Consider the following 55,221-nt stretch of genomic DNA (forward strand, 5'->3'; position numbering starts at 1 on the left):
CGAGGCGGCGGGATGAGCCGCGCCAGGCTGTCCCTGCTGCTGGCCTCGGTGCTGGCGCTGGCCGTCGCGCTGTGGCTGGCGGCGGCGCTGCGGCTGCTGCCCTTCGCCGACTGGCCGGGCCTGCCGCTGGATCCCGGCGCCATGAGCCTTCGGCAGATCCTGCTGGGCTTCGGGCTGATGCCGCGCGGGGTGATCGCGCTGCTGGCCGGGGCGGTGCTGGGACTGTCGGGGGCGATCCTGCAGGCGGTGCTGCGCAACCCGGTCGCCGATCCGACGACGCTGGGAATATCCTCGGGCGCGCAGCTGGCGCTGGTCATGGCGACGATCATGGCGCCGGGATTGCTGGAGGGCGGGCGCTGGCCCGTGGCCCTGGCCGGGGCGGCGCTGGCGGCGGGGCTGGTGCTGGCGATCGGGGCGCGGCGGGCCTTCGCGCCGGTCACGATGGTGATCGCGGGGATGCTGGTCGGCATGACCGCCAGCGCCGTCGCCACCGCGCTGACCCTGTCGCAGGGCGAATATCTGCTGTCGCTGGTGATCTGGAACGGCGGCGCGCTGGTCCAGCAGGACTGGTCGGGCGTGCGGGCGCTGGCGCTGGTGCTGGCGGCGGGCGCGCTGGCCACCGGCCTGCTGGCCCGGCCGCTGCGGGTGCTGTCGCTGGGGGCCGAGGGCGCGCGCGGGCTGGGCCTGAACGTCGCGCTGGTGCGGCTGGCGGCGGTGGCGGTGGCGGTGGTGCTGGCCGCTTCGGTCTCGGCCGAGCTGGGGCTGATCGGCTTCGTCGGGCTGGCCGCCCCGGCGCTGGCGCGCAGCCTGGGCGCGCGCGACATGCGGCAGGTGCTGTGGCTGGCCCCGCCGATCGGCGCGCTGATCCTGTCGCTCTGCGACGGGCTGGTGCTGTCGCTGGCCGGCCGGACGGGCGAGATGTTCCCGACCGGCGCGCTGACCGGGCTGATCGGCGGGCCGCTGCTGATCTGGCTTCTGCCGCGGCTGCGCGGCTCGACCCCGCCGGGAACCGAGGCCGCCGAGGGCCCCGCCCCCCGCCTTGCCCGCGCCGCGCCCCTGCTGGCCATGCTGGCGCTGGTGCTGGTCGCGGGGGCGCTGCTGCTGGTCTGGATCGGCCGGGTGCCGGGCGGCTGGGCGGTGCTGGACCGCGAAAGCTTCGCGGCCTTCCTGCCGATGCGCCTGCCGCGGCTGGTCGCGGCCGCCGCGGCCGGGGCGGCGCTGGCCGTGGCCGGGACGCTGCTGCAGCGCCTGACCGCGAACCCGCTGGCCTCGCCCGAGGTGCTGGGCGTCTCGGGCGGCGCCGCGCTTGGCTTCGCGCTGACGCTGTTTGCCGCCAGCGCGCCCACGGCGCTGATGCAGATGGGCGGGACGATGGCCGGCGGCGCGGTGGCGCTGGCGCTGGTCGCGACCTATGTCACCCGCCGCGACATGCCGGCGGAACGGGTGCTGCTGGCCGGGATCGCGGTCTCGGCGCTGGCGACGGCGGTGCTGTCGGCGATGATGGCGGTGGGCGATGCGCGGTCCTGGGCGGTGCTGGCCTGGCTCAGCGGGTCCTCGGCCGCGGTCGGCCCGCGCGAGGCGGCGGTCATGGCCGGGCTGGCGCTGGCGATCCTGGGCGCGGCGCTGGTGCTGCATCGCTGGCTGGCGGCGCTGCCGCTGGGGCCGGGCGTCGCGCAGGGTCTGGGCCTGCCGCTGCGCCGGGCGCGGCTGGCGCTGATCGCGCTGGCGGGCGTGGCCACCGGGGCCGCGACGATGCTGGTCGGCCCGCTGAGCTTCGTCGGGTTGATGGCCCCGCACCTGGCGCGCCGCGCCGGTTTCGCGCGGGCGACGGACCAGCTGGCCGGGGCCGCGCTGATCGGCGCGATCCTGATGCTGGCCGCCGATTTCGGGGCCCGGATGGCGGGCTTTCCCTATGAATTGCCGCTGGGGCTGTTCGCGTCGCTGATCGGCGCGCCCTGGCTTCTGTGGCTGATGACGAGGACCGCGCGATGACCGACCCGCTGTTCAGGATCGAGGGCCTCTGCGTCGATGTGCCCGGCCGCCGCCTGCTGCATGACCTGACGCTGGACCTGCCCGGCGGCCGGACCATCGCGCTGATCGGGCATAACGGCTCGGGCAAGTCCACGCTGCTCAAGGTGCTGGCGCGGCAGGTCGCGCCCTCGGGCGGGCGGGTGCGCTTCCAGGGCCGCGCGCTGGCCGACTGGCCCGCCCGCGACCATGCCCGCCAACTGGCCTTCCTGCCCCAGCACCCGCCCCCGGCCGAGGGGATGCTGGTGCGCGAGCTGGTCGCGCTTGGCCGCTATCCCTGGCACGGCGCGCTTGGCCGCTTCGGGCCGCGCGACCACGAGGCCTGCGACTGCGCGCTGGAGGAATGCGGGCTGACCCGGCTGGCCGACCGGCTGGTCGATACGCTGTCGGGTGGGGAACGCCAGCGGGCCTGGCTGGCGATGCTGGTCGCGCAAGAGGCCGGGACGCTGCTGCTGGACGAGCCGATCTCGGCCCTCGACATCGCCCATCAGGTCGAGGTGCTGGCGCTTGTCCGCCGGATGTGCCATGCGCAGGGCCGGGGCGCGATCATCGTGCTGCACGACGTCAACATGGCGGCCCGCTTCTGCGACCATGTCGTCGCCCTGAAGGGCGGCCGGCTGGCGATGCAGGGCAGCCCGCAGGACCTGATGCAACCCCGGACGCTTGAAACCATCTACGGCCTGCCGATGCAGGTCCTGCTCCGCCAGGACGGCCAGCCCGTCGCGATCCCGGCCTGAGGACAGGAAAGACGAAGGAAACGCCATGCTGCGCCAGTTCTTTTCCTATTACCGCCCCTGGATGGGGCTGTTCTGGCTGGATTTCGGCTGCGCGGTGATCTCGGGCCTTCTGGAGCTGGCCTTCCCGCTGGCGGTCACGGCCTTCATCGACCACCTGCTGCCGCAGGGCGACTGGACGCTGACCGTCGCGGCGGCGGCGGGGCTGCTGGTGCTCTATGCGATCAATGCCGGGCTGCTGACGGTGGTGATCTACTGGGGCCACAAGCTGGGCATCAATATCGAGACCGAGATGCGCGCCCGCGCCTTCGACCACCTGACGCGCCTGTCCTGGCGCTGGTATGATCGCGCCCGCACCGGCAAGCTGGTCGCCCGCGTGACCCGCGACCTGGAAGAGATCGGCGAGGTCGCCCATCACGGCCCCGAGGACGCCTTCATCGCCATCATGACCTTCATCGGCGCCTTCCTGCTGATGTTCTGGGTCCATCCGCAACTGGCGCTGATCGTGGCGCTGATCGTGCCGGCGATGCTGGCGCTGGTGATCGTCTATGGCGGGCGGATGACGCGGACCTGGCGGGCGATCTATTCTCGCGTCGGCGATTTCAACGTCCGGCTGGAAGAGGCGCTGGGGGGCGTCCGCGTCGTGCAGGCCTTCGGCAACGAATCCCACGAAAGCGACCTCTTCGCCCATGACAACGCCCGCTACCGGCAGGCCAAGCTGGACGCCTATCGCGTCATGGCGGCCAGCTCGGCGCTGCAATACATGGGGCTGCGGCTGGTGCAGGTGATCGTCATGGTGCTGGGCGCGGGCTTCGTGCTGGCGGGCGACCTGTCGACCGGCGGCTTCGTGGGTTTCCTGCTGCTGGTCGGCGTCTTCTACCGCCCGCTGGAAAAGATCGCCGCGGTGATCGAGACCTATCCGCGCGGCATCGCCGGCTTCCGCCGCTATCTGGAGCTGCTGGAAACCGAGCCCGAGATCGCCGACGCCGCCGATGCCGTCGAGGCCCCGGCCCTGCGCGGCGACATCCGCTTCGACGGGGTCGGCTTCGCCTATGACGCGGGGCGGCCGATCCTGACCGGCATCGACCTGACGATCCGCGCCGGGGAAACCGTGGCCTTCGTCGGCCCCTCGGGCGCGGGCAAGACCACGCTGCTGGCGCTGCTGCCGCGCTTCTACGAGCCGACCACGGGCAGCATCAGCATCGACGGGCTGGCCCTGCCCCGGATGCGGCTGCACAGCCTGCGCCGCCAGATCGGGCTGGTCAGCCAGGACGTGTTCCTGTTCGGCGGCACGCTGCGCGAGAACATCGCTTATGGCCGGCTGGGCGCCTCGGAGGAGGAAATCCTGGCGGCCGTGCGCCAGGCCCAGCTTCTGTCGCTGGTCGAGACCCTGCCCGAGGGGCTGGACACCGTGGTCGGCGAACGCGGCGTGATGCTGTCGGGCGGCCAGAAGCAGCGCGTCGCCATCGCCCGCTGCTTCCTGAAGAACCCGCCGATCCTGATCCTGGACGAGGCGACCTCGGCCCTGGACAGCCAGACCGAGCGCGAGATCCAGTCGGCCCTGGACGCGCTGTCGGCGGGCCGCACCACGCTGGTCATCGCCCACCGCCTGGGCACGATCCGCAACGCCGACCGCATCGCGGTCATGCGCGAGGGCCGCATCGCCGAGATCGGCAGCCATGCCGAACTGATCGCACGCGGCGGCATCTATGCCCGGCTGGCGGCCTGAGCGGGGCGCGGCCTTGCCGCCCCATCCAGCATCCGGCTAGGCCGCGACGGTCCGAGCCTGCGATTACCCGGCTGCCGCGACCGTGGGCTGCACGCCGGTCAGGTTCGGCATCGGCAGGCGCGGCCGGTGCCAGATGACGCCGGGGCCGTGGAACAGGATTCTGGGTTTTCCGGGCAATGTGGTTGCGGTGGGCACGGGGGGAATCCCTGCTTGGTTGACGGCACCACAATGCACAGGTCGCGGCGAGGCGAAAGGGCTGATCGCCGCGGCCGGAATGCGAAGGCCCGGCCCTTCGATGCCGGGCCTTCGCGGATCGCCTCGGGGTCAGTCCTTCTCGCCCACGGCCTTCCAGACCGCGGCCCCGATCACCGCGCCCAGGATCGGCGCCACCCAGAACAGCCACAGCTGCCCAAGCGCCCAGCCATCGGCGAACAGCGCCTGGCTGGTCGAACGCGCCGGGTTCACCGAGGTGTTGGTGACCGGGATCGAGATCAGGTGGATCAGGGTCAGCGCCAGCCCGATGGCGATCGGGGCGAAGCCTGCCGGCGCGCGGCCATGGGTCGCGCCCAGGATGACCAGCAGGAAGAAGGCGGTCAGGATGACCTCGATCAGCAGCGCCGCGACCAGCGAATAGCCGCCCGGCGAATGTTCGCCATAGCCGTTGGCCGCGAAGCCGCCCGCCGTGAAGCCCGGCTGGCCCGAGGCGATCAGATAGAGCGCCGTCGCCGCAAGGATGGCACCGGCCAGCTGGGCCAGGATATAGGGCAGCAGGCGCGAGGCCGGGAAACGGCCCGCCACCGCCAGTCCGACCGATACCGCCGGGTTGAAATGGCCGCCCGAAATGCCGCCGACCGCATAGGCCATGGTCAGCACCGTCAGGCCGAAAGCCAGCGCGACGCCATGAAACCCGATGCCCAGCTCCGGGAACCCGGCGGCCAGAACGGCGCTGCCGCAGCCGCCGAAAACCAGCCAGAAGGTCCCCAGCCCCTCGGCCGCAAGTTGCTTCTGCATGATGAAACTCCAATAAATTGTAAAGGTAATGGCATCGCCAAAAGGGCGAGAGCTGAGAAATCATTCCGCCTGAAGTCCCTAGAAAGCAAGAAAAAAAGAGCGCCGCTCGGGGCGGCCTCGCCCGCCGGGTCGGTAACGTCGCGTAAACCCGAAGCGCCCATACCGCGCCGGTCAGCGGCGGCTCGGGGTCGTCGCGGCGTTCAGCCGGGGCGCGCGGTCGCGCGCTGATCGTCTTGGCGCAGGGCCGTCACCGCGCGCCCCGATGGATCAGACCGTGTCCAGATACAGCTCCACCGTCTCCTCGTCGGACAGCTCGGCCATGTAATGCAGCTCCTGCCGCTTGGTCATCAGGTAGTTCTCGACCAGATGCTCGGGGAAGATGCGGCGGATCTCGGGGCATTTGTCGAAGGCCTCGATCGCCGCGCCCCAGTCGCCGGGAAGCTGGTCCAGGTTCTGGTCATAGGCATTGCCCTTGAAGGGCGCGGGCGGCTCCAGCCGGTCCTCGATGCCATTGAGCGCCGCGCCCAGGATCGCCGCGACCGTCAGATAGGGGTTCACGTCGCCGCCGGCCACGCGATGCTCGATCCGCCGCGCCTTGGGACCCGAGGACGGGATGCGGATCGCCGCCGTCCGGTTCTCGTAGGCCCAGCCGATGCCGGTCGGGGCATGGGCGTTGGGGACCAGCCGGTCATAGGAATTCTCGTGCGGCGCGAACAGCAGGGTCGAGCCGGGCATGGCACGCAGGCAGCCCGCCACGGCATGGCGCAGCGCCTCGGTCCCCTCCTCGCCGCCATTGTCGAAGATGTTGCGCCCGTCCTTGGTCAGGATCGAGAAATGCATGTGCATCCCGTTGCCGGAAAAGGCCTCGTAGGGCTTGGCCATGAAGCTGCCGGCGAAGCCGTATTGGCGGGCGATGCCCTTGACCAGCATCTTGAACAGCCAGGTGTCGTCGGCCGCCTTCAGGGGATCGGCCTGGTGCATCAGGTTGATCTCGAACTGGCCCGGCCCGGCCTCGGAGATCGCGGTATCGGCCGGGATGTCCATGGTTTCGCAGGCTTCGTAAAGCGTGGTGAAGAACTGGTCGAAGGCGTCCAGCGCGCGCAGCGACAGCACCTCGCCCCCGGTCCGCCGCTTGCCCGACCGGGGGCTGGGCGGCACCCGCAGCTGGCGGCCCGAATCGTCGATCAGGAAGAATTCCAGCTCGGTCGCAACCACCGGCACCAGGCCGGCGGCGTCATAGCGTTCCACGACGCGGGCCAGCGCCTGGCGCGGATCGCCCTCGTAGGGGCGGCCGTCGGGATGGAACATCCACAGCGGCAGCAGCCCGGTCGGCGCGTCCAGCCAGGGCATCGGCAGGAAGCCGCGTTCGGTCGGCAAGAGCAGCCCGTCGGGATCGCCGATCTCGAAGACCAGCGGGCTGTCCTCGACATCCTCGCCCCAGATGTCCAGGTTCAGCACCGAATAGGGAAACTTGGTCCCCTCCTCCAACACCTTGCCGGCATAGCGCGCCGGAAGCCGCTTGCCGCGCGCGACGCCGTTCAGGTCGGCGGCGGCGACGCGGATGGTCTTGACCTCGGGGTGGTCTCTCAGCCAGTCCATGAATTCATCTCAGCAATAGGGGGCGGTATCTGATGCGTCTCGCGGCGCCCGGAAGATGGCGGTTCAGGCGCCGGTTCACCATGCCGAAAACGCTGATCAGCACCAGCGTGCCGAGGATGAAATAGCCCGCGGCAATCGGATAGGCGACGAAGGGATTGAAGGTCCGGTCGACGAAATAGCTGGCGTAATAAAGGCTGTCGCCGCGCTGCTGGAAGGCCGGGAAGGCCGAGAAGAAGACCAGCGTCGTGGCGTGGAACAGAAAGATCGCCTCGTTGGTATAGGCCGGCCAGGCCAGCCGCATCATCGTCGGCCACATGACCCGGCGGAACTTCTTCCAGCCCGACAGGCCATAGGCATCGGCGGCCTCCAGGTCGCCCTTGGGCACCGCCATCAGCGCGCCGTGGAAGATCTGTGCCGAATAGGCCGCGGTGTTCAGCGTCAGCACGATCAGCGCCCCGGCCCAGGCCCGCGTCAGCCAGCTGGTCTGCACGGTCAGGCCGAAGATCTCGACCCCCGCGCGCGGCAGCATGACCAGCGCCTCGTAGGCCAGGAAGAACTGGATGAACAGCGGGCTGCCCCGGAACAGGAAGATGAACGCCTCGGCGGGCTTGCGCAGCCAGGGGTTGGGGCTGGCCTTGGCCAGGGCCAGCGCGTTGGCCAGGAAGAAGCCGAAGAGCAGCGCGAAGAAGGCGAAATAGACGTTCCAGATCAGGCCCGAGCCGATCAGCACGAATTGCTGGCACAGGTCGAAATCCGAGCGCGGCAGCAGCCTTTCGCCGTAACCCAGCGACCGCAGCGCGTAATCGGTGATGGTCTGGGCGCAGCTCATGCGGCCGCCCCCTTGCGCAGGGCCTCGCCCGCCATCGTCGCCTGGCCGGCCGACAGGCGGCGGGTGACGCGGGTCAGCACCCGCTCGGATATCCAGGTCATCAGCAGGTAGAAGACCAGGATCGCCAGGAAGTAATAGAGCCGCCAGTCGGGATGCGGATAGGCGAAGGCGCTGGTCTTGGCGCCGCCCAGCTCGCGCGCCCAGTAAACGATGTCCTCGACCCCCAGCAGGAACAGCAGCGGCGTGGCCTTCAGCAGGATCATCCACAGGTTGGACAGGCCCGGCAACGCATAGGTCCACATCTGCGGGATCAGGATCCGCCGCGCCACCTGGCGCTGGGTCATGCCGTAGGCCTCGGCGGTTTCCAGCTGCGCGCGGGGCACCGCCCGCATGGCGCCATAGAGGACATTGGCCGCGAAGGCGCCGAAGACGACCGAGAAGGCGATCACCGCCAGGAAGATGCCGTAAAGGTCATGCACCCAGGCCGGGCTGGTCGACAAGGGCAGCTTGGCCGCCGCGCAGACGATGAAGTCGTTGCCCTGCCGGACCGGCGCGTCGCTGTCGCACAGGAACTGGTGCCGGGTCCATTCGAAGGCCTGGTCCAGCGCGATCGGCACGAACAGGAAGAAGATGATGTCGGGCACGCCGCGCACCATCGAGGTATAGATCTTGCCGAACCAGCGCAGCGGCAGGAAGCGCGACCGCGAGGCCAGCGCCCCCGCGAAGCCCAGGGCCAGCGCGCAGGGCGCCGTGATGGCCAGAAGCAGCAGCACGGTGCCGAAGCTGGCATAGAACAGCATGTGGGTGCCGGTCGTCAGGTAGCATGACAACCATTGAAGCCCCTCGAGCGAGGCGGGATCGGCGCAATAGGCGAACATCTGGCGGCGCTATCTGGCCGCCCGCCCGCAGCCCGGTGGCGCGGGCGGGCGGCCTGGGATCATTCGAAATGGCGGGCGTTTTCGCCGAACCACTTGCTGATCAGCTCGTTCAGGCTGCCGTCCTCCTTCATCGCGGCGATGGCGGCGTCGAACTTCTCCTTCAGCGGGCCGTCGGACTGGCGCAGCCCGACCGCGATGCCGTCGTCGAGATAGATATCCTCGCCGATCCAGACCAGCTCGCCGTTCGAATCCGTCACATGGGGGACCAGGAAGTCCTTGTCGGCCAGCACCGCGTCGGCCTCGCCGTTGCGGACGGCGGCGATGGTTTCGTCGGGGCTGGCGAATTCGATCAGCGTCGCGGCGGTCTCGGCCACATGGCTGGCCTGGATCGTGCCGGTCTGGGCGGCGACGACGCCGTTCTCGACATCGACATCCTCGGACAGCGCCACATAGGCCGACGAGGCCGGCGGGATATAGGCGTCGCTGAAGGTGATGACCCGCTGGCGTTCCTCGTTGATGGCCATGCCGGCCATCACCGCGTCATAGTTGCCCGAGACCAGGTTCGGGATGATCGAATCCCAGTCGTTCTTGACCCAGGTGCAGGTCAGTTCGGCCCGCGTGCACAGCTCGTCGCCCAGCTCCCGCTCGAAGCCGTCGACCTCGCCGGAATCGTTGATGAAGTTGTACGGAGGATAGGCGCCCTCGGTTCCGATCCGCACCGTCTGGGACAGGCCCATCCCCGCGGTCAGGGCAAGCGCCGCTGCGGCAAACATCAGTTTCTTCATTCTTTCTTACTCCCGTTGGACGTGATCAGGCCGCCATTGTGGCACTGAGAAACTGGCGCAGCCGCTCGGTCTGCGGGGCGCCAAAAAGCTGGGCGGGCGGGCCTTCCTCGGCGATCACGCCCTGATGCAGGAACACGACATGATCGCTGACATCGGCGGCCAGGCGCATGTCATGGGTGACGATGATCATGGTGCGGTGTTCGCCGGCCAGGTCCTTGATGACGCGCACGACCTCCTGCTGCAATTCGGGGTCCAGCGCGCTGGTGGGTTCGTCGAACAGCAGCGCCTTGGGCTGCATGCACAGCGCCCGCGCGATGGCCGCGCGCTGCTGCTGGCCGCCCGACAGCTGCGCGGGCCAGGCATCGCATTTGTCGCCGATGCCGACCTTGGCCAGAAGCGCGCGGGCGCGGGTCTCGACCTCGGCGCGGGGCTGGCCCAGGACGGTCAGCGGCGCCTCCATGACATTCTGCAGGATGCTGAGATGGGACCACAGGTTGAATTGCTGGAACACCATCGACAGGTTGGTGCGGAAGCGCGTGACCTGCGCGCGGTCGGCGGGCACGCGGGACTGGTCATGGCCCTTCCAGCGCACCGGCTCTCCCTCGAACAGGATGTCGCCCTGCTGACTGTTTTCCAGCAGGTTGCAGCAGCGCAGCAGCGTCGACTTGCCCGAGCCCGAGGAGCCGATCAGGCTGATGACATGGCCGCGCGGCGCGGCCAGCGAGACGCCCTTGATGACCTCCAGCGGGCCATAGGCCTTGTGCAGGTCCCGGATCTCGATGACCGGGGCTGGGACCGGATCGGGGACCCGAGCGTCGGCCGGGGCGGCGGCGGTGGTTTCGGGGGCGGGCGACTGGCTGCTCATTGCCATATTGGGCGACAAACCGGCGGGGATTGCAACGCCTTCCTTGCGAAAACGCAGCCCGTTTCACGGGCTGCCGCAGCGTCAGGCGATCTCGATCGAGTATTTCTCGATCACGGTATTGGCCAGCAGGCCCTCGCACATCTTCGCCACCTCGGCGCGGGCGGCCTCGGCATCCGAGGCGTCCAGGTCAAGCTCGATCAGCTTGCCCTGGCGGACGCCGGAAACGCCCTTGTGGCCCAGCCCCCCCAGCGCGTGGCGGATCGCCTCGCCCTGGGGATCGAGGACGCCGTCCTTCAGCATGATGGTCACGCGCGCTTTCATCGGCAGCCTTCCTCAGTTGATCGCGGTCGGTTTGTGGATCGAGGTCGCATTGGCGGGCATCAGGCCCAGCCGCCGCGCGACCTCGGTATAGGCATCCGCCAGGTTGCCCAGGTCGCGGCGGAACACGTCCTTGTCCAGCTTCTGGCCGGTCTTGACGTCCCACAGCCGGCAGCTGTCGGGGCTGATCTCGTCCGCGACGATCAGGCGCATGTAGTCGTTGTCCCAGATCCGGCCGATCTCGATCTTGAAGTCGATCAGCTTGATGCCGACGCCGTAGAAGACCCCCGACAGGAAGTCGTTGACCCGCAGCGCCAGCGACACGATGTCGTCCAGGTCCTGCTGCGTGGCCCAGCCGAAGGCGATGATGTATTCCTCGGAAACCATCGGGTCGCCCAGCTCGTCGTTCTTGAAGCTGTATTCGACGATCGGGCGCGGCAGCAGCGTGCCTTCCTCCAGCCCCAGGCGCTTGGACAGCGAGCCGGCGGCGAAGTTCCTGACGATCACCTCCAGCGGCACGATCTCGACCTGGCGGATCAGCTGCTCGCGCATGTTGATGCGGCGGATGAAATGGTTGGGCACGCCGATATTGGTCAGCCCGTTCATGAAGAATTCGGACAGGCGGTTGTTCAGCACGCCCTTGCCCTCGACCACGGCCTTCTTCTGGGCGTTGAACGCGGTGGCATCGTCCTTGAAATACTGCACCAGCGTGCCGGGCTCGGTGCCTTCGTAAAGGATCTTCGCCTTGCCTTCGTAGATTTTCTTGCGGCGCGGAGCCATGTCCGAGGTCCTTTCGCATGTCCCTGCAACGCGCCTTAGCGCAGATCGGGTCGGGTGGGCAATACAAGGCTTGCGGCAAGGGCGCGCAATGGGCATATCGAAGCGAAGCATGAAACAGGAGGCCCCCATGTCCACCTTCGACGACCGCGAGCGCGCCTACGAGGCCAAATTCGCTCATGACGCCGATCTGCGCTTCAAGGCCGATGCGCGCCGGAACCGCCTGCTGGGCGAATGGGCGGCCGGCCTGCTGGGCAAGGAAGGCGAGGAGGCGCGCAGCTACGCGATGTCGGTCGTGACCGCCGATTTCCAGCAGCCGGGCGACGAGGACGTGTTCCAGAAGGTGGCCGCCGATCTGGAGGGCAAGGCCGACCAGGCGACGATCCGCGCCAAGATGGCCGAGCTGCTGGTCGAGGCGCGCCGCCAGGTCGTCGACGAGGCGAACTGACCGGCGCCGGACGCCCGGCGAAATTGAAAGGGGGCCGCGGCACGACCGCGGCCCCTTGTCGTTGCGGCGGCGTTGCGGCGGCCGGGTGGCGCGCTTATCCGTTCTGCGGCATGACGAAATGGCCGGTGGCCTGCGCGAACAGCCGGGCGCGGTTGTCCTGCCAGGCCTCGACCTGCACCGAGGCATAGCGCCGCCCCGACCGCACCACCCGCGCCCGCGCATAGGCATCGCGCGGCAGGCCCGAGCGCAGGTAGTCCACGGTGAAGTCGATGGTCTTGGGCAGGCGCGGCAGGCTGCCCGGCACCGCCACGTCGGGCGCGATGCGGCCCGATTCCAGGTCTTCCCACATCGCCGCCCAGGACAGCTCGATGATCGCCGCGACCTCCAGGAAGGCGGCCGTCACCCCGCCATGGATCGCCGGCAGCATCGGGTTGCCGATCAGCTTCTGGTCGAAGGGCAGCACGGCGGTCAGCTCGTCCCCGCGCCGGTCGAAGCGGATCCCCAGCCAGTTCATGTAGGGCACGCCCGAGACCAGCGCGGCCAGCGCCGAATCGCGGCGCGACTTGATCCGGTCCAGCGGTTCGTTGCGGTCAGCCATGCCTTACCTCTCCAGCGTGAAGGCGCCGGTCGCGGCGGCCACGGGGTTGTCGCTGTCCTCGTCCAGCGCGACGGCGCGCAGGAATGCCACGTTGCGGGTGACGTGATAGCAGGTCGCGCGCGCCGTGATCCGCTGCCCCGGCGTGGCCGCGCGCATGTAGTCGATGCGCAGGTCGATGGTCGCGGTCGAGCGCGGCTCGGTCGGGTGGACCATCACCGCCGCCCCGCAGCAGGTATCCATCAGCGCCGAGACGACGCCGCCATGGACGACGCCGGTGCGCGGATCGCCGACCAGATGCTCGGCCCAGGGCATCGAGATCGTCGCCCGCCCGTCCTCCAGCTCCTCGACCCGCATCTCCAGCGCCCGCGCATGGGGAATCGCCTCGATGAACTGCCGGGCGATGCGGGCGCGGTCGGATTCCCCGTCCGTGGCGCTTGCGCCGCCCTGCCCCGTCTTGCCGCTCCCGTCCTGGGGGTCGCTGGACATCGGCCGTCTCCCTCATTGTGTTCTTCCCAAGGCTTAGCCGCGCGGCGGGCGGTTTCTCAACCCCTGGCGATGCGCGTCACGGTTGAGAACGCGACAAAGGCAGGTTAGCCTCCGACGCAAGTATGAGGAGACGCTCATGTCCGACGATCAGTCGATCAGCTTCAAGGAGATGTGTGCACGTTTTGACGTCACCCCCAGAACCCTGAGATATTACGAATATATCGAGCTGCTCAGCCCCCGGAAGGACGGCCGCGCGCGGTTCTACGGCCCGCGAGAGATCGCCCGCATGACGCTGATCCTGCGCGGCCGCCGCTTCGGCTTCTCGCTGGAGGAAATCCGCCAGTGGCTGGAGATCTACGAGGCGAAGGGCAGCCGCGAGCAGATCCAGGTCTGGCTGACCCTGGCCGACCGCCAACTGGCGGTGCTGGACGGCCAGATCGCCGAGCTGCAGGCCGCGCGCCAGGACCTGAAGGAGCTGCGCGATGCCAGCCAGGCGGAACTTGACGGCACCCATTGATGAAACCGACCGCCCGCGACAGGCAATTCCGGCGGGGTCGTGACGCTGCGTTCAGCTTACGTTTACGGAAACGTAAGCTTATATGGCTATCACCAGACGCGACAGCCGGTCACAGGAGGAGGACAGGCGTTCCATGCCGGACGAGCTGATGACGATTCGCCAGATGTGCGATGCGTTCGACGTCACACCCCGCACCCTGCGCTTCTACGAGGCGCGCGAGCTGATCTTTCCGGAACGGCGCGGCCAGCACCGTCTCTATGATCGGCGCGACCGGGCGCGGCTGACGCTGATCCTTCGCGGCAAGCGCTTCGGCTTCAGCCTCGAACAGATCCGCCAGCTGCTGGAGCTTTACGAGCCCGGCGGCGCCAACCAGGCGCAGCTCGCCGCGACGGTTGCCGCCGCGCGCGAGAGGCTGGCGGACATGGAACGTCAATATGACGAACTGAAGGGCGCGATCACCGATCTGCGCGGCCAGATCGTCGATGCCGAGGCCCGGCTGGCCGCCAGTAAGGAACAATCCGGAGGATAGATCCATGCCCAGCTACACCCCACCGATCCGCGACCTGCAATTCATCCTTCACGACGTGCTGCAGCTGTCGCAGAGCGGGCTGCCCGGCCATGCGGAACTGGACCGCGACTTCACCGAGGCCGTGCTGGACGCGGCGGGCAAGCTGGCCGCCGAGGTCCTGGCGCCCCTGAACGCGGTGGGCGACCGGCAGGGCTGCCGGCTGGAAAACGGCGTCGTGCGCACGCCCGACGGCTTCCGCGAGGCCTTCGAGGCCGTCAAGGAAGGCGGCTGGACGGCGATGGACTGCGACCCCGAATATGGCGGTCAGGGCATGCCCCACACGCTGCACGCCGCCGCGGGCGAGATGTTCGTCGCCGCCAACATGGCCTTCAACATGTATCAGGGCCTGACCCATGGCGCCTTTTCGGCGATCCATGAACATGGCACCGATGACCAGAAGGCGCTGTATCTGCCGAAGATGGTCAGCTGCGACTGGACCGGCACCATGAACCTGACCGAGCCGCATTGCGGCACCGACCTGGGCCTGCTGCGCACCCGCGCCGAGCCGCAGGACGACGGCAGCTACCGGATCACCGGCACCAAGATCTTCATCTCGGCCGGCGACCACGACATGGCGGAAAACGTCATCCACCTGGTCCTGGCCAAGGCGCCCGGCGGGGGCGAGGGCACGAAGGGCATCAGCCTGTTCATCGTGCCGAAATTCCTGGTCAACGCGGACGGCTCGCTGGGGGATCGCAACGGCGTCGGCGTCGGCAACCTGGAAGAGAAGATGGGCATTCACGGCAATGCCACCTGCGTGATGAATTTCGACGGCGCGAAGGGCTGGCTGCTGGGCGATCTGCACAAGGGGATGCGCGCCATGTTCACGATGATGAACGAGGCGCGGCTGGGCGTGGGCCTGCAGGGCTATGCCTGCGCCATCCCGGCCTATCAGGCCGCCGTGGAATACGCGAAGGACCGGCTTCAGGGCCGCGCCGTCACCGGCGCGAAGAACCCCGCCGGCCCCGCCGATCCGCTGATCGTGCATCCCGACATCCGCCGCAGCCTGATGGACCAGAAATCCTTCCTGGAAGGCGCGCGGATGCTGACGCTGTGGGGCGCGCAGCTGATCGACCGTTCCCGCGCGGGCGACGCGGATGCCGAATCGCTGATCTCGCTGCTGACGCCGGTCATCAAGGGCTTCCTGACCGACAAGGGCTTCGAGACCGCGGTGCTGGCGCAGCAGGTCTTCGGCGGGCATGGCTATATCGAGGAACAGGGCATGAGCCAGTTCGTCCGCGATGCCCGGATCACCATGATCTATGAAGGCGCCAACGGCGTCCAGGCGCTGGACCTGGTCGGCCGCAAGCTGGCGGCCGAGGGCGGCAAGCCGCTCATGGCGCTGTTCGAGATGGTGAAGTCCTTCAGCAGGGAACACGGCGAAAACGAGGCCCTCGCGGCGGATTTCATCGCGCCGCTGAAGGCCGCCTCGAAGGACCTGCAGACCGCCGCCATGTTCTTCATGGAACGCGGCATGAAGAATCCCGACGACGCGCTGGCGGGCTCCTACGACTTCATGCACCTGTTCGGCCATGCCATCCTGGGCTTCATGTGGGCGCGCATGGCGGTGGTGGCGCAGGCCGCGCTGGATGCGGGCGAAGGCGACGCGGCGTTCCTGAAGACGAAGCTGGCCACGGCGCGCTACTATATGAAGCGGCAATTGCCGATGACGGCCACGCATCTGGCGCGCATCAGCTCGGGCGCGGAGCCGGTCATGGCGCTGGAGGCCGAGGCGTTCTGACCGCAGCCTCCGGGTCGCGCAGGCGGGCGGCGGGGCTCATCCCATCGCCCCCCTTGCGCCGCCGCGGCCGAACGGGCGACATGTCGCGGCACCGCTCCGGGCGCGCACCCGTGCCCGGAACGCTGCCCGGACCCGAGGAGGAAAGACCGATGAGATACCGTCACGCCCTGTTCGCCCTGCTGCTGCTGCCAGCCGCCGCCTTCGCGCAATCCGACGCCGACCGCGCCGCCATCGCCGAACTGGCCGGCCGTTTCGAGACCGTGACCCGGAATGCCGACATGGCGGGCTCGCTTCAGATGCTGCCGCCGACGCTGATCGACAGCATCGCGGCCCAGCTGAACATCACGCGCGAGGAATATCTGGGCCACATGATCCAGGCCGCCGAACAGACCGCCGCGCTGATCCAGGTGCGCGAGGTCGAGATCGACATGGAGGCGATGGACTGGCACGAGGCGCCGGACGGCACGCCCTATGCGCTGATCCCGACCCGCAGCGTGGTCGAGGTCAGGGAAGCCCCCGGCGCCGCCGATGTCACCGTCCTGGAAGAGGACAGCCGGACGCTGGCGCTGAAGGATGGCGGCGAATGGCATCTGGTGCGGCTGGGCAGCGACAAGCAGCAGGACAGCGTCCGCATGGCCTTCCCGAACCTCCATGCCGAGGATTTCCCGCTGCCGCAGATGAAGGAACTGGCACAATGACCGCGCAACTGTGGTGTTTCGGCGAATCGGGCAATGCCTACAAGGCGGCGCTGACCATGGAACTGGCCGGCTATGACTGGGCGCCGGTCTTCGTCGACTTCTTCAACGGCGAGGCCCGCAGCCCCGCCTTCCGGCAGCTGAATGCGATGGGCGAGGTTCCGGTCTTCCAGGAATCCGGGATGACCCTGACCCAGTCGGCGGTGATCCAGCTGCATATCGCCGAAAAGACCGGGAAATTCCTGGACGCGCACCGGGCCGAGATCATGCGCTGGCTGTTCTGGGACAATCACAAGATGTCGGGCCAGGCCGGCCCCCTGCGCTTCCTGATGAATTTCCTGCCCGAAGAGAAGCGCCCGGCCGAGGTAATCGCCTTCCAGAAAAAGCGCCTCCAGGCCGCGCTGCAGGTGCTGGACCAACAGCTGGCCGGCCAGCCCTGGGTCACCGGCCTCAATCCGACCATCGCCGATTTCGCCTGCTGCAGCTATCTCTATTACCCCGAGCCCTTCGGCTTCGCGCGCGCCGAATGGCCCCATATCGACCGCTGGCTGGACGCGATCGCCGCCCTGCCCGGCTGGAAACATCCCTACGACCTGATGCCCGGCAACCCGTCCGACAGGGCGTGATCCGAGGCAACAACCGAAAGCGAGGAGAACCATGACTGACGCCTTCATCTACGACGCCGCCCGCACCCCGCGCGGCAAGGGCCGCCCCGATGGCAGCCTGCACGAGGTCACCTCGCTTGCCCTGTCGGCCCGGCTGCTGAACGCGGTCAAGACCCGCAACGGGCTGGAGGGCCACGCGGTCGAGGACGTCATCTGGGGCAATGTCACCCAGGTCAAGGAACAGGGCGGCTGCCTGGCGCGATCCGCCGTGCTGGCCTCGGACCTGGACGAACGCATTCCGGGCCTGGCGATCAACCGCTTCTGCGCCAGCGGCATGGAGGCGGTGAACCTGGCCGCCAACCAGATCAGGGGCGGGGCCGGCGACGGCTATATCGCCGGGGGGGTCGAGATGATGGGCCGCGTCGCGATGGGCAGCGACGGCGCCGCCATCGCCGTCGATCCGTCGCTGGCGATGAAGACCTATTTCGTTCCGCAGGGCATCAGCGCCGACATCATCGCCACCGAATACGGCTTCAGCCGGGACCAGGCCGACGCGCTGGCCGTCGAATCGCAGCGCCGCGCCGCCCTCGCCTGGCAAGAGGACCGTTTCGCGAAATCCATCGTCCCGGTCCTGGACCAGAACGGGCTGACCATCCTCGATCGCGACGAATACATGCGCCCCGGCACCTCGGTCGAGGACCTGGGCAAGCTGAAGGCAAGCTTCAAGGACATGGGCGAGGTGATGCCCGGCTTCGACAAGGTGGCGATGCTGAAATACCCGCATCTGGCCGCGATCGACCACATCCACCATGCCGGCAACAGCTCGGGCATCGTGGACGGGGCGGCGGCCGTGCTGCTTGGCAACCGCGAATTCGGCGAACGCTGGGGCCTGAAGCCCCGCGCCCGGATCCGCGCCACCGCCAAGATCGGCACCGACCCCACCATCATGCTGACCGGCCCGGTCCCGGTGACGGAAAAGATCCTGCGCGACAGCGGGTTGTCGATCGGCGACATCGACCTGTTCGAGGTGAACGAGGCCTTCGCCTCGGTCGTGCTGCGCTTCATGCAGGCCTTCCAGGTCGATCCGGCGCTGGTGAACGTCAATGGCGGCTCGATCGCCATGGGCCATCCGCTGGGGGCGACCGGCGCGATCATCATCGGCACGCTTCTGGACGAGCTGGAGCGGCAGGACAAGCAGCTGGGCCTTGCGACGCTGTGCATCGCCTCGGGCATGGGCGCGGCCACCATCATCGAGCGCGTCTGATGGCGATCCTGCGCAAGGACAGCGTGCCCGAGACCGAAGCCGTCTCGGGCTATCCCGAGCCCTGGAATCTGGGGCGCGGCTTTCTCAGCTATCGCCACATCACCGAGGCGGGCGGGCTGACCCAGTTCGGCGCCGCGGTCGAGACGCTTCTGCCCGGCAAGCAGAGCAGCCAGATGCACTGGGAGGAGCACGAGGACGAGTTCCTCTACATGCTGTCGGGCGAGCTGACGGTGGTCGAGAACGGCGAGGAAACCGTGATCGGGCCGGGCGACGCCTGCTGCTGGAAGGCGGGCGTGCCGGTGGCGCATTGCCTGAGAAACCACGGCGACCGGCCCGCGACCTATCTGATCGTCGGCAGCCGCGTGCCGCACAACATCTGCCATTATCCGGGGCTGGACCTTCTGGCCACGTCCGAGGGCTTCACCCATCTGGACGGCACCCCCTACCCGACGAAGGGAGAGACAGAATGACCGATTTCACGATGCAGAAAGACGCCGACGGCGTCGCGATCATCACCTGGGACATGCCCGGCAAGTCCATGAACGTGCTGACCATGGAGGGCGCGGAAGAGCTGCGCGGCCTGCTGCGGGACGCCTTCACCGATGATGCGGTGAAGGGGATCGTCATCACCTCGGGCAAGAAGGACTTCGCCGCCGGGATGGACCTGAACGTCATCGCCGCGATGAAGGACGACGGCGCGCAGGGCGTCTTCGACGGGCTGATGCGCATCCACACCAACCTGCGGGCGCTGGAGCTGGCGGGGATGGACCCGAAGACCAAGACCGGCGGGAAGCCCGTCGCCGCCGCCCTGCCCGGCACCACGCTCGGCGTCGGGCTGGAGATCGCGCTGGCCACCCACCGCATCTTCGCCGCCGACAACCCGAAGGCCAGGATCGGCCTGCCCGAGATCATGGTCGGCATCTTCCCCGGCGCCGGCGGCACCACCCGGCTGGTGCGCAAGCTGGGCGCGATGGGCGCCGCGCCGCTGCTGCTGGAGGGCAAGCTGAGCGATCCGAAGAAGGCCAAGGCCAACGGGCTGGTCGACGAGGTGGTGGCCGACCCGGTCGCGGCGGCGCGCGAATGGGTGCTGAACGCCAAGGATGCCGACCTGGTCAAGCTCTGGGACCAGAAGGGCTACAAGATGCCCGGCGGCGAGCCCTTCCATCCGGCGGGCTTCATGACCTTCGTCGGCGCCTCGGCGATGGTCCATGGCAAGACCATGGGCGTCTATCCGGCCGCCAAGGCGCTGCTGTCGGCGGTCTATGAGGGCGCGATGGTGCCCTTCGACCAGGCGCTGAAGATCGAGGCGCGCTGGTTCACCCATGTGCTGATGAACCCGTCCTCTGGCGCGATGATCCGCAGCCTGTTCATCAACAAGGAGGCGCTGGAGAAGGGCGCCAACCGCCCCGAGGCCCCGGACCAGACGGTCAGGAAGGTCGGCATCCTGGGCGCCGGGATGATGGGCGCGGGCATCGCCCATGTCAGCGCCATGGCCGGGATCGAGGTGGTGCTGATCGACGCGAAACAGGAAAGCGCCGAGAAGGGCAAGGCCTATTCCGAGGGGCTGCTGGACAAGGCCATCAGCCGCAAGAAGGCGACCGAGGAGAAGAAGGCCGAGGTGCTGGGCCGCATCCTGCCGACGACCGATTACGCCGCGCTGGAAGGCTGCGACCTGATCGTCGAGGCGGTCTTCGAGGACCCGGCCGTCAAGGCCGAGGTGACGAAGAAGGCCGAGGCGGTGATCCCCGAGGACGCGATCTTCGCCACCAATACCTCGACCCTGCCGATCAGCGACCTGGCCGGCGCCAGCGCCCGGCCCGAGCAGTTCATCGGCATCCATTTCTTCAGCCCCGTCGACAAGATGATGCTGGTCGAGATCATCAAGGGGCGCCAGACCGGCCCCCGCGCCGTCGCCAAGGCGCTGGATTTCGTCCGCCAGATCCGCAAGACGCCGATCGTGGTCAACGACGCGCGCTTCTTCTATGCCAACCGCTGCATCATCCCCTATATCAACGAGGGCGTGCGCATGGTGGCCGAGGGCGTGAACCCGGTGTTGGTGGAAAACGCCGCCAAGATGATGGGGATGCCGCTGGGGCCGCTGCAACTGGTGGACGAAACCTCGATCGACCTGGGCGTCAAGATCGCCACGGCCACCCGCGCGGCGATGGGCGATGCCTATCCCGACGGCGCGGTGGACGAGGTGATCTTCTGGATGGCCGATCAGGGCCGGCTGGGGCGCAAGTCGAATGCCGGCTTCTATGCCTATGACGACCAGGGCAAGCGGCAGGGCCTGTGGGAGGGTCTGGCGGCACGCTATCCCGAGGCCGGGGACCAGCCCGAGCTGACCGAGGTGCAGCACCGGCTGATGTTCGTCCAGTCGCTGGAGGCGGTCCGCGCGCTGGAGGACGGCGTGCTGGAGGATATCCGCGAGGGCGACGTGGGCGCGATCCTGGGCTGGGGCTTCGCCCCCTGGTCGGGCGGCCCGTTCAGCTGGCTGGACATCATGGGCGCCGCCCGCGCCGTGCAGATCTGCGACGGGCTGGCCGAACGGCATGGCGAACGCTTCGCTGCCCCGGCCCTGCTGCGCGAGATGGCCGAAAAGGGCGAAAGCTTCCATGGCCGCTTCGGGGCCGAGGCCCGCGCCGCCTGACGGCGCCGGCCGGCAGCCGGGCAAAGCGCGGCACGCATGACACGCTTGGCGAGCGGGGCGAGCTTTCGCCCCGCTCTGTCGTTGAATCGACTGCGAATCGGCCTATGCTGCGCTGCGACATGGGTCGCATCCGGCGATCCCGACCGACAAGGACGAATCGATGACCGAAGACACCCGTCGCCGTGCAGAAGCCGCCCAGAAGGCCATCGACGAGGTGACCTCTGTCGTGCTGCCCGAGCCGCCGCGCGACGAGGTGACGCTGGATGCCGCCGATACCGCCACGGCCGAGCAGATCCGCCGCCGCATGGCCGAGATCGACCTGGGCGATTCGGGCTCGATCATCCGGTTCGGCACGCGCGCCCAGGCGGGGCTGCAGGAAATCAGCCAGCAGATGCTGGCCGATGTGCGCAACAAGGATGTCGGCCCCGCGGGCGAGAGCCTGCGCGAGATCGTCACCACCATCCGCGGCTTCTCCACCACCGAGCTGGACCTGCGCCGCGACCGCAGCTGGTGGGAGAAGCTGCTGGGACGATCCGCCCCCTTCGCGAAATTCGTGGCGAATTACGAACAGGTCCAGATCCAGATCGACCGGGTGACATCGAACCTGGAAGGGCATGAACAGCGGCTGCTGAAGGACATCAAGTCGCTGGACCTGCTCTATGACCGCACGCTCGGCTTCTATGACGAACTGGCGCTCTATATCGCGGCGGGCGAGGAGAAGCTGCGCGAACTGGACGAGCAGGTGATCCCGGCGCGGACGGCCGAACTGGACGCCGCGGCCGAGCCCGACCAGGTGATGGAGGCGCAGGGCCTGCGCGACCTGCGGGCGCTGCGCGACGACCTGGAGCGGCGCGTCCACGACCTGCGGCTGACCCGGCAGGTGACGATGCAGTCGCTGCCCTCGATCCGGCTGGTGCAGGAAAACGACAAGGCGCTGGTGACGCGGATCAACTCGACCCTGGTCAACACGGTGCCGCTGTGGGAGACGCAGCTGGCCCAGGCCGTCACCATCCAGCGCAGCGCCGAGGCCGCCCGCGCGGTCAAGGAGGCCAGCGACCTGACCAACGACCTGCTGACCCGCAATGCCGAGAACCTGCGCCAGGCCAATACCGCGATCCGCACCGAGACCGAGCGCGGCGTCTTCGACATCGAGGCGGTGCGCACCGCCAATGCCGAACTGATCGCCACGATCGAGGACAGCCTGCGCATCGCCGACGAGGGCAAGGCCCGCCGCGCGGCGGCCGAGGGCGAACTGACGAAGATGGAAGACGAGCTGCGCGACGCGCTGGCCTCGGCCACGGCGCGGCGGCAGGGTCTGGACGGAACGACGGAGAGACAATGATCGCGGCGGCGCGGCATATCCACATGGGCGAAACCCACAGGGTTCTTCCGATCCTGCTGTTGCTGGGGCTGCTGGCCCTGTCGGCCTGCGCCGCCGACCGGCCGCCCGAAACCCCGCCGCCGGCCCCGTTGGAAAAGCCCGAGGAACCCGAGACCCCCAGCCAGGCCGAGATCCGCAAGGCCCGCGCCGAACGCAACCGCGCCGCCAACCAGGCCGCCGCCAGTGCCGCCGCCCAGGCCAGCGAACGCAGCCTGGCGCAGCGCGCCCATTACGCGCAGATGGAACGCGACCTGCTGACCCTGGGCAAGCTGCGCCGCGACCGCGTGCCGCTGGACGCGCCCATCGACGCCGAAACGCTGACCCGCAACTTCATGACCGTCGCCTTGCGCGACGAATACGGCCCCGACGGCAACCATGCGGGCCCCGAGGGCGTGCCCGCCCCGCTGCGCCGCTGGCGCGATCCGGTGCGGCTGCAGCTGGAATTCGGCGCCTCGGCCAACCAGCCGCTGCGCAACAGCGTGACCGGCGAGATCACCGCCTATGCCGCGCGGCTGGCCGAGATCACCGGCCATCCGGTCGGCGTCGCGCCCAAGGGCAATTTCGCGGTGCTGATCGTGACCGACGACGAACGCCGCCAGATCGCCGCGCGGCTGCACGAGCTTGTCCCCGGCATCCCCGCCGCCGATGCCGCCGCGATCCGCGACCTGGCGCAGGGCAATACCTGCATCGTCTTCGCCTATTCCTATGGCGACAGCGCCACCTATGCCCATGCCGTGGCGCTGATCCGGGCCGAGCTGCCCTCGCTGCTGCGCAGCTCCTGCATCCACGAGGAGATCGCGCAGGGGCTGGGCCTTGCCAATGACAGCCTCTCGGTGCGGCCCTCGCTGTTCAACGACGACGAGGAATTCGCGCTGCTGACCCGGCATGACGAATTGCTGCTGCAGATCCTCTATGACCCGCGCCTGCGCCCCGGCATGACCGAGGCCGAGGCCCGCCCCATCGTGCGCCGCATCGCCGCCGAGTTGCTGGGCGAAAGCGTCTGACCGGCGCCTGCCGCTTGACGGGGCGGGCGCAACGGGCGCTATGCTGCGCCAACGGGCCCGGCGGAAAGGTCGAGACATGTCCATCGTCGATATCCTTCCATCGCGCCCACGATCGCTGCCCATGGGCTGCGCATCCAGGAATTTCCTATTGGAAACATCGGCTTGCCGCAGGAAGTCGAGAAGATGCTGGACAGGCGGACCTCGATGAGGATCCTAGGCGACCTGGACCGTTTCGGCCAATCCCGGCGCGGCGGCGGGGGCCGGATTGGGGGCGGGAATGGGCGCCGCACTGGGCATGGGCGCGCCGCGCCATCGGCGACGACGCGCAGCGGATCGAACGGATCAGCACCGACCATGCGGATGAGACCTTCAAGCATGTGCTGCTGCCGATCTGGACCGCCGCCTATCGCCATAACGGCCGAAGCTGCCGCTTCGTGGTCAACGGCCAGTCGGGCCGCGTGCAGGGCGAGCCTCCCTGGCCGATGTGGAAAATCGCCGCCGCCGTGATCACCGCGCTGGTAGCGATAACGGCTTTCCTGTATCTGGCCGGGGCAAGCGGTTATATTGATCTGGGCCAAGGCTTTTGAGGGAGGAGAACCATGATCCTGTGCGCGGGGGAATCGCTGATCGACATGGTGCCCGAGGCGGGCGCCTTCCGTCCGCTGGCGGGCGGTTCGGTCTATAACACCGCCATCGCGCTTGGCCGCCTGGGCGAGCCGGTGGCCTATCTGTGGCCGATCTCGCGCGACGGTTTCGGGGACATCCTGCTGCGCCCGCTGGCCGAGGCCGGGGTCGATACCGGGCTCTGCCCGCGCTCGGACCGGCTGACGACGCTGGCGGTGGTAAGCTTGCGCGATGGCGAGGCGCGCTATTCCTTCTATGACGAAGGCTCGGCCGGCCGGATGCTGGCGCCCGAGGACATTCCCGCCCTGCCCGACCATATCCAGGCGATCTTCGCCGGCGGCATCAGCCTGGTCCCCGACCCCTGCGGCGCCGCGATCGAATCGCTGATCGGGCGCAACCATGCCGGCCTGCCGGTGATGCTGGACCCCAATATCCGGCCCTTCTTCATCACCGATCCGGCCGCCTATCGCGCCCGGCTGGACCGGCTGCTGGCGATGTCGGACATCGTGAAGCTGTCATCCGACGACCTGGAATGGCTGTTCCCCGACCTCGCGCCCGAGGAAGCCGCGCAGCAGGTCCTGGCAGCGGGTCCGCGCATCGTGCTGCAGACCGGCGGCGCCTCGGGCGCGCGGGCCATCTGGGCGGGCGGCGCGGTCACGGCCCCCGCGATCCGCACCACCGTCGCCGACACGATCGGCGCGGGCGACACCTTCAATGCCGGCGTGCTTGCCAGCCTGCGCCGCCAGGGCCTGCTGTCGAAAGCCGCGCTGGCCCGGATCAGCGCGGATCAGCTGCAGGCCGCGCTGGCCCTTGGCGCGCAGGCGGCGGCGATCACCGTCTCGCGCCCCGGTGCCAACCCGCCCTGGGCCCATGAAATGCCTGCCTGACGGGACAGGCCGGCTTGTGATGCGTCGGCAACACCGCCGGACCATCCGGTTCGCCGCGATGGAACCCGGCTGCCGGCTTGCCGGTTCTGTCGCAAAGACCGAAGGAGCCGTCATGACCAAGCACCTGATCCTGTCCGCCGCCGCGCTCGGCCTGTTGGCCGCCTGCGGCACCAACCCGCCGCGCCCCTCGCAGGAAAGCTGCAACCTGGCGACGCACAGCCAACTGGTCGGCCAGAACTATGGCGCGATCGACCTGACCCCCGGCCTGACGCATCGCATCATCTCGCCCGGCCAGGCGGTGACGATGGATTTCAATCCGAACCGGCTGAACCTGCATGTCGACGACAAGGGCTGGATCCAGCAGGTGACCTGCGGCTAGCGCCGGCGCTTGGACCGCTTGTTGCCGCCGCGCTGCCCCGCCCTGCCCGCGGTCGAGCGGCCCGAGGCGCCGACGGCGGCCTCGGCTGCCTGCTCGATGGCGGATTGACGGGCCAGCGGATCGTCGGCCACGGCCAGTTCCACCGCCTCCAGCCGCTTCACCTCGTCGCGCAGCCGCGCGGCTTCCTCGAATTCCAGGTTCTCGGCCGCCTTGCGCATCTGCGCGCGCAGGGCATCCAGATGCGCGGCCAGGTTGGCGCCGACCAGGGGCTTCTCGACCCGGGTGGTGATCCGCGACTGGTCGGTATCGCCCTGCCACAGCCCGGCCAGCACGTCCTCGACATTCTTGCGCACGGTCTGGGGCGTGATGCCATGCGCCTCGTTATAGGCGATCTGCTTGGCGCGCCGCCGCTCGGTCTCGGCCATGGCGCGTTCCATGCTGCCGGTGATGCGGTCGGCATACATGATGACCCGCCCGTCGGCGTTCCGCGCCGCCCGGCCGATGGTCTGGATCAGCGAGGTCTCGGAGCGCAGGAAACCCTCCTTGTCGGCGTCCAGGATGGCGACCAACCCGCATTCGGGGATGTCCAGCCCCTCGCGCAAGAGGTTGATGCCGACCAGCACGTCGAACGCCCCCAGCCGCAGGTCGCGCAGGATCTCGATCCGCTCAATCGTGTCGATGTCGCTGTGCATGTAGCGGACCTTGATGCCCTGCTCGTGCAGATATTCGGTCAGGTCCTCGGCCATGCGCTTGGTCAGCGTGGTGACCAGCGTGCGATAGCCCGCCGCCGTGACCCGGCGCACCTCGTCCAAGAGATCGTCCACCTGCATCTCGACCGGGCGGATTTCCACCTGCGGGTCCAGAAGGCCGGTCGGGCGGATCACCTGTTCGGTGAAGACGCCGCCGGTCTGGTCCATTTCCCACTGCGCGGGGGTGGCGCTGACGAAGACCGATTGCGGGCGCATCGCGTCCCATTCCTCGAATTTCAGCGGCCGGTTGTCCATGCAGGAGGGCAGCCGGAAACCATGCTCGGCCAGGGTCGACTTGCGCCGGAAGTCGCCGCGATACATGCCGCCGATCTGCGGGACCGAGACATGGCTTTCGTCGGCGAAGACGATGGCATTGTCGGGGATGAACTCGAACAGGGTCGGAGGCGGCTCTCCGGGCGCGCGGCCGGTCAGATAGCGGGAATAGTTCTCGATGCCGTTGCAGACGCCGGTGGCCTCCAGCATCTCCAGGTCGAAATTCGTCCGCTGCTCCAGCCGCTGCGCCTCCAGCAGCCGGCCCTCGTCCTGGAACTGTTTCAGCCGGACCTGAAGTTCCTGGCGTATCCCCTTGATCGCCTGCTGCAAAGTCGGGCGCGGCGTGACATAGTGGCTGTTCGCATAGATGCGGATCTGCTTGAAGCTGTCGGTCTTCGCGCCGGTCAGCGGGTCGAATTCGGTGATGCTGTCCAGCTCGTTCCCGAAGAAGTCGAAGCGCCAGGCGCGATCCTCCAGGTGGGCGGGCCAGACCTCGACCACGTCGCCGCGCACCCGGAAGCCGCCGCGCTGGAAGCCCGCATCCAGCCGGCGATATTGCTGGGCGACCAACTGGCCCAGGAATTCGCGCTGGTCATAGCTGTCGCCCACGACCATGTCCTGGGTCATCGCCGAATAGGTCTCGACCGAGCCGATGCCGTAAATGCAGCTGACCGAGGCGACGATGATCACGTCATCGCGTTCCAGCAGCGCGCGCGTGGCCGAGTGGCGCATCCGGTCGATGGCCTCGTTGATCTGGCTTTCCTTCTCGATATAGGTGTCGGACCGCGCGACATAGGCCTCGGGCTGGTAATAGTCGTAATAGCTGACGAAATATTCCACGGCATTTTCGGGGAAGAAGCCCTTGAATTCGCCGTATAATTGCGCGGCCAGCGTCTTGTTCGGCGCAAGGATGATCGCCGGGCGCTGGGTTTCCTCGATCACCTTGGCCATGGTGAAGGTCTTGCCGGTGCCGGTCGCGCCCAGCAGCACCTGGTCGCGCTCGCCCGCCGTGACGCCCTGGGCCAGTTCCGCGATGGCGGTCGGCTGGTCGCCCGCCGGGCGGAATTCGCTGTGCATGACGAAGCGCTTGCCGCCCTCCAGCTTGGGGCGGGTGACTTCGGGAAAACGCGCGACGGGGGCGCTGGTATTGTTGTGGCCCATGAGGTTCCTGATCCGAGCGGATTTGCCCTCAAGGTGTGGGCTGGCGCGCGAAAGTCAACCGGGGCTGCTGACAGGACATGTCAGCAGCAGGCCCTAGCGGCGCAGGCGCGCGGGGGCCAGTTCCGCCCAGCCCTCGCCGCCCTCCAGTTCCTCGGCCAGGATCTCGGCCGTGACCGGACCCAGCGTGAAGCCCTGGTGGCCATGGCCGAAATGCGCCCAGAGATTCGGCTGGTCGGGCACCCGGCCCACCACCGGCAGCATGTCGGGCATGCAGGGGCGGCGGCCGGTCCAGGGCTCGGCCTCGACCGGGGCGCCGATCTCGAACAGCTCGCGCGCGGCCTTCTCGCCATGGCGCAGCTGCGGCGGGGTCAGGCGCGGGTTGCGGGTCAGCTCGGCCGCGGTGGCGATGCGCAGCCCCCGGCGCATCGGCGACAGCACGACCGAATTGCCGAAATCGGCGATCGGGAAATGCGGCGGGCGGTCCATGTGGTAATGGCGGTGATAGCCGCGCTTGTAGACCATCGGCACATTCAGCCCGAACCGCGCGGTCATCATCGGCGACCAGGGCCCCAGCGCGATCACCGCATGTTCGCCGGTGGCCTCGTCGGCGCGCCAGCCGGCGCCGTGGCGATGCAGATCGCCCGCGTCGCCGTTCAGCACCCGGCCGCCGCGCCGCTCGAACAGCGCCGCATAGGCCGCGACCAGCCCGCCCGGATCGGAACAGTTCCAGCTGTCCGACCAATGCGTGGCCCCGGCGACGGGGATGCGGATCGTCGGCTCCAGCGCGGCCAGCTGCATGCTGTCCAGAAGCGTCGCCTCGACGCCGAACTCGTCCAGGAAACGCTGCGCGACCACCTGCGCCTTGTCGAATTTCGCCGGGGTGCGGTGCAGCTCGATATAGCCGTCGCGGCGGATGATGTTGTCGGCGCCCGCCGCCTCGATCAGCGGGCCGTGGCGCTGGGTCGATTGCCGGATCAGCCTGCCCCAGACCACCGAGGCGCGCCGATGCGCGGCGGGCAGCGAATGCAGCGCATAGGACCAGACCGCGTTCACCTGCGACAGCAGCCCCGGCACGTTCCATTTCACGTCATAGCCGCGCCCCAGCGCGATCTGCATCAGCGCGCCGGGCGCCAGCGGCATGGCATAGGGCTCGACCGCCTCGGTCTGGATCAGCCCGGCATTGCCATAGCTGGTCTCGCGCCCCGGCGCGTTGCGGTCGATGACCGTGACCTGATGCCCGCGCGCCTGCAATGCCAGCGCGGTGCTGACCCCGACCATCCCCGCGCCCAGAACAAGAATTTCGGCCATGCCATTCTCCTGACACCATTTGGGTCAGGGATGCAGACGCGTCCCGCATCAGGCAAGGATTATCGGCGTTTCTTCGGCAATCTTCCAAAAAAACGCAAGATTCATCCGAAAAGCTCGCGGCAGAAGCTCAAAGCTTCGACCAGCGCGTCCACTTCGGCGACCGTGTTGTACATCCCGAACGAGGCGCGCGCGCTGGCGGTGATTCCATAGAACTCCATCAGCGGCATGGCGCAATGGCTGCCGGCGCGCACGGCGATGCCGCGCTTGTCGAGGATGGTGGACAGGTCATGGGCATGCGCGCCTTCCATGGTCATGGAAAAGATCGCGCCCTTGTCGGCCGCGTCGCCCTGCACCGTCAGCCAGTTCAGGCTGCGCAGCCGGTCGCGGGCATAGTCGCGCAAGGTCCGTTCATGGGCGGCGACATTCTCCATGCCGATATCCATCAGATAGTCCAGCGCCGCGCCGAGGCCGATCTGGTTGACGATGCCGGGCGTGCCGGCCTCGAAGCGCAGGGGCGGCTCGGCATAGTCGATGGCGTCGCGGGTGACGGTGCGGATCATGTCGCCGCCGCCCATGAAGGGACGCATCTCGGCCTGGCGCTCGGCCCGGATCCAGATCGCGCCGGAACCCGAGGGGCCATAGAGCTTGTGCCCGGTGATGCAGTAGAAATCGACGCCAAGCGCCCTGAGGTCGACCGGCATGTGCACGGCGGCCTGGCTGCCATCGACCAGCACCGGCACATCCGTCCCGCGCGCGATGGCGCCGACATCGACCACGGTGCCGGTCACGTTCGACATATGCGTGACCGCGATCAGCTTCGTGCGCGGCCCCAGGGCGGCCAGCACCTTCTCGGGCGGCAGGCTGCCATCGGGTTCCGGCTCGACCCATTTCAGCACCACGCCCTGGCGCTCGCGCAGGAAATGCCAGGGCACGATATTGGCGTGATGCTCCAGCACCGACAGCACGATCTCGTCGCCGGCCTGCAGGCGCGGCGCGGCCCAGCCATAGCTGACCAGGTTGATCCCCTCGGTCGCGCCCGAGGTGAAGATCAGCTCGTCCTCGCTGGGGACGTTCAGGAAGCGGGCGATGATCGCCCGGACGCGCTCGTAATTGTCGGTGGCGAGGTTCGACAGGAAATGCAGGCCGCGGTGGACATTGGCATATTCGTCCTCATAGGCGCGGGTGATCGCCTCGATCACCTGGCGCGGCTTCTGGGCGCTGGCGCCGTTGTCCAGATAGACCAGCGGCTTGCCGTTGACCTGCCGCGACAGGATCGGGAAATCGGCGCGGATCTTTTCGATATCGAAGCTCATTGCGGCATCTCCGGCAGCAGGCCGAATGAGGCGGCCAGGATGGACAGGACGAAGCCAAGCGCGAAGGCGGTGGCGATCAGGCCGACGAAGACCTTGAAGCTGCTGGTGAAGCCGTGCAGCTCCTTGGTGAACTGCACGGTCAGCCAGAAGAACAGCACGATCGCCGCGATCCCCAGCATCGAGGTCAGCGCCGGCAGGACCAGCATCATCAGGATCTGCAGCGCCTGCACGACCAGCAGCACCACCTCGATCCAGACGGTCAGCAGCAGCGCGTCCTCGAACCGGCCCTGGCCGCCGAAGACGCGGCCCACCGCCGCCATCAGCGCGGCGGCGACGGTGATCGCGGCGAACTGCATCCCCGCCATCGCGAAGGGCTGCGAGATGGCGTCGGTGAAGGGCGTGCGCAGCTCCTCGGGGACCGGGGCGATCTGCCCGGCCAGCCAGGCCAGAAGGCCCGAGACGCTGACCGCCAGCAGCAGTGCCATCCAGCGCGCCGACATCGGCAGGCCCAGCCCGATCAGCAACCGCGCCACCTGCGCCGGGTCGCGCAGGGTCAGAACCAACAGGCTTTTCAGATCACCGTTCGTCATCGCCGCTCCACCAGTGCCCAGATACCGGCACCCCATATCACCAGAAATCCGATCCCCGCCAGAGCCTGGCTCAGCATCAATGCCGGGCCGGGGCCGATCATGCCGCCGACCAGCCCCGCCAGCAGCATCGCCGGGCTGACCGCAAGCAGCGCCCAGAACAGCGCCAGCCGCGAATCCTCCTGGCTCAGCCGCCAGGGCGTCAGCCGCGACAGCGCGCCGACCGCCGTGGCCAGCCCATAGACCAGCACCGGCATCAGGAACATGACCGCCAGCAGCGATCCGCCCATCCGCGCGCCAAGCGGGATCGCGGGATCCAGGAAGGCCGCCCGCGCATGGACCGGGGCCTGCGCGACCAGGAAGATCAGCATCGCCGCCATCAGCACCACCAGCTTGACCCGCTCGGGCATGGCGCGAAGACCCCGCACCACCCGGCGCGGGGCCCACCAGCTTTGCATCACACGCGGCAGCACGCCGCCGGACGCCCGGCTCATCGCCATGCCCTCAGCCTTGGGCGCGGTCGGTCAGCCACGCTTCCAGACGTTCATGGATCCGCTCGCGCAGCCCCTCGTCCTCGACCTCCTCCAGCGCGTCGGCCAGGAAGGACAGCACCAGGAAGACGATCGCCCGCGCCTTCGGCACCCCGCGAGAGCGCAGGTAGAACAGCGCCGTTTCATCCAGTGCGCCGGTGGTCGAGCCGTGAGAGCATTTCACGTCGTCGGCATAGATCTCCAGCTCGGGCTTGGCCAGGAACTGGCTGCGCTCGTCCAGAAGCAGCGCCTGGCTGATCTGGTAGCCGTCGGTCTTCTGCGCGCCCTGCTTGACCAGGATCTTGCCCTGGAAGACGCCCTCGGCGCCGTTCTTCAGCACCTTCTTGAAGACCTGGCGGCTTTCGCAGCGCTCGGCCCCGTGGGTGATGAAGACGGTGTCGTCCTGGTGGAACGGACCCTCGTCGCCGTCGCCCAGGACCGCGGCCGCGATATGGGCCACCGCGTCGTCGCCGGCGATGTCGATCACGCCTTCCTGGCGCATCAGCCGGCCATTGACCGACAGCGCGAAGCTTTTCAGCTGCGCCTCGGCCGCGACGCGGGCAAAGAGATGCGACAGGCCCAGCTTCTGATCGGCGGCGCGCTTGGCGGTGATGTGATGCAGCCGCGCGCCCTTCGCCAGGTCCACCTCGATCACCCCGTTCGAGCGCGCGCCGCTCATCCCGGTTTCCAGCAGCGTCAGCTCGGCGCCTTCCTCGACGCGGACGACATGGTGCCAGAGCGCATCGGCGTCGGCGCTGGCGCGGCGATGGATGACATGGACCGGCTTCGAGGGCCTGCCGGTCACGCGGATCAGCACGCCGTCGCGCGCCGCCGCCGTGTTCAGCGCGGCAAAGGGCCGGCGCACCGGGACCTGGCCCGCGGTTTCCAGCACCCCGTAAAGCGAGGCCGCCCAGTGATCGCCGGTGGCCTCATCCACTGCGGCCAGCGTCTCGATCTGGACGCCCTCCAGCTCTGCGTCGTCCGAGGCCGCCGCGTCGAAGACCCCGTCGACGAAGACCAGCTTCAGCCGGTCCAGGTCGTCGAACAGCGCCGGGCCGGCATCCGTCACCAGCGGCACCGGCTGCGGCAAGGGGGCGTTGAAGGGGCGCGGATCGGTATAGCGCCAGTATTCGTCGCGCGGACCCGGCAGGCCCATGTCGCGCAGCCGCGACAGCGCGTCGCGGCGCGCGGCGGCGGTGAAGCCGCCCCTGGGCAGCGACAATGCCTCCAGCCGCGCCTCCAGCGCGTCGGGGGCGCGGGCCGCGCCGCTGACCTGCGGCGTCACGTCCTTGGTCTTGACCGCAATATCCGACATCAGCCGGCCTCCGCCAGAAGATCGCCGTAGCCTTCCTTCTCGACCTGCAGCGCCAGCTCCGGCCCGCCGGTCTTCACGATGCGCCCCTCGGCCATGATATGGACGACATCGGGCTGGATATGGTTCAGAAGCCGCTGGTAATGGGTGATGACCAGGAAGCTGCGGTCGGGGGCGCGCAGCGCGTTCACGCCATCGGCCACCAGCCGCATCGCATCCACGTCCAGGCCCGAATCGGTCTCGTCCATGATGCACATGCGCGGGGCCAGCATCGCCATCTGCAGGATCTCGTTGCGCTTCTTCTCGCCGCCCGAGAAGCCGACATTGACCGGGCGCTTCAGCATGTCGGGGCTGATATGCAGCTCGGCGGCCTTGGCGCGGACCAGCTTCAGGAACTCGCCCGAGGACAGCTCTTCCTCGCCGCGCGCCTTGCGCTGCGCGTTCATCGCGGTGCGCAGGAAGGTCATGTTGCCCACGCCGGGGATCTCGACCGGATACTGGAAGGCCAGGAACAGGCCGGCGCTCGCGCGTTCCTCGGGCTCCATCTCCAGCAGGTCCTGGCCGTCCAGCGAGGCCGCGCCTTCCGTCACCTCATAGCCGTCGCGGCCCGACAGCACATAGGACAGCGTCGATTTGCCCGAGCCGTTCGGCCCCATGATGGCATGGACCTGGCCGGCCGGAACCTCCAGCGACAGCCCCTTCAGGATCTGCTTGTCTTCTTCCTCAAGCTTGACGTGCAGATTGTCGATCTTCAGCATCCGCGATTCCCTTCGCACTTTTTCTGTCCCCGCATCCGCAACCATGGCCGCCGGATGAGGGCAATCCGTCATTCTTCAGGCCCCGAGGGGCCGCAACCGGCGCCGGTTCAGGCCAGGACGATGGCGTCCACGACCTTGCGCACGAAAGGCGCCATGCCCGCCGGGCCAGAGTCGCGATCCTTCAGGTGGATCGACAGGTCCGGCCGCCTTGCGGCGATGACGCCGATCAGCTCGCCCCGGACATCGTCGTCCAGCCCCGCGCCCATGACCACGCAGGCGATCCGCGGTTCGCTGTCCAGCTGGCGGATCACCTCGCCGCGGTCATGCGCGCCAAGCCATTCCACCTGCATGTCGCTCAGCTGGGTGGCGATGTCACCGATCACGCCGGGTAGCCGACCCACCAGCAGCACGACCGCCTTCCCTGATCTTGCTTCGTTCGTCATCCGACCGATCCCTCCAGACTGATCGCCACCAGCGATTGCGCCTCCATGGCGAATTCCATCGGCAGGGCCTGCAGCACCTCGCGGCAGAAGCCGTTCACCACCAGCGCGACGGCCTCTTCCTCGTCCATGCCGCGCGACCGGCAATAGAACAGCTGGTCGTCATCGACCTTGCTGGTCGTCGCCTCATGCTCGACCCGGCTGCTGGTATTCCTGACCTCGATATAGGGCACGGTATGGGCGCCGCATTTGTCGCCGATCAGCAGGCTGTCGCATTGGGTATAGTTGCGGCTGTTCGTCGCACGCGGGTGCATCGACACCAGGCCGCGATAGGTATTCTGCGCCTGACCGGCAGAAATCCCTTTCGATACAATGCGAGAGCGGGTGTTCTTGCCAAGATGGATCATCTTGGTGCCGGTATCCGCCTGCTGGAAGTTGTTGGCGATGGCGATCGAATAGAACTCACCCTGCGATTCGTCGCCGCGCAGGATGCAGGACGGGTATTTCCAGGTGATCGCGCTGCCGGTTTCCACCTGCGTCCACATCACCTTGGCGCGGGCCTCGCGGCAGTCGGCGCGCTTGGTGACGAAGTTGTAGATGCCGCCGCGGCCTTCCTCGTCGCCGGGGAACCAGTTCTGGACGGTGGAATACTTGACCTCGGCATCCTCCAGCACGACGATCTCGACGACCGCCGCGTGCAACTGGTGGGTGTCGCGCTTGGGCGCGGTGCAGCCCTCCAGGTAGCTGACATAGGCGCCCCTGTCGCAGATGATCAGCGTGCGCTCGAACTGGCCGGTATTCTCGGCATTGATGCGGAAATAGGTGGACAGCTCCATCGGGCAGCGGGTGCCGGGCGGGACATAGACGAAGCTGCCGTCCGAAAAGACCGCACTGTTCAGCGTGGCGAAGAAATTGTCCGATTGCGGCACGACCGAGCCCAGGTATTTCTTCACCAGCTCGGGATGTTCGCGGATCGCCTCGCTGATCGAGCAGAAGATCACCCCGGCCTTGGCCAGTTCATCCTTGAAGGTGGTGCCGACGCTGACCGAATCGAAGACCGCGTCCACGGCGACCCTGCGGCCCTCGGCCGGCACGCTTTCCGCGCCCTCGACGCCGGCCAGGATCATCTGCTCCTTCAGCGGGATGCCCAGCTTGGCATAGGTGGCCAGCAGCTTGGGGTCCACATCGTCCAGCGACTTGGGCTTTTCGGCCATGCTTTTCGGGCGGGCATAGTAATACTGGTCCTGATAGTCGATATCGGGATAGTTCAGCATCGCCCAACGCGGCTCGGTCATGGTGGTCCAGCGGCGATAGGCCTCCAGCCGCCATTCCAGCATCCATTCCGGCTCTTCGTTCTTCTGCGAGATCAGACGGACGATGTCCTCGTTGATGCCCTTGGGGGCATAGTCCATCTCGATCTCGGTATCCCAGCCATACTTGTAGCTGCCCATGTTCTGCACGGTCTCGACCGTTTCGCGGTCGACACCTTCGCGAACGTCAAGATCGGTGGTTGCGGTCATTCCATGTCCTTCCTCGGTAGGCGAGCGTCTCACTCAACCATTCCTGTCGCGCCAGCGTGAATAAGCCTTTTGCCACGCTTGCGCAAATTGGTTCAACTGATCACTGCCCAAAGCTGGGCTTATCGAGATGCGGATCGCCGATTGCGCCTGCTGATCGCCGAAGCCCATGGACTGCAGCACCCCGCTGGCGCGCACCTTTCCAGACGAACAGGCGGACCCGGCCGAGATTGCCAGCCCCGCCAGATCCATCTGCATGACCTGCGTCTCGCCTTTCCAGCCTGATGTAAGAATGCAGGTCGTGTTCGGCAAGCGCCGGGCGTTCTTTCCGGCGATGACGGCGCCGGGGGCGGCCTCCAGCAATTGCGCCTCCAGGGCGTCGCGGCGGGCGGCGACCTCGTCCCACAGCCCCGCCTCCAGGTCGCGCTGCGCGGCGGTGGCGGCGGCGGCGAAGCCCAGGATGCCGATCAGGTTCTCGGTCCCGCCGCGGCGGCCCTGTTCCTGCCCGCCGCCGCGGATCAGGGCGGCCACGTCGGTGCCCTTCTTCAGCACCAGCGCGCCGACGCCCTTCGGCCCGCCCAGCTTGTGCGCGCTGACGAAACCCGCGGTGACGCCCAGCCAGTTGAAGGCGAAGGGGATCTTGCCGAAGGCCTGGGTCAGGTCGCTGGAGCCCAGCCCCTCGGGCAGGGTCTGGATCACGCCGGTCTCGTTGTTGGCCAGCTGCAGGCTGGCGCGCGCGGGGTCGGGGACAGTGACGATGCCGTCCGCGTCCACGGCCAGGTCCTGCTCGCACCAGGCCTTGATCGCGCTGTGTTCGACCGGTGCGCAGGAAATCCCCTGCCCGGCCAGCACCATCGCCGCCGCCTCGGTCGCGCCCGAGGTGAAGATCACGTCCGCGCCCTCGGCCCCCAGCGCGGCGGCGACCTGTTCGCGGGCGCGTTCCATGGCCATCTTCGCCGCCCGCCCCTCGCTATGGACCGAGGAGGGGTTGCCCGAGATGTCCATCGCCTGGATCATCGCCGCCCGCGCTTCCGGGCGCAGCGGCGTGGTCGCGTTCCAGTCCAGGTAGATGCGGCTCATTCCAGGGCCTCCGCGATGCGGCTGGCAAGGATCCGGGCGACGGCGGGCTTGCTCATGCGCGGCCAGTCCTCGGCGCCCTCGGCGGTGATCAGCGTAACGGCATTGTCGGCGCCGCCCATGATGCCGGTCGCCGGGCTGACATCATTGGCCAGGATCCAGTCGCAGCCCTTGCGCAGCCGTTTCGAGGTCGCATGGGCAATCACGTCGTCGGTCTCGGCCGCGAAGCCCACCACCAGCTTCGGGCGATGCTGGGCCAGCCCGCTGAGCCATGCCAGGATGTCCGGGTTCTCGGCCATTTCCAGCGCCGGGGGCTGGTCCGATCCGTCCTTCTTCATCTTGCGGTCCGTGGCGTTGGTCACATGCCAGTCGGCCACCGCCGCCGCCATCACCGCGGCATCGGCGGGCAGCGCGGCCTCGACCGCGTCGCGCATCTGGCGCGCGGTCTCGACCCGAATCACCGTCACGCCCTCGGGCGGTGGGACCTGCGCCGGGCCGGTGACGAAGCTGACCCGCGCGCCCAGGTCGCGCAAGGCCGCCGCGATGGCTGCCCCCTGCGCGCCCGAGGACCGGTTGGCGATATAGCGCACCGGGTCGATCGGCTCATGCGTGGGGCCCGAGGTCACGATCACATGCCGCCCGGCCAGGCGCTGCGGCGGCACCTGCGCCTCGGGCAGCAGCTTCAGCGGCCCCTCGCCTTCCAGCGCCTCGCGGATCGCCGCGACGATGGCCTCGGGCTCGGCCATCCGGCCGGGGCCGTATTCGCCGCAGGCCATGTCGCCCTCGTCCGGGCCGACGGTCAGGACACCATCGGCCCCAAGCTGCGCCAGGTTGCGCCGGGTCGCGGGATGGTCCCACATCCGCACATTCATCGCCGGCGCGATCAGCACCCGCTTGTCGGTCGCCAGCAGCAAGGTCGAGGCCAGGTCGTCCGCCAGCCCCTGCGCCATCTTCGCCATCAGATCGGCGGTCGCCGGCGCCACCACCACCAGGTCGGCGGCGCGCGACAGCTGGATATGGCCGATCTCGGCCTCGGTGGAAATGTCGAACAGCCCTTCATGCGCGGCCTCGCCCGCCAGCACGGAAACCGTCATCGCGGTGGTGAACTGCGCGCCGGCGCGCGTCAGCACCGGCGTCACCGCAACGCCCTGGCCGCGCAGCAGCCGGATCAGCTGCGGCACCTTGTAGGCCGCGATGCCGCCGCCGATGATCAGAAGGACACGCTTGCCGTTCATTCCAGCCCCCGTCAATGCTGCCCGACAGATAGACATGCCGGCCCCGGCCCGCAAGAAAACTCCCCCGTTAACCCATTCTTAACGCCGCCCGCGTTAACCCTTCGCCACTGGGGTTCGGGGACAATCATGGTCGCAATCGCCTATTCGGTCGCCTTCGAGGGCATCGAGGCCAGGCTGGTCGAGGTGCAATGCGCGCTGGCCGCCGGCCTGCCCGGCTTCTCGATCGTGGGCCTGCCCGACAAGGCGGTCAGCGAGGCCCGCGAAAGGGTCAAGGCGGCCTTCGGGGCGATGGCGGTGGCGCTGCCCAACAAGCGGCTGACGGTGAACCTCTCGCCCGCCGACATGCCCAAGGAGGGCTCGCATTTCGACCTGCCCATCGCGCTGGCGGTGCTGGCCGCGCTGGAGATCGTCCCGGCCGAGGAACTGTCGCGCTGCGTGGCCCTGGGCGAGCTGGCGCTGGACGGGCGGCTGGTGCCGGTGGCCGGCGCCCTGCCCGCCGCCATGGCCGCGGCCGAGGACGACCGGGCGCTGATCTGCCCGCGCGCCTGCGGGTCCGAGGCCGCCTGGATCGACCGGGTGCCGGTGCTGGCCCCCGCGACGCTGCGCGAGGTGGTCGACCACCTGACCGACCGCGCCCCCCTGCCCCGCGCCGCGCCCGGCAAGCTGGCCGATCCGCCGCCTGCCGGCTGCCTGTCCGAGGTGCGCGGCCAGGAACGCGCCAAGCGCGCGCTGGAGATCGCCGCGGCCGGGCGCCACCACCTGCTGATGATCGGGCCGCCCGGCGCGGGCAAGTCGATGCTGGCCGCGCGCCTGCCCGGCCTGATGCCGCCCCTGGCCCCGGCCGAGGCGCTGGAAAGCTCGATGATCCATTCGCTGAACGGCTCCCTGCCCGAGGGCGGGCTGATGCGCCATGCGCCCTATTGCGACCCGCATCACAACGCCTCGATGCCGGCCATGGTCGGCGGCGGGCGCGGCGCGCGGCCCGGCCAGGTCAGCCTTGCCCATAACGGCGTGCTGTTCCTGGACGAGCTGCCCGAATTTCCCCGGCAGGTCCTGGAAACCCTGCGCCAGCCCATCGAGACGGGCGAGGTCACGATCGCCCGCGCCAGCGCCCATATCCGCTATCCCTGCCGCTTCCTGCTGGTCGCCGCCGCCAATCCCTGCCGCTGCGGCTATCTGGCCGATCCGGCGCGGGCCTGCACGCGGGCGCCCGGCTGCGGCGGCGATTATCTGGGCCGGATCTCGGGGCCGCTCCTCGATCGCTTCGACCTGCGGCTGGAGCTTCCCGCCGTCGGCATCGCCGACCTGGAACTGCCCCCCGGCGGCGAGACCTCGGCCCAGGTCGCCGCCCGCGTCGCCGCCGCGCGCCGGATCCAGTCGCGCCGCTTCGCCGGCCATCCCCGGATCCGCGTGAATGCCGAGGCCTCGGGCGCATTGCTGGACCAGATCGCCAGCCCCGACAGCGAGGGTCGCGACCTGCTGGGCCGCGCCGCCGAAAAGCTGGGCCTGACCGCGCGCGGCTATCACCGCATCCTGCGCAGCGCCCGCACCATCGCGGATCTCGACGGCTCGGAGACCGTCCGCACCCCGCATCTGGCCGAGGCGATCAGCTATCGCCTGCCCTTCGTCGCGGGCGGCTGAGCGAGGCCCGCGCCCGAGTTTGGCCAGAAACGAAAACGCCCCGGCCAGGCCGGGGCGTTGGAATCGGATCGTTGCGGTGGCGTCACCGCGCCGGCAGCGTGCCGGGCGAAACCGCCGATCGGCGTCAGGCGGTCCCGTAGGACGGCGGCAGCGAGGGCCGAAATCCGGCCGACTTGGCCGCCGCCACGAAGGCCTGCCGCGCGGCGGGCACCGGGACCATGCATTCCATGGCACCGTCGACGGCCTCGCTGGCCGCCCGCCGATATTCGTCACTCACCGGCCAGCGCTTGCGCAGCCAGTATTTCGCCTGCTCGATCGTCGAGATCTGAAGCGTGTCACCCTCGTCGGTGATCACGAGCGTAAGGGGTTTTCCCCAGTTTATTTCTATCATTTTCTATACTTGCTAGTTCAAAGTTAAAATACAACGCAGCGGCCGGCCATATCCTCGATACGGCACGCCGATCACATTACGGCAGCTTCCTTTACAGAAGGTTACCATCACCATCCCGCCACCCCGGATGGGGGATCCGCCTCCGACGCTCGTTGTCCTGCCGAAGGGATTCGTCGGACTGCGGCAGCCGTTTCACCGGCTGAACGGGCTGGCGGTCAGAATCGTGACCAGAATCATCTGCAACCGGCCCATCGACCAGCCTTGGCCAATTGCGATCCATCGGCATCCCTCGCGGCTACACCGCGCAGGACAGCCGTGCGGATGAAGGCAATATGGGAATGTCAGCGCACAATTGCATCCAGCCGTGACGGATAATCGCTCAAGCGACTGTAATCACGTCAAAGATGGCGGACGGCCAGCACGACGCGGCTATTCCGGTTTCGTGCCCGCGGGTCTGGCGCGGCCCTTGCCGGGCGCCTCGGCCACGGACGATTTTTTCTCGGCTTCGCGGGCCAGACGGGCATCCCGCAGGGAAGCGGTCAACTGGTCGCGCTTCTTGGCGCTGTCCGCGATGATCTGCTTTGCCGCCGCAGTGGTTCGGTCCAATGCGGTTTCGGGCGTGCGCCGCCCTTCGCCGAAAATATTCGTGAACTGGTCTTTCGGGATCATGTCTGCCCCTGCAGCGGGCCCGACCCCAGCGGATCGGACCCTTGCAATTCTCAGGCCAGCGCCAGATTCGTCGCCGATTCACGGCCGTCGCGGCCGCTTTCCAGCTCGTAGGTGACCGCCTGGCCGTCATTCAGCTGGCGGATGCCCGCCCGCTCGACCGCCGAGATGTGCACGAAAATGTCGCGGCCGCCATCTGCCGGGGCGATGAAGCCGAAGCCTTTGGTTTGGTTGAACCATTTCACGGTGCCATTGGCCATCGTGATGTCTCCTTCTTGGTATGCTGCCCGCAACATGCGACAGCCCGGCTCAGTCAGTTCGGGTAGCAAACTGAAGCCGATTAAGGAGACAGGGTGCGGTAGGAATCAACGTAGCTGTGCCAAGCTACCCCAGCGCGCCGAAAATAGCAAGGAAAGCCGAAGGCCCCCTTCCGCCCACGACGTCTGGCCCGCTAATTCCCGCGCTGGCGCAGCCATTCCTGCATCATCTCGATCTCGCCTTCCTGGGCCTCGATCACCTCCTGGGCCAGCTTGCGGACCTCGGGGTCCGACCCATGGTCCAGCGCGATCCGCGCCATGTCGATCGCGCCCTGGTGATGCGGGATCATCCCGCGCATGAAATCGACATCCGCGTCGCCGCTGTAGTCGATCATCATCTCTCGATGCATGCGCTCCATCGCCGCGCGATAGGCGGTGGTCGAGGCCGCCTCGGCCCGCGCCCCGGCCTGGTGGCCGGCATGGCCGTCATGGGACATCGCGGTCGCGGTCACGGCGGCAGCGCCGAAGGCACCGGCACAGAGCAGGATGGCAATGCGTTTCATGAAATCCTCTTCCTGGTTTGTTGCTCGTGGTGCCATCCCGCTTAAGGGTTCCAGCAGCTGGAGGGTCAAGCCCGCCGGAAATCACCACCGGGAAACACCTTCGTGAACAGGCCGCGCCGGCCGCCAGGGGCCCGGAACGCGGAAAGCCCCGGCGGGGGCCGGGGCTTTCGCGGGAATGATGGTGGGTGATAACGGATTTGAACCGCTGACATCTTCGATGTGAACGAAGCGCTCTACCGCTGAGCTAATCACCCGGTGGGCGGGCTTTTAGACCGGGCCGCGGCGCGGCGCAAGAGGGCGCGCGCAGAATCCTGCCCCGCGGGCCCGCATTTCAAACCTCGTCCTGGGCCTTGCGCCGCAGCCTCAGGGTTATCACCTCGCCGCCGCGCAGATCGCGCGAGCGATTGACGCGGGCGCGGCCGAAAGGCGGCACGGCCAGCGTCTCGCCCGAGGCCAGCGCCACGCCCAGCTGGGCCAGCGTCGCCTCGATGATCGGCCGCGCCTCGGATTTCTTGGCGCCGGTCGCCGCCACCACGCGATCGACGAAATCGCGCTTCTGCACCACCTGCGCCGGCTGGGGATCACCCGGCAACTCTCGGCTGAGCGACCGCCGTCCCGAACCGGAATCGGTCTGGCCTGTCATGCTGAACCTCCAAATCAGAACCATTGGTTCAGGTTGGCGCAAATAATGACGTTAGGTCAACATTATTCGGCATTTGCCATGAAGAAGCCGGGCCAGGAAGGGTCCTGGCCCGGCGGGTTTCCTCATGCACGCGGACGGCGATGTCGCCGCCCGGCAGCCGTGGGCGGGCGGGTCAGTGCGCGACCGCCCCGCCGGTGCCGATATCGTCGCGGCGCGCGGCCAGCCTTGCCGCCTCGGCGGCCTCATGGGCGGCTTCGTCCCATTCGACCGGCTCGGGCATGCGGACCAGCGCGTGTTTCAGCACCTCGCGGACATTGCCGACCGGGATGATCTTCAGCCCGGTCTTCACGTTGTCCGGAATCTCGGCCAGGTCCTTTTCGTTGTCGGCCGGGATCAGCACCGTCCTGATGCCGCCGCGCAGCGCCGCCAGCAGCTTCTCCTTCAAGCCGCCGATGGCCAGCACATTGCCGCGCAGCGTGACCTCGCCGGTCATGGCGACGTCCTTGCGCACCGGGATCCCGGTCATGACCGACACGACCGAGGTGACCATCGCGATCCCCGCCGAGGGGCCGTCCTTGGGCGTGGCGCCCTCGGGGACGTGGACGTGGATGTCGCGGCGGTCGAATTCGGGCGGCTTGACCCCGATCTCGGGCGAGATCGAGCGCACGAAGCTGGAGGCGGCGTCGATCGATTCCTTCATCACCTCGCCCAGCTTCCCGGTGGTCTTCATCCGGCCCTTGCCCGGCAGGCGCAGCGCCTCGATCTGCAGAAGATCGCCGCCGACCGAGGTCCAGGCCAGGCCCGTCACCACGCCGACCTGGTCCTCCTTCTCGGCCAGGCCATAGCGGTGGCGGCGCACGCCCAGGTAATCCTCGGCCTTCTGCGCATCGACCGTCACCGATTTCACCTGGCCCTTGAGGATCTCGGTCACGGCCTTGCGGGCCAGCTTGGCGATCTCGCGTTCCAGCGACCGCACGCCCGCCTCGCGGGTGTAATAGCGGATCACATGGGTCAGCGCCTCGTCGGTCACCTCGAACTCGCCCTTGCGCAAGCCGTTCGCCTTGACCTGCTTGGGCAGCAGGTGCTGGCGCGCGATTTCGCGCTTCTCGTCCTCGGTATAGCCCGACAGCGGGATGATCTCCATCCGGTCCAGCAGCGGGCCCGGCATGTTGTAGCTGTTGGCCGTGGTCACGAACATCACGTTCGACAGGTCGTATTCCACCTCCAGATAGTGGTCCACGAAGGTCGAGTTCTGCTCGGGATCCAGCACCTCCAGCATCGCCGAGGCCGGGTCGCCGCGGAAGTCCTGGCCCATCTTGTCGATTTCATCCAGCAGGATCAGCGGGTTGGTGGTCTTGGCCTTCTTCAGCGCCTGGATGATCTTGCCGGGCATCGAGCCGATATAGGTGCGCCGGTGGCCGCGGATCTCGGATTCGTCGCGCACGCCGCCAAGGCTGATGCGGATGAATTCGCGCCCCGTCGCCTTGGCGACCGACCGCCCCAGCGAGGTCTTGCCGACGCCCGGAGGGCCGACCAGGCACAGGATCGGGCCCTTCAGCTTCTGGCTGCGCGCCTGCACGGCCAGATATTCGACGATCCGTTCCTTGACCTTTTCCAGCCCGTAGTGATCGGCGTCCAGCACCTTCTCGGCCGCGACCAGATCCTTGCGGGTGCGCGACTTCACGCCCCAGGGCAGCGCCAGCAGCCAGTCCAGATAGTTGCGGCTGACCGTCGCCTCGGCCGACATCGGCGACATCGACTTCAGCTTCTTCAGCTCGGATTCCGCCTTCTCGCGGGCCTCCTTGCTGAACTTGGTCGCGGCGATCTTCTCTTCCAGCTCGGCGATCTCGTTCTGGCCGTCCTCGCCGTCGCCCAACTCCTTCTGAATGGCCTTCATCTGCTCATTCAGATAGTATTCGCGCTGCGTCTTCTCCATCTGGGTCTTGACGCGCGACTTGATCTTCTTCTCGACCTGCAGGACCGACATCTCGGCCTGCATCTGGGCATAGACCTTCTCCAGCCGCTCGGAGACGTCCAGCGTGTCCAGAAGGTCCTGCTTCTTGTCCAGGTCGATCCCCATGTGGCCGGCGACCAGGTCGGCCAGCTTGCCGGGCTCGCGCGCCTCGGCGACGGCGGTCACGACCTCTTCGGGGATGTTCTTGCGGACCTTGACGTAGCGTTCGAATTCCTCGGCGACGGTGCGGACCAGGGCGGTGACGGTGGCCGCGTCGCCGACGGTCTCGGGCAGCACGACGGCGGCGGCCTCGAAATGATCCTCGTTCGGCACGAAGCCGGTGATCTGCACGCGCTCATGCCCCTCGACCAGCACCTTGACGGTGCCGTCGGGCAGCTTCAGCAGCTGCAGCACATTGGCCAGCACGCCGGTGCGGTAGATCCCGTCCTCGGCGGGTTCGTCCACCGAGGCATCCTTCTGCGCGGCGAGAAGGATCGGCCGATCCGCATCCATCACCGCTTCCAGGGCGCGAACGGATTTCTCACGGCCGACGAACAGCGGCACGATCATGTGCGGAAAGACCACGATGTCCCGCAAGGGCAACACCGGATAGGTCTGAGAAGCGAAATCGTTCATGTCTGCGTTCCTTTCCTGCCCGAAGCCGCGGCCCCGTCATTGGCGACACGCGGCCCCTGCATCGGGCCAATCTAGGCGCGTCGGGTGTCGCATTCAATATGACCCGAAGAATACCACATATTTTGTCCCGGCGCCCGGCAGCCGCAAACCCTGCACCCAAATGCCTCAGCGGGGGATGACGATTTCCGCCCTCAGCCCGCCCAGGCGCGGCCCGCGCCCCAGCCGCAGCTGGCCGCCATGGGCGCGCGCGACATCGGCGGCGATGGCCAGCCCCAGCCCGGTGCCCTGCCCGCTGCTGCGCCCGCGCGCCGGGTCAAGCCGGGTGAAGGGGCGCATCGCGGCATCCAGGCTGTCCTCGGGGATGCCCGGCCCGTCATCCTCGATGCCGATGCGCAGGCTGCGCGGGCCAAGCGTCGCGTCGATCTCGGCCCGGCTGCCATAGCGGACGGCATTGCCGACCAGGTTGTCCAGCGCCCGGCGCAGCATGTCGGGGCGGAAGGTCGCCTGGCCCTCGGCCTCGCCCTCGAAGCGCACCAGGTCGACCTTCTGGCCGGCGCGCTGCGCATCGGTGACGATGCCGTGCAGGAAGGTCTGGACGCGGGTCGCCTCGGGCGGGCTGTCGCGGGCCTCCTCGCGGGCATAGTCCAGGAAGCCGTCCACCATCCGGTTCATCTCGGCGATGTCGGCCTCCATCGCGGCGATCTCCTCGGCATCGGGGGGATAGTCGGGCGACATCATCGACAGGCCCAGCTTCAGCCGCGTCAGGGGGGTGCGCAGGTCGTGGCTGATCCCCGACATCATCACCTTGCGCTGCTCGTTCTGGCGCTCCAGCCGGTTGCGCATGTCCAGGAACGCCGTGCCGGCGCTGCGCACCTCGATGGCGCCGCCGGGGCGATAGGGAACGATGCGGCCCTTGCCGTATTCCTCGGCGGCATGGGACAGGCGGCGGATCGGGCGCAGCTGGTTGCGCAGGAAGATCGTCGCGATGCCGGTCATCAGCAGCGAGGTGAAGACCATCAGCACCAGCAGCTGGTGCGGGTTCGAGGCGCTGACCCGGCGCCGGTCGAAATCCAGCGAATAGAGGCCGAACCGGCCCTGCATCGTGACCGAGACCCGCTTGTCGTCGCTGGCCAGGTCCACCGAGGCGACGCCCGGCACCTCCTCGCGCAGGACCTCGATCACGACGCGGCCGGAAAAGTCGTAGAACAGCCGCCGGTCGGCCTCGCCGGGCTCGGCCGGGATGCGCAGGATCAGCCCCAGCGGCGCGGCCACCGTCTCGCCCGCAAGCAGCGCCGTCGCGACATTCTCGGCCCGGTCGATGCGCCGCGCGACGAAGGCCAGCTCGCGCGCCATGGACGAGGTCATCTGCCGCGTCACGCCCTCGAAATGGCGCTGCAGGAACATCACGCTGACCACCAGCGTCACCACCACGATCGGCAAAAACAGGATCAGCGCCGCCCGTCCGTAAAGCCCGCGCGGAAAGACGCGCTTGGCCCAGCCCTGTTCGTTGTGGTTCGTCATGGTCATCCCGTCTGCCGCCCGCTAGGCTAACCGCGCGATGCGTCCCGCGAAAGGGCCGCCGTCACCGATCCGCGATGAAAGAGGCGCCATGCAGGAACCCCTGTCGATCCTTGCCCCGAATCCCTCGCCGCTGACCGGGCAAGGGACCAACACCTTCCTTCTGGGCCGGCGCCATGTCGCGGTGATCGATCCCGGCCCCGACCATGCCGGCCACCGCGCGGCGATCCTGGAAGCCTCGGGCGGGCGCATCACGCATATCTTCGTCACCCATGCCCATCTGGACCACAGCGAGGGCGCGCGCGCCCTGTCGCAACAGACCGGCGCGCCCATCCTGGCCTTCGGCGACGCGCTGGCCGGGCGCTCGGCGGTGATGCAGCGGCTGGCGGCCGAGGGGGTGCTGGAGGGCGGCGAGGGGCTGGACCGCGGCTTCCGCCCCGACATGACGCTGAGCGACGGCGCCGTGGTCGAGACGCCCGACTGGACCCTGTGCGCGATCCACACGCCCGGCCATGCCGCCAATCACCTCAGCTTCGCCTTCGAGGACCTGCTGTTCTGCGGCGACATCGTGCTGGGCTGGTCGACGACGCTGATCTCGCCGCCCGACGGCGACCTGGGCGATTACTTCCGCAGCCTGGACCGGATCGGGGCGCTTGGCGCGTCCCGGCTGCTGCCCGCCCATGGCGCCGCGATCGATAGCCCCGCGCCGCGCCTGGCCGAGCTTGCCGCCCATCGCCGCGAACGCACCGCCCAGATCCTGGCGGCGCTGCGCGACGGCCCGGCCGATGCCGCGACCCTGGCCGCCCGGATCTACGACATCCCCGCCGCGCTGATGCCCGCCGCGACCCGCAACGTGCTGGCCCATCTGGTCGCGCTCGACGCGCTTGGCGCCGTCCGCGCCGAGGGCGATTTCTCGTCCCGCGCGCGCTTTTCGGCGATGTGAAAATTTTGTCGCAATGCCTCTGGACGGCCCCGGAACTGCTTGCTATATCGCCCCCGTGTTCCGGCGTAGCTCAGCGGTAGAGCAGTTGACTGTTAATCAATTGGTCGTAGGTTCGATCCCTACCGCCGGAGCCAAGACTTCCGCAAGCCGCTGAAGTCGCTACAGTTTCTCCACCAGACCCCAGGCTGACACGGACCGCATCCGGGGCTTTCGCGCGCTTCGGGCAAGGCCGCTCGCCCGGCGACATCGCGGCCAGGACAGCCCGCATCCGGTCCACCATCCCTGCGGGCGGGCCGGACACCGGCAGCGCGCAACCGCCACTGTCATATGGTCGTCACGGGCATGACGGATTCTGCGGGCTGCAATCGACAAGATGCAAAGGAGATGCACATGGCAGACATCCCGACGATCTTTCACGCCGTCACCGAACCCGCCGCCCGGGGATTCGCCGCCCAGCCGGCCCGGAACACCCCCGACGGCCACGCGGCCTTCCAGCAGGCGGTACAGGACTTCGCCGGATCGCAGCTGGAATGGGAATTGCTGGTCACGCATCCCGGCCGCTACGGCCAGTGGGACGCCGCCATCTTCGTCCCCGCCACCGGCGCCTGACCGCCCGCGGCCCGGCTGCAGGACCTTGATGGCGCAGGACCTTGATGGCATTGCGCCCTGTGCCTAGGAAGGGGGAACAGCAATCACAGGATCACCAGGAACGACCTGCGCAAAGCCCGAGGTTCCGGCCATGAGCGCCCGCGACGAGACGAATTTCCACCTTCCCGCCGAGGCGATGGAGGCGCTGACCACGGTCCCGGCGGGCAAGCTGGCGCCGCGTCTCGACCCGCCGGCCAGGCCCCTGCCCTTCGTGCTGCTCGACTGCTTCGACCAGAGCCTTCGCCGCTCGGGGCGGCTGCTGATCGAGGCCGGGGACCAGCTGGAACTGCTGACGGCGGATGGCCGAATCCTGACCCAAGCGGCCCGGCGCAAGGGCGGTTTCGTCGCCGATCTTGCGGACGGGCCGGTCAAGGCGGCGCTGGCCGACCTGTCGCCGCTGCGCGCGCTGCTGCCGCTCGGCACCGGAGAGATGCGGCCCGCCACCCTGTCGCTGGTCGATGACGAGGGCAAGACCAGGGCCCGCGCCCTGCTGCGCCTGCTGACCGGCACCGGCGGGAAGGAGACGGTCGTGGCGACGCTGTCGGGCCTGCGCGGCTATGACAAGGCGCTGGACCGGCTGCGCGCCCATCTCGTCGCCTGCGGCGGCCTGGGCCTGGCCGAAGGCGGGCTCTATCGGCGGCTGTTCGTGGGGCATCGGCCCTATCAGCCGAAGCCGGCGATCGCGATCGGCCGAAAGGATCGCGCCATCGACGTGGCCAGCGACATCATCGCCGCCCATATCCCGGTGGCCCGCGCGAACGAGCCCGGCATCATCGCCGACCTGGACAGCGAATTCCTGCACGACTATCGCATCGCGCTGCGCAAGATCCGCTCGGTCCTCAGCCTGTTCAAGGGCGTCTACGACCCGGCGCAGACCGATGCGCTGAAAGCGCGCTTCACGGCGCTGATGGCGCCGACCGGGCGGCTGCGCGACCTGGACGTCTATCTGCTGGAGCGGCACCGCTATGACGCGCTGCTGCCCGAGGCGATGCATGGCGGGCTGGACCGGATGTTCGCGCTGTTCCGCCAGGAACGCCACGCCGCGCAGGCGCAGCTGGCCGATCACCTGCGCGGCACGGCCTATCGCGCGGAAATCGCGGACCTGGCGCGGCTGTTCGAGACGCGCAAGGCGCTGCGCCCCGGCCCGAACGCCGCCCGAGGCGCCCATGACCTGGCCTGCGAGCTGATCTGGAAACGCTATCGCAAGATCTGCCGGATCGCGGCGGAGCTTGGCCCGGAAACCCCCGACGGCGACATCCACGCGCTGCGGATCCATTGCAAGAAGCTGCGCTATCTGATGGAATTCTTCGCACCGGCCTTTTCCGAAGGCAGGTTCGCGGAGCTGATCAAGCCGCTGAAGCGGTTGCAGGACAGGCTTGGCCTGTTCAACGACTTCTCGGTGCAGCAGGTCAGCCTGCGGGCCTTCCTGGCCGGGCTGGACAAGGTCCCCGAGGCCGAGCGGCTGGAGATCGCGCAAAGCGCCGGGGCGCTGATCATGGTGCTTCATCAGCGGCAGCTGGAGGAACGCGACAAGGTCGCCGGCAGCTTCGCGCGCTTCAACAGCGCGAAGACGCAGCGGCTCTTCCGCGACCTCTTTCGCGACGGAGGGGAGGGAACATGAAGATCATCGCCTGCTATTCCAACAAGGGCGGCGTCGGCAAGACGGCGGCATCGGTCAACCTGGCCCATGTCTTCGCGACCTCGGGCCGGCGGGTGCTGCTGTGCGACCTGGACCCGCAAGGCGCCTCGGGCTTCTATTTCCGCATGAAGCCGTCGAAGAAGCTGACCGAGGCCGGCTTCTTCCAGGATGTCGAGAAATTCACCGGGGCGATCCGGGGCAGCGATTTCGACGACCTGGACGTGCTGCCCGCGAATGCGCGCTTTCGCGATTTCGACATCTTCCTGTCGCGGATGCGCGACGACCGCTCGCGGCTGAAGAAGGCGCTGAAGGCGGTCAAGGGCGATTACGACGTGATCCTGCTGGACTGCCCGCCCAATATCACGACCCTGTCGGAAAACGTCTTCCGCGCCGCGGATGTCGTGCTGGTGCCGGTGATCCCGACGACGCTGTCGCAGCGCACCTTCGATCAGCTGACCGATTTCTTCCGCGACCACGACCTGCCGACGAAGAAGCTCCATGCCTTCTTCTCGATGGTCCAGGGCATCAAGATCCTGCATGGCGAGACGATGGCGGCGATGCGCGAGGCCAGCCCGAAGCGTTTCCTGGAGGCGCGGATCCCCTTCGCATCCGAAGTAGAGCGGATGGGCGTGCATCGCGCGCCGGTCACGGCGACGGCCCCGGCCAGCAATGCCGCCAGGGCCTATCGCGCCCTGCATGACGAGCTTTGCGACAGGATCGGACCCTAGCGAAACGCAAGGCGCGCCATCGCGCGGTGGCACCCGACGGAACCGCAGCCCGACCTGCGGCTTTCGTCTCAGGGTTGACTCATCGCCGCATCCCTGCCCAAAAGCCGCGCATTGGTCAGCAAGGCTGTCCGGTTTCGCCACGCGCATAACGCCACATGAGGTCATTCTCGATGTCTGGAAACCTGTATACCTCTATCGCATTGGGGCTGTATTTCGGCGCGATGCTGCTGATCGGCTATCTGGCCTATCTGCGGACCAGCGACCACGAGGGCTACATGCTGGCCGGGCGCGGATTGCCGCCCTGGGTCGCGGCGCTGAGCGCCGGGGCCTCGGACATGTCGGGCTGGCTGATCATGGGCCTGCCCGGCGCGATTTACACCACCGGCCTGATCGAGGGCTGGATCGCGGTCGGGCTGCTGATCGGCGCCTATCTGAACTGGCGGCTAGTCGCGCCCCGGCTGCGCGCCTATACCGAGATCTCGCGCAACTCGATCACCCTGCCCAGCTTCTTCGAGAACCGCCTGCGCGACCGCTCGCGCCTGCTGCGCAGCCTCTCCAGCATCGTCATCCTGGTGTTCTTCACGCTCTATGCCTCGTCGGGCATGGTCGCGGGCGGCAAGTTCTTCGAAAGCGCCTTCGGGGGCGACTACCTGACCGGGATGCTGCTGGTGGTGCTGGTGACGCTGGCCTATACGCTGTTCGGCGGGTTCCTGGGCGCCTCGCTGACCGACGTGGTGCAGGGGCTGATGATGGTCGTGGCGCTGATCGTGGTGCCGGTCGTGGCCATCCAGACGATCGGCGGCACCGGCGAGACGGCGGCGATCATCACCGAGGTCGGCGCGGGCAACCTGTCGCTGATCGGCGCGGGCCAGATGACCGCGGGTGCGGCGGTGCTGGTGATCCTGTCGGGCCTGGCCTGGGGCCTGGGCTATTTCGGCCAGCCGCATATCATCGTGCGCTTCATGGCGCTGCGCAGCCCGCAAGAGGCGGCAAGCGCGCGCCGCATCGGCACCACCTGGCAGTTCCTGTCGCTGTCGGGCGCAGTCGCCAGCGGGCTGATCGGCATCGCCTATTTCAACCGGTTCGGGGCCGCGCCCGCCGATGCCGAAACCGTGGTGCTGCTGATGTCGCAGGTGCTGCTGCACCCGCTGGTCGCGGGCTTCGTGCTGGCCTCGGTACTGGCGGCGATCATGAGCACGCTGTCCAGCCAGCTGATCGTCTGCTCCTCGGCGCTGGTCGAGGACATCTACCGCGCCATCAGGAAACCCGTTCCCAGCCAGCGCACCCTGATCGTGCTGGGCCGGACCGGGGTTCTGGCGGTGGCGATCATCGCGGCGCTGCTGGCGGTCAGCCCCAATGACACCATCCTGGGCCTCGTCGCCTTCGCCTGGGCCGGTTTCGGCGCCGCCTTCGGCCCGATCGTGCTGCTGAGCCTCTATTGGCGCAAGCTGACCAACGCCGGCGCCATCGCCGGCATGGTGGTCGGCTCGGCCACGGTCTTCGGGTGGAAGGCGCTGGATACCGGGCTCTACGAGCTGCTGCCGGCCTTCGTGCTGGCCATGGCCAGCTGCGTGGCGGTCAGCCTGGCGACCTACCGGCAGAACGACGAGATCGAGCGCGAATTCTCGCAGGCCAGCCTGGCGGTCGGCGCCAGGGCCTAGCCGCGCGCGCCGAAGCCGGGCAAGGCGGTCTCAGCCCGCCAGCCTGGCGACGGCCGAGGCCACCTCGCGGCCCAGCTGGGCCGCGTCCAGCGTGGTCAGGACCTGGTCGCGCACCACCTGCCGGCCCTCGACGATCAGGTGCCGGACCCGGTGCGGGCCGCACAGGACCAGCGCGGCCACCGGGTCCCAGCCGCCGGCCATCGGCAGCGCGCGCGCGTCCCACAGCGCCAGATCGGCGCGCTTGCCGGGCTCGATCGAGCCCAGGTGATCCGCCCGGCCCAGCACCTGCGCGCCCCCCAGCGTCGCGATCTCCAGCGCCTCGCGCGCGCTCATCGCGTCGGCGCCATTGGCCACGCGCTGCAGCAGCATCGCCTGCCGCGCCTCGCCCATCAGGTCCGCCGCGTCGTTCGAGGCCGAGCCGTCCACCCCCAGCCCGACCCTGACGCCCCCGTCGCGCATCGCCCGGACCGGCGCGATCCCCGAGCCCAGCCGGCAGTTCGAGCAGGGACAATGCGCCACCCCGGTCAGGCTGCGGGCGAACAGCGCGATCTCGTCCCGGTCCAGCTTGACGCAATGGGCGTGCCAGACATCCGCGCCGACCCAGCCCAGCTCCTCGGCATATTGGCCGGGGCGGCAGCCGAAATTGGCAAGGCTGTAGGCCACGTCCTCGTCATTCTCGGCCAGGTGGGTGTGCAGCATCACGCCCTTGTCCCGCGCCAGCAGGGCGGCGTCGCGCATCAGCTCGCGGCTGACCGAGAAGGGCGAGCAGGGCGCCACCGCCACGCGGGTCATGGCCTGCGGCGAGGGATCGTGGAAGGCATCGATCACCCGGATGCAATCCTCAAGGATCGCGGCCTCGCTCTCGACCAGCGCATCGGGCGGCAGGCCGCCCTTGCTTTCGCCGATGCTCATCGCGCCGCGGGTGGCGTGGAAGCGCAGGCCGGCCGCGCGCGCGGCCTGGATGGTGTCGTCCAGCTTCGCGCCATTGGGGAACAGGTATTGGTGATCCGAGGTCGTCGTGCAGCCCGACAGCGCCAGTTCCGCCAGCCCGACCTGCGCGGCCAGCACGAAATCCGCGGGACGATAGCGCGCCCAGATCGGATAGAGAGTGCGCAGCCAGCCGAACAGCAGCGCATCCTGGCCGCCGGGCACGGCGCGGGTCAGGCTCTGGTAAAGGTGGTGATGGGTGTTGACCAGCCCCGGCGTGACGATCAGCCCCGCCGCCTCGATCACCTCGGCCCCCGCCGGGGCGGCCAGGTCCCGGCCGATGGCGGCGATCGCGCCATCCTCGACCAGGATCGAGACGTCCTGCGGCTCGCTGCGGGCGGGGTCCATGGTCACGACGAGCTGTGCATTGCGGATCAGGGTCGGGGTCATGCTGTGGCCTCTTCTCTGCCGGGGCGGGCGCGCCGTCCGGGTGGGGTGTTCCGCCCGCAGGCGTCGGGAGGCGACGATATGCGGGATCGCCGGCTTTCGGAACCACCATCTGCAGGGCCATCTGGACCCGGCATGGAACCCCGCCTGCCGCCGGCGGTTGACTCGGCAAGGAGGTGCCATGGCTGGATTTCGCAGAGACCGGATCAGCCGTCCGATCCGCAGATGGGCGAAGCGCGCCCTGCCGCAACTGTCCGCGACCGAGGCCGAGGCGCTTGGCGCCGGCGAGGTCTGGTGGGAGGCCGAGCTGTTCGCGGGCCATCCCGACTGGGACAAGCTGCATTCGACCGCCGCCCCCCGGCTGAGCGACGAGGAACAGGCCTTTATCGACGGCCCCTGCCGCGAAGTTTGCGCGATGATCGACGACTGGCGGCTGAACCAGCTGGATGCCGACCTGCCGCCCGAGATCTGGCAGCACCTGCGCCGGCACCGCTTCTTCGGGATGATCATCGGCAAGGAACATGGCGGCCTGGGCTTTTCCGCCTTCGCCCATTCCGAGGTGGTGCGCTATATCTCGACGCGTTCCGTCGCGGCGGCGGTGACGGTGATGGTCCCGAATTCGCTGGGTCCGGGCGAGCTGCTGCACCAGTTCGGCACCGAGGCGCAGAAGGACTACTGGCTGCCCCGGCTGGCCGATGGCCGCGAACTGCCCGCCTTCGGCCTGACCAGCGCCGAGGCCGGCTCGGACGCCTCGGCCATGCGCGACGAGGGCATCGTCGAAAAGGGCATCTGGCAGGGGCAGGAGGTCCTGGGCATCCGCCTGAACTGGGCCAAGCGCTACATCACCCTGGCGCCGGTCTGCACGGTGCTGGGCCTGGCCTTCAAGCTGCGCGACCCGGACGGGCTGATGGGGAACCGCAAGGATATCGGCATCACCTGCGCGCTGGTCCCGACCGACCTGCCGGGGGTGGAGACCGGCCGGCGGCATATCCCCTCGTCCACGATGTTCATGAACGGCCCGACGACCGGCAACGACGTCTTCATCCCGCTGGACCATGTCATCGGCGGGCCCGACCATGCCGGGCGCGGCTGGATGATGCTGATGAGCGCGCTTGCCGCCGGGCGCGGCATCTCGCTGCCCTCGATGGGCTGCGCGGCGATTTCGGTCGCGGCCCATGTGACCGGCGCCTATGCGCGCGTCCGCCGGCAATTCGGCCTGCCGATCGGCAGGTTCGGCGGCATCCAGCAGCCCATGGCCCGGCTTGCCTCTGACGCCTATGTGATGGAATCCGCCCGCCGGCTGACCTGCGCCGGGCTGGACCAGGGCCGGGCGCTGTCGGTGATCTCGGCGATCATGAAGGCCCATGCCACCGCCCGGATGCGCGAGGCGGTCGATGACGCGATGGACGTGCATTCCGGCAAGGCGGTGATCGACGGGCCGTCGAACTACCTTCTGCCGCTCTATCGCGCCGTGCCCATCGGCATCACGGTCGAGGGTGCCAATATCGTCACCCGCGCGCTGATCATCTTCGGCCAGGGCTCGATCCGCGCGCATCCGCACCTGCTGGACGAGATGCAGGCCCTGCAGATCGAGGACGAGGAGCAAAGCCTGGACGCCTTCGACCGCGCCTTCTGGGCGCATCTGGGCCATGCGCTGCGGACCACGGGGCGGGCCTGGTGGCGTGCCTGGACCGGCGGGCGGCTTGTGCCTGCGCCCGACGGCGCCGGCGGTGCGGCCCCGATCTATCGGCAATTGTCGCGCTGGTCGGCGGCGATGGCCTTGATCGCGGAACTGGCCTTCCTGACCATGGGCGGGGCGCTGAAGCGCAAGGAGATGATCTCGATCCGCATGGGCGACGCCCTGTCCGAGATGTATCTGCTGTCGGCCGCGCTGAAACGCTGGCGCGACGACGGCAGCCCGCCCGAGGACCTGCCGCTGCTGGAATACGCCGCCGCGCGGGGCTTCGCCAATATCCGCAGCGCGCTGGACCAGGTGTTGCGGAACTTCCCCGCCCGGTGGGCCGCGGCGCTTGGCCGGCTGCTGACCCTGCCCGGCGGCGCGCCCCGCCCGCCCGTCGACGCGCTGGTCGAACGCTGCGCCGGGCTGATCTTTGCGCCCTCGCCCACCCGCGACCGGATCGTCGGCCGGCTGGATGAGGGCTGCGCGCATGGCGGCGTCGCGCTGCTGAACCGCGCCTTCGCCATGGTGGTCGAACTGGAGCCGGTCACGGCGAAGCTGCGCGAGACCGGCCACGATCCCCAGGGCGGGCTGGCGGCCGGGGTGATCTCGCAGGCCGAA

55 protein-coding genes, 2 tRNA genes and 1 pseudogene (2 of these 58 only partly in view) are annotated in these 55,221 nt (G+C 68.5%); 27 read left to right on the forward strand and 31 right to left on the reverse strand.

All coding sequences use genetic code 11. The annotated features are described in order from the left end of the window. The 4 genes in view from C9E82_RS01775 to C9E82_RS01790 are tightly spaced (at most 25 nt apart) and all read left to right on the forward strand, a layout consistent with a single transcriptional unit that may run on beyond the window. A protein-coding gene (locus C9E82_RS01775) for an ABC transporter substrate-binding protein (protein ID WP_240643462.1) crosses the window boundary here: on the forward strand, positions 1-16 show its final stretch. The gene continues 914 nt to the left of window position 1, outside the view; the window shows 16 of its 930 coding nt (coding positions 915-930); its start codon lies beyond the left edge, outside the window; it ends in the stop codon at positions 14-16. Continuing rightward, positions 13-1,992 (forward strand): Fe(3+)-hydroxamate ABC transporter permease FhuB, encoded by a 1,980-nt coding sequence (gene fhuB / locus C9E82_RS01780; protein ID WP_122449178.1) that lies wholly within the window; start codon positions 13-15, stop codon positions 1,990-1,992. Before C9E82_RS01775 ends, fhuB begins: the two co-directional genes overlap by 4 nt. Next, positions 1,989-2,765 carry an ABC transporter ATP-binding protein gene (locus C9E82_RS01785; RefSeq protein WP_119900853.1) on the forward strand — a complete coding sequence of 259 codons (777 nt, stop codon included), beginning with the start codon at positions 1,989-1,991 and terminating at the stop codon, positions 2,763-2,765. Before fhuB ends, C9E82_RS01785 begins: the two co-directional genes overlap by 4 nt. Before the next feature lie 25 nt (positions 2,766-2,790). After that, positions 2,791-4,491 (forward strand): ABC transporter ATP-binding protein, encoded by a 1,701-nt coding sequence (locus C9E82_RS01790; RefSeq protein WP_119900852.1) that lies wholly within the window; start codon positions 2,791-2,793, stop codon positions 4,489-4,491. Positions 4,492-4,554: 63 nt separating this feature from the next. Here the strand turns inward: C9E82_RS01790 and C9E82_RS25220 are convergent, their stop codons facing one another. From C9E82_RS25220 to purC, 9 genes are all read right to left on the reverse strand, one after another. Further along, positions 4,555-4,686: a hypothetical protein gene (locus tag C9E82_RS25220; RefSeq protein ID WP_276312139.1), complete on the reverse strand. Its 132-nt coding sequence runs from the start codon at positions 4,684-4,686 to the stop codon at positions 4,555-4,557. A 129-nt stretch (positions 4,687-4,815) separates the two neighbouring features. Then, positions 4,816-5,502 (reverse strand): aquaporin Z, encoded by a 687-nt coding sequence (gene aqpZ, locus C9E82_RS01795; RefSeq protein ID WP_119900851.1) that lies wholly within the window; start codon positions 5,500-5,502, stop codon positions 4,816-4,818. A 267-nt stretch (positions 5,503-5,769) separates the two neighbouring features. After that, positions 5,770-7,101: a glutamine synthetase family protein gene (locus tag C9E82_RS01800; protein ID WP_119900850.1), complete on the reverse strand. Its 1,332-nt coding sequence runs from the start codon at positions 7,099-7,101 to the stop codon at positions 5,770-5,772. A gap of 4 nt (positions 7,102-7,105) precedes the next feature. After that, positions 7,106-7,930 carry an ABC transporter permease gene (locus tag C9E82_RS01805; RefSeq protein WP_119900849.1) on the reverse strand — a complete coding sequence of 275 codons (825 nt, stop codon included), beginning with the start codon at positions 7,928-7,930 and terminating at the stop codon, positions 7,106-7,108. Beyond that, complete coding sequence (locus C9E82_RS01810) at positions 7,927-8,808, reverse strand: ABC transporter permease (RefSeq protein WP_119900848.1); 882 nt, start codon at positions 8,806-8,808, stop codon at positions 7,927-7,929. The genes C9E82_RS01805 and C9E82_RS01810 overlap by 4 nt, the downstream gene beginning before the upstream one ends. A gap of 59 nt (positions 8,809-8,867) precedes the next feature. After that, positions 8,868-9,593, reverse strand: coding sequence for a transporter substrate-binding domain-containing protein (locus C9E82_RS01815; protein WP_119900847.1), 726 nt, complete (start codon positions 9,591-9,593; stop codon positions 8,868-8,870). Positions 9,594-9,618: 25 nt separating this feature from the next. Beyond that, positions 9,619-10,458: an ABC transporter ATP-binding protein gene (locus tag C9E82_RS01820; RefSeq protein WP_122449179.1), complete on the reverse strand. Its 840-nt coding sequence runs from the start codon at positions 10,456-10,458 to the stop codon at positions 9,619-9,621. A gap of 81 nt (positions 10,459-10,539) precedes the next feature. Beyond that, positions 10,540-10,779, reverse strand: a complete 240-nt coding sequence (purS, locus tag C9E82_RS01825; RefSeq protein ID WP_119900605.1) for a phosphoribosylformylglycinamidine synthase subunit PurS — start codon at positions 10,777-10,779, stop codon at positions 10,540-10,542. Between the two features lie 12 nt (positions 10,780-10,791). Next, entirely contained in the window at positions 10,792-11,556 is a 765-nt protein-coding gene (purC, locus tag C9E82_RS01830; RefSeq protein WP_119900606.1) for a phosphoribosylaminoimidazolesuccinocarboxamide synthase, read from the reverse strand. 127 nt (positions 11,557-11,683) lie between these two features. On the opposite strand from purC, the gene C9E82_RS01835 reads away from it, so the two are divergent. Next, on the forward strand, positions 11,684-12,001 hold the full coding sequence (locus C9E82_RS01835) for a DUF1476 domain-containing protein (RefSeq protein WP_119900607.1): 318 nt from the start codon (positions 11,684-11,686) through the stop codon (positions 11,999-12,001). 94 nt (positions 12,002-12,095) lie between these two features. Here C9E82_RS01835 and C9E82_RS01840 read toward each other — a convergent pair whose 3' ends face one another. Together C9E82_RS01840 and C9E82_RS01845 are read right to left on the reverse strand one after the other, a co-directional pair. Further along, entirely contained in the window at positions 12,096-12,599 is a 504-nt protein-coding gene (locus tag C9E82_RS01840; RefSeq protein WP_119900608.1) for a PaaI family thioesterase, read from the reverse strand. 3 nt (positions 12,600-12,602) lie between these two features. Continuing rightward, positions 12,603-13,085 carry a PaaI family thioesterase gene (locus C9E82_RS01845; RefSeq protein WP_119900609.1) on the reverse strand — a complete coding sequence of 161 codons (483 nt, stop codon included), beginning with the start codon at positions 13,083-13,085 and terminating at the stop codon, positions 12,603-12,605. 136 nt (positions 13,086-13,221) lie between these two features. Here C9E82_RS01845 and C9E82_RS01850 point away from each other — a divergent pair, with 136 nt between their 5' ends. From C9E82_RS01850 to C9E82_RS01915, 14 genes and pseudogenes are all read left to right on the forward strand, one after another. Further along, complete coding sequence (locus C9E82_RS01850) at positions 13,222-13,602, forward strand: MerR family transcriptional regulator (RefSeq protein WP_119900610.1); 381 nt, start codon at positions 13,222-13,224, stop codon at positions 13,600-13,602. 133 nt (positions 13,603-13,735) lie between these two features. Beyond that, a complete protein-coding gene (locus tag C9E82_RS01855; protein WP_183154027.1) occupies positions 13,736-14,131 on the forward strand; it encodes a MerR family transcriptional regulator in 396 nt (131 codons plus the stop codon). Between the two features lie 4 nt (positions 14,132-14,135). Beyond that, positions 14,136-15,911, forward strand: coding sequence for an acyl-CoA dehydrogenase C-terminal domain-containing protein (locus C9E82_RS01860; protein ID WP_119900611.1), 1,776 nt, complete (start codon positions 14,136-14,138; stop codon positions 15,909-15,911). A 149-nt stretch (positions 15,912-16,060) separates the two neighbouring features. Continuing rightward, on the forward strand, positions 16,061-16,609 hold the full coding sequence (locus C9E82_RS01865; RefSeq protein ID WP_119900612.1) for a hypothetical protein: 549 nt from the start codon (positions 16,061-16,063) through the stop codon (positions 16,607-16,609). Further along, complete coding sequence (locus tag C9E82_RS01870) at positions 16,606-17,232, forward strand: glutathione S-transferase family protein (protein ID WP_119900613.1); 627 nt, start codon at positions 16,606-16,608, stop codon at positions 17,230-17,232. The genes C9E82_RS01865 and C9E82_RS01870 overlap by 4 nt, the downstream gene beginning before the upstream one ends. A 31-nt stretch (positions 17,233-17,263) precedes the next feature. Next, complete coding sequence (locus C9E82_RS01875) at positions 17,264-18,475, forward strand: acetyl-CoA C-acetyltransferase (RefSeq protein ID WP_119900614.1); 1,212 nt, start codon at positions 17,264-17,266, stop codon at positions 18,473-18,475. Further along, complete coding sequence (locus C9E82_RS01880) at positions 18,475-18,945, forward strand: cupin domain-containing protein (RefSeq protein WP_119900615.1); 471 nt, start codon at positions 18,475-18,477, stop codon at positions 18,943-18,945. The genes C9E82_RS01875 and C9E82_RS01880 overlap by 1 nt, the downstream gene beginning before the upstream one ends. Beyond that, the gene (locus C9E82_RS01885; RefSeq protein ID WP_119900616.1) at positions 18,942-21,125 is read left to right on the forward strand and encodes a 3-hydroxyacyl-CoA dehydrogenase NAD-binding domain-containing protein; all 2,184 of its coding nucleotides are present in this window, start codon (positions 18,942-18,944) and stop codon (positions 21,123-21,125) included. Before C9E82_RS01880 ends, C9E82_RS01885 begins: the two co-directional genes overlap by 4 nt. 160 nt (positions 21,126-21,285) lie before the next feature. Beyond that, a complete protein-coding gene (locus C9E82_RS01890) occupies positions 21,286-22,467 on the forward strand; it encodes a toxic anion resistance protein (protein WP_119900617.1) in 1,182 nt (393 codons plus the stop codon). Beyond that, the gene (locus C9E82_RS01895) at positions 22,464-23,510 is read left to right on the forward strand and encodes a DUF2927 domain-containing protein (protein ID WP_240643671.1); all 1,047 of its coding nucleotides are present in this window, start codon (positions 22,464-22,466) and stop codon (positions 23,508-23,510) included. The genes C9E82_RS01890 and C9E82_RS01895 overlap by 4 nt, the downstream gene beginning before the upstream one ends. 96 nt (positions 23,511-23,606) lie before the next feature. Beyond that, a pseudogene (locus tag C9E82_RS01900) lies at positions 23,607-23,811 on the forward strand (SPFH domain-containing protein); the annotation flags it as partial. A gap of 76 nt (positions 23,812-23,887) precedes the next feature. Next, positions 23,888-24,097 (forward strand): hypothetical protein, encoded by a 210-nt coding sequence (locus tag C9E82_RS01905; RefSeq protein WP_122449180.1) that lies wholly within the window; start codon positions 23,888-23,890, stop codon positions 24,095-24,097. 12 nt (positions 24,098-24,109) lie between these two features. Then, complete coding sequence (locus C9E82_RS01910; protein ID WP_119897672.1) at positions 24,110-25,021, forward strand: carbohydrate kinase family protein; 912 nt, start codon at positions 24,110-24,112, stop codon at positions 25,019-25,021. Between the two features lie 112 nt (positions 25,022-25,133). After that, a complete protein-coding gene (locus C9E82_RS01915; RefSeq protein WP_170162041.1) occupies positions 25,134-25,400 on the forward strand; it encodes an I78 family peptidase inhibitor in 267 nt (88 codons plus the stop codon). On the opposite strand, the gene uvrB is transcribed toward C9E82_RS01915, so the two are convergent. The 11 genes from uvrB to coaBC form a co-directional block, all read right to left on the reverse strand. Then, positions 25,397-27,583 (reverse strand): excinuclease ABC subunit UvrB, encoded by a 2,187-nt coding sequence (gene uvrB / locus C9E82_RS01920; RefSeq protein WP_119897674.1) that lies wholly within the window; start codon positions 27,581-27,583, stop codon positions 25,397-25,399. The genes C9E82_RS01915 and uvrB overlap by 4 nt on opposite strands. Positions 27,584-27,676: 93 nt before the next feature. Continuing rightward, complete coding sequence (locus tag C9E82_RS01925) at positions 27,677-28,891, reverse strand: NAD(P)/FAD-dependent oxidoreductase (RefSeq protein ID WP_119897675.1); 1,215 nt, start codon at positions 28,889-28,891, stop codon at positions 27,677-27,679. A gap of 101 nt (positions 28,892-28,992) precedes the next feature. Beyond that, a complete protein-coding gene (locus tag C9E82_RS01930; protein WP_119897676.1) occupies positions 28,993-30,204 on the reverse strand; it encodes an aminotransferase class V-fold PLP-dependent enzyme in 1,212 nt (403 codons plus the stop codon). After that, positions 30,201-30,794: a Yip1 family protein gene (locus C9E82_RS01935; protein WP_119897677.1), complete on the reverse strand. Its 594-nt coding sequence runs from the start codon at positions 30,792-30,794 to the stop codon at positions 30,201-30,203. The genes C9E82_RS01930 and C9E82_RS01935 overlap by 4 nt, the downstream gene beginning before the upstream one ends. Then, positions 30,791-31,285, reverse strand: coding sequence for a hypothetical protein (locus C9E82_RS01940; RefSeq protein WP_119897712.1), 495 nt, complete (start codon positions 31,283-31,285; stop codon positions 30,791-30,793). Before C9E82_RS01940 ends, C9E82_RS01935 begins: the two co-directional genes overlap by 4 nt. 10 nt (positions 31,286-31,295) lie before the next feature. Further along, complete coding sequence (locus tag C9E82_RS01945; protein WP_119897678.1) at positions 31,296-32,636, reverse strand: SufB/SufD family protein; 1,341 nt, start codon at positions 32,634-32,636, stop codon at positions 31,296-31,298. Then, complete coding sequence (gene sufC / locus C9E82_RS01950; protein WP_119897679.1) at positions 32,636-33,391, reverse strand: Fe-S cluster assembly ATPase SufC; 756 nt, start codon at positions 33,389-33,391, stop codon at positions 32,636-32,638. Before sufC ends, C9E82_RS01945 begins: the two co-directional genes overlap by 1 nt. 107 nt (positions 33,392-33,498) lie before the next feature. Next, positions 33,499-33,834: a response regulator gene (locus C9E82_RS01955; RefSeq protein ID WP_119897680.1), complete on the reverse strand. Its 336-nt coding sequence runs from the start codon at positions 33,832-33,834 to the stop codon at positions 33,499-33,501. Continuing rightward, positions 33,831-35,351, reverse strand: coding sequence for a Fe-S cluster assembly protein SufB (sufB, locus tag C9E82_RS01960; protein WP_119897681.1), 1,521 nt, complete (start codon positions 35,349-35,351; stop codon positions 33,831-33,833). The genes C9E82_RS01955 and sufB overlap by 4 nt, the downstream gene beginning before the upstream one ends. Positions 35,352-35,384: 33 nt before the next feature. After that, positions 35,385-36,428 carry a cysteine desulfurase family protein gene (locus C9E82_RS01965; RefSeq protein ID WP_119897682.1) on the reverse strand — a complete coding sequence of 348 codons (1,044 nt, stop codon included), beginning with the start codon at positions 36,426-36,428 and terminating at the stop codon, positions 35,385-35,387. Further along, complete coding sequence (gene coaBC / locus C9E82_RS01970) at positions 36,425-37,660, reverse strand: bifunctional phosphopantothenoylcysteine decarboxylase/phosphopantothenate--cysteine ligase CoaBC (protein ID WP_119897683.1); 1,236 nt, start codon at positions 37,658-37,660, stop codon at positions 36,425-36,427. The genes C9E82_RS01965 and coaBC overlap by 4 nt, the downstream gene beginning before the upstream one ends. Positions 37,661-37,786: 126 nt before the next feature. Here coaBC and C9E82_RS01975 point away from each other — a divergent pair, with 126 nt between their 5' ends. Then, the gene (locus C9E82_RS01975) at positions 37,787-39,301 is read left to right on the forward strand and encodes a YifB family Mg chelatase-like AAA ATPase (RefSeq protein ID WP_119897684.1); all 1,515 of its coding nucleotides are present in this window, start codon (positions 37,787-37,789) and stop codon (positions 39,299-39,301) included. Positions 39,302-39,425: 124 nt separating this feature from the next. Here C9E82_RS01975 and C9E82_RS01980 read toward each other — a convergent pair whose 3' ends face one another. The 8 genes from C9E82_RS01980 to C9E82_RS02015 form a co-directional block, all read right to left on the reverse strand. Then, positions 39,426-39,692 carry a DUF982 domain-containing protein gene (locus C9E82_RS01980; protein ID WP_119897685.1) on the reverse strand — a complete coding sequence of 89 codons (267 nt, stop codon included), beginning with the start codon at positions 39,690-39,692 and terminating at the stop codon, positions 39,426-39,428. A gap of 429 nt (positions 39,693-40,121) precedes the next feature. Continuing rightward, complete coding sequence (locus C9E82_RS01985; RefSeq protein ID WP_119897686.1) at positions 40,122-40,361, reverse strand: hypothetical protein; 240 nt, start codon at positions 40,359-40,361, stop codon at positions 40,122-40,124. 50 nt (positions 40,362-40,411) lie between these two features. Beyond that, on the reverse strand, positions 40,412-40,618 hold the full coding sequence (locus C9E82_RS01990) for a cold-shock protein (RefSeq protein WP_119897687.1): 207 nt from the start codon (positions 40,616-40,618) through the stop codon (positions 40,412-40,414). A 191-nt stretch (positions 40,619-40,809) separates the two neighbouring features. Next, positions 40,810-41,178 (reverse strand): CopM family metallochaperone, encoded by a 369-nt coding sequence (copM, locus tag C9E82_RS01995; RefSeq protein ID WP_119897688.1) that lies wholly within the window; start codon positions 41,176-41,178, stop codon positions 40,810-40,812. 179 nt (positions 41,179-41,357) lie between these two features. After that, positions 41,358-41,432 (reverse strand) — tRNA-Val (locus C9E82_RS02000). A gap of 77 nt (positions 41,433-41,509) precedes the next feature. Next, positions 41,510-41,821, reverse strand: a complete 312-nt coding sequence (locus tag C9E82_RS02005; RefSeq protein WP_119897689.1) for an HU family DNA-binding protein — start codon at positions 41,819-41,821, stop codon at positions 41,510-41,512. Between the two features lie 172 nt (positions 41,822-41,993). After that, positions 41,994-44,411, reverse strand: coding sequence for an endopeptidase La (lon, locus tag C9E82_RS02010; protein ID WP_119897690.1), 2,418 nt, complete (start codon positions 44,409-44,411; stop codon positions 41,994-41,996). A 165-nt stretch (positions 44,412-44,576) separates the two neighbouring features. Next, positions 44,577-45,938: an ATP-binding protein gene (locus C9E82_RS02015; protein ID WP_244935987.1), complete on the reverse strand. Its 1,362-nt coding sequence runs from the start codon at positions 45,936-45,938 to the stop codon at positions 44,577-44,579. Positions 45,939-46,020: 82 nt separating this feature from the next. Between C9E82_RS02015 and C9E82_RS02020 the strand changes: the two genes are divergently transcribed. The 6 genes from C9E82_RS02020 to putP all read left to right on the forward strand — a co-directional run bounded on the left by C9E82_RS02020 (position 46,021) and on the right by putP (position 51,548). Next, a complete protein-coding gene (locus C9E82_RS02020) occupies positions 46,021-46,872 on the forward strand; it encodes an MBL fold metallo-hydrolase (RefSeq protein WP_240643494.1) in 852 nt (283 codons plus the stop codon). Positions 46,873-46,931: 59 nt separating this feature from the next. Then, a tRNA-Asn gene (locus C9E82_RS02025) sits at positions 46,932-47,006 on the forward strand. A 256-nt stretch (positions 47,007-47,262) separates the two neighbouring features. Then, positions 47,263-47,481: a hypothetical protein gene (locus C9E82_RS02030; RefSeq protein WP_119897692.1), complete on the forward strand. Its 219-nt coding sequence runs from the start codon at positions 47,263-47,265 to the stop codon at positions 47,479-47,481. Between the two features lie 130 nt (positions 47,482-47,611). Continuing rightward, positions 47,612-49,141: a CHAD domain-containing protein gene (locus C9E82_RS02035; protein WP_119897693.1), complete on the forward strand. Its 1,530-nt coding sequence runs from the start codon at positions 47,612-47,614 to the stop codon at positions 49,139-49,141. Continuing rightward, positions 49,138-49,887, forward strand: a complete 750-nt coding sequence (locus C9E82_RS02040) for a ParA family protein (RefSeq protein ID WP_119897694.1) — start codon at positions 49,138-49,140, stop codon at positions 49,885-49,887. Before C9E82_RS02035 ends, C9E82_RS02040 begins: the two co-directional genes overlap by 4 nt. 170 nt (positions 49,888-50,057) lie before the next feature. Further along, positions 50,058-51,548: a sodium/proline symporter PutP gene (gene putP / locus C9E82_RS02045; RefSeq protein WP_119897695.1), complete on the forward strand. Its 1,491-nt coding sequence runs from the start codon at positions 50,058-50,060 to the stop codon at positions 51,546-51,548. Between the two features lie 30 nt (positions 51,549-51,578). Here putP and C9E82_RS02050 read toward each other — a convergent pair whose 3' ends face one another. Further along, entirely contained in the window at positions 51,579-52,925 is a 1,347-nt protein-coding gene (locus C9E82_RS02050) for an 8-oxoguanine deaminase (protein ID WP_119897696.1), read from the reverse strand. A gap of 178 nt (positions 52,926-53,103) precedes the next feature. Here C9E82_RS02050 and C9E82_RS02055 point away from each other — a divergent pair, with 178 nt between their 5' ends. Continuing rightward, a protein-coding gene (locus tag C9E82_RS02055) for an acyl-CoA dehydrogenase (protein WP_119897697.1) crosses the window boundary here: on the forward strand, positions 53,104-55,221 show its 5' portion. It continues 114 nt past the right edge of the window; the window shows 2,118 of its 2,232 coding nt (coding positions 1-2,118); its start codon is at positions 53,104-53,106; the stop codon falls past the right edge of the window.

Origin of the sequence: Paracoccus sigandri (genome assembly GCF_003709565.1) — a bacterium.
GTDB lineage: Bacteria > Pseudomonadota > Alphaproteobacteria > Rhodobacterales > Rhodobacteraceae > Paracoccus > Paracoccus siganidrum.

What these genes read in the sequence shown, in the direction of transcription:
- C9E82_RS01820 (WP_122449179.1), bottom strand. Translation starts at nt 10,458, where the DNA reads ATGAGCAGCCAGTCGCCCGCCCCCGAAACCACCGCCGCCGCCCCGGCC.
- C9E82_RS01845 (WP_119900609.1), bottom strand. Translation starts at nt 13,085, where the DNA reads ATGTCCAGCGACCCCCAGGACGGGAGCGGCAAGACGGGGCAGGGCGGC.
- C9E82_RS01810 (WP_119900848.1), bottom strand. Translation starts at nt 8,808, where the DNA reads ATGTTCGCCTATTGCGCCGATCCCGCCTCGCTCGAGGGGCTTCAATGG.
- C9E82_RS01895 (WP_240643671.1), top strand. Translation starts at nt 22,464, where the DNA reads ATGATCGCGGCGGCGCGGCATATCCACATGGGCGAAACCCACAGGGTT.
- C9E82_RS01985 (WP_119897686.1), bottom strand. Translation starts at nt 40,361, where the DNA reads ATGATCCCGAAAGACCAGTTCACGAATATTTTCGGCGAAGGGCGGCGC.
- C9E82_RS01915 (WP_170162041.1), top strand. Translation starts at nt 25,134, where the DNA reads ATGACCAAGCACCTGATCCTGTCCGCCGCCGCGCTCGGCCTGTTGGCC.
- C9E82_RS01850 (WP_119900610.1), top strand. Translation starts at nt 13,222, where the DNA reads ATGTCCGACGATCAGTCGATCAGCTTCAAGGAGATGTGTGCACGTTTT.
- C9E82_RS01880 (WP_119900615.1), top strand. Translation starts at nt 18,475, where the DNA reads ATGGCGATCCTGCGCAAGGACAGCGTGCCCGAGACCGAAGCCGTCTCG.
- C9E82_RS02005 (WP_119897689.1), bottom strand. Translation starts at nt 41,821, where the DNA reads ATGACAGGCCAGACCGATTCCGGTTCGGGACGGCGGTCGCTCAGCCGA.
- C9E82_RS01855 (WP_183154027.1), top strand. Translation starts at nt 13,736, where the DNA reads ATGCCGGACGAGCTGATGACGATTCGCCAGATGTGCGATGCGTTCGAC.
- purC (WP_119900606.1), bottom strand. Translation starts at nt 11,556, where the DNA reads ATGGCTCCGCGCCGCAAGAAAATCTACGAAGGCAAGGCGAAGATCCTT.
- uvrB (WP_119897674.1), bottom strand. Translation starts at nt 27,583, where the DNA reads ATGGGCCACAACAATACCAGCGCCCCCGTCGCGCGTTTTCCCGAAGTC.
- C9E82_RS01930 (WP_119897676.1), bottom strand. Translation starts at nt 30,204, where the DNA reads ATGAGCTTCGATATCGAAAAGATCCGCGCCGATTTCCCGATCCTGTCG.
- C9E82_RS01945 (WP_119897678.1), bottom strand. Translation starts at nt 32,636, where the DNA reads ATGTCGGATATTGCGGTCAAGACCAAGGACGTGACGCCGCAGGTCAGC.
- C9E82_RS01910 (WP_119897672.1), top strand. Translation starts at nt 24,110, where the DNA reads ATGATCCTGTGCGCGGGGGAATCGCTGATCGACATGGTGCCCGAGGCG.
- C9E82_RS01940 (WP_119897712.1), bottom strand. Translation starts at nt 31,285, where the DNA reads ATGAGCCGGGCGTCCGGCGGCGTGCTGCCGCGTGTGATGCAAAGCTGG.
- C9E82_RS01875 (WP_119900614.1), top strand. Translation starts at nt 17,264, where the DNA reads ATGACTGACGCCTTCATCTACGACGCCGCCCGCACCCCGCGCGGCAAG.
- C9E82_RS01965 (WP_119897682.1), bottom strand. Translation starts at nt 36,428, where the DNA reads ATGAGCCGCATCTACCTGGACTGGAACGCGACCACGCCGCTGCGCCCG.
- C9E82_RS01835 (WP_119900607.1), top strand. Translation starts at nt 11,684, where the DNA reads ATGTCCACCTTCGACGACCGCGAGCGCGCCTACGAGGCCAAATTCGCT.
- C9E82_RS01865 (WP_119900612.1), top strand. Translation starts at nt 16,061, where the DNA reads ATGAGATACCGTCACGCCCTGTTCGCCCTGCTGCTGCTGCCAGCCGCC.
- C9E82_RS01840 (WP_119900608.1), bottom strand. Translation starts at nt 12,599, where the DNA reads ATGGCTGACCGCAACGAACCGCTGGACCGGATCAAGTCGCGCCGCGAT.
- C9E82_RS01870 (WP_119900613.1), top strand. Translation starts at nt 16,606, where the DNA reads ATGACCGCGCAACTGTGGTGTTTCGGCGAATCGGGCAATGCCTACAAG.
- C9E82_RS01790 (WP_119900852.1), top strand. Translation starts at nt 2,791, where the DNA reads ATGCTGCGCCAGTTCTTTTCCTATTACCGCCCCTGGATGGGGCTGTTC.
- C9E82_RS01925 (WP_119897675.1), bottom strand. Translation starts at nt 28,891, where the DNA reads ATGGCCGAAATTCTTGTTCTGGGCGCGGGGATGGTCGGGGTCAGCACC.
- C9E82_RS01975 (WP_119897684.1), top strand. Translation starts at nt 37,787, where the DNA reads ATGGTCGCAATCGCCTATTCGGTCGCCTTCGAGGGCATCGAGGCCAGG.
- C9E82_RS02015 (WP_244935987.1), bottom strand. Translation starts at nt 45,938, where the DNA reads ATGACCATGACGAACCACAACGAACAGGGCTGGGCCAAGCGCGTCTTT.
- C9E82_RS02035 (WP_119897693.1), top strand. Translation starts at nt 47,612, where the DNA reads ATGAGCGCCCGCGACGAGACGAATTTCCACCTTCCCGCCGAGGCGATG.
- C9E82_RS02050 (WP_119897696.1), bottom strand. Translation starts at nt 52,925, where the DNA reads ATGACCCCGACCCTGATCCGCAATGCACAGCTCGTCGTGACCATGGAC.
- putP (WP_119897695.1), top strand. Translation starts at nt 50,058, where the DNA reads ATGTCTGGAAACCTGTATACCTCTATCGCATTGGGGCTGTATTTCGGC.
- C9E82_RS02020 (WP_240643494.1), top strand. Translation starts at nt 46,021, where the DNA reads ATGCAGGAACCCCTGTCGATCCTTGCCCCGAATCCCTCGCCGCTGACC.
- sufC (WP_119897679.1), bottom strand. Translation starts at nt 33,391, where the DNA reads ATGCTGAAGATCGACAATCTGCACGTCAAGCTTGAGGAAGAAGACAAG.
- C9E82_RS02030 (WP_119897692.1), top strand. Translation starts at nt 47,263, where the DNA reads ATGGCAGACATCCCGACGATCTTTCACGCCGTCACCGAACCCGCCGCC.
- C9E82_RS01815 (WP_119900847.1), bottom strand. Translation starts at nt 9,593, where the DNA reads ATGAAGAAACTGATGTTTGCCGCAGCGGCGCTTGCCCTGACCGCGGGG.
- C9E82_RS01785 (WP_119900853.1), top strand. Translation starts at nt 1,989, where the DNA reads ATGACCGACCCGCTGTTCAGGATCGAGGGCCTCTGCGTCGATGTGCCC.
- sufB (WP_119897681.1), bottom strand. Translation starts at nt 35,351, where the DNA reads ATGACCGCAACCACCGATCTTGACGTTCGCGAAGGTGTCGACCGCGAA.
- C9E82_RS01860 (WP_119900611.1), top strand. Translation starts at nt 14,136, where the DNA reads ATGCCCAGCTACACCCCACCGATCCGCGACCTGCAATTCATCCTTCAC.
- purS (WP_119900605.1), bottom strand. Translation starts at nt 10,779, where the DNA reads ATGAAAGCGCGCGTGACCATCATGCTGAAGGACGGCGTCCTCGATCCC.
- aqpZ (WP_119900851.1), bottom strand. Translation starts at nt 5,502, where the DNA reads ATGCAGAAGCAACTTGCGGCCGAGGGGCTGGGGACCTTCTGGCTGGTT.
- lon (WP_119897690.1), bottom strand. Translation starts at nt 44,411, where the DNA reads ATGAACGATTTCGCTTCTCAGACCTATCCGGTGTTGCCCTTGCGGGAC.
- coaBC (WP_119897683.1), bottom strand. Translation starts at nt 37,660, where the DNA reads ATGAACGGCAAGCGTGTCCTTCTGATCATCGGCGGCGGCATCGCGGCC.
- C9E82_RS01800 (WP_119900850.1), bottom strand. Translation starts at nt 7,101, where the DNA reads ATGGACTGGCTGAGAGACCACCCCGAGGTCAAGACCATCCGCGTCGCC.
- C9E82_RS01885 (WP_119900616.1), top strand. Translation starts at nt 18,942, where the DNA reads ATGACCGATTTCACGATGCAGAAAGACGCCGACGGCGTCGCGATCATC.
- C9E82_RS01890 (WP_119900617.1), top strand. Translation starts at nt 21,286, where the DNA reads ATGACCGAAGACACCCGTCGCCGTGCAGAAGCCGCCCAGAAGGCCATC.
- fhuB (WP_122449178.1), top strand. Translation starts at nt 13, where the DNA reads ATGAGCCGCGCCAGGCTGTCCCTGCTGCTGGCCTCGGTGCTGGCGCTG.
- copM (WP_119897688.1), bottom strand. Translation starts at nt 41,178, where the DNA reads ATGAAACGCATTGCCATCCTGCTCTGTGCCGGTGCCTTCGGCGCTGCC.
- C9E82_RS01935 (WP_119897677.1), bottom strand. Translation starts at nt 30,794, where the DNA reads ATGACGAACGGTGATCTGAAAAGCCTGTTGGTTCTGACCCTGCGCGAC.
- C9E82_RS01990 (WP_119897687.1), bottom strand. Translation starts at nt 40,618, where the DNA reads ATGGCCAATGGCACCGTGAAATGGTTCAACCAAACCAAAGGCTTCGGC.
- C9E82_RS01955 (WP_119897680.1), bottom strand. Translation starts at nt 33,834, where the DNA reads ATGACGAACGAAGCAAGATCAGGGAAGGCGGTCGTGCTGCTGGTGGGT.
- C9E82_RS02040 (WP_119897694.1), top strand. Translation starts at nt 49,138, where the DNA reads ATGAAGATCATCGCCTGCTATTCCAACAAGGGCGGCGTCGGCAAGACG.
- C9E82_RS01805 (WP_119900849.1), bottom strand. Translation starts at nt 7,930, where the DNA reads ATGAGCTGCGCCCAGACCATCACCGATTACGCGCTGCGGTCGCTGGGT.
- C9E82_RS01980 (WP_119897685.1), bottom strand. Translation starts at nt 39,692, where the DNA reads ATGATAGAAATAAACTGGGGAAAACCCCTTACGCTCGTGATCACCGAC.